This window comes from Micromonospora sp. NPDC006766 (assembly GCF_040636055.1).
GTDB lineage: Bacteria > Actinomycetota > Actinomycetes > Mycobacteriales > Micromonosporaceae > Micromonospora.
The window spans coordinates 1-57,671 of sequence record NZ_JBEYIX010000034.1 but is presented as its reverse complement, the minus strand read 5'-3'; the positions used below and the strand labels follow the sequence as shown (position 1 = coordinate 57,671).

45 protein-coding genes and 1 pseudogene (1 of these 46 running past the window's edge) are annotated in these 57,671 nt (G+C 73.6%); 33 read left to right on the top strand and 13 right to left on the bottom strand.

What is annotated here, in order from left to right; genetic code table 11:
- The 7 genes from ABZ671_RS23430 to ABZ671_RS23400 form a co-directional block, all read left to right on the top strand.
- Positions 1-2,867, top strand: partial view of an AMP-binding protein gene (locus ABZ671_RS23430; RefSeq protein ID WP_357861756.1) — the 3' portion only. It extends 625 nt beyond the left edge of the window; the window shows 2,867 of its 3,492 coding nt (coding positions 626-3,492); the start codon falls outside the window, past its left edge; the stop codon is at positions 2,865-2,867.
- Complete coding sequence (locus ABZ671_RS23425; protein ID WP_357861753.1) at positions 2,864-5,971, top strand: thioesterase domain-containing protein; 3,108 nt, start codon at positions 2,864-2,866, stop codon at positions 5,969-5,971. The genes ABZ671_RS23430 and ABZ671_RS23425 overlap by 4 nt, the downstream gene beginning before the upstream one ends.
- Before the next feature lie 68 nt (positions 5,972-6,039).
- The gene (locus ABZ671_RS23420) at positions 6,040-9,549 is read left to right on the top strand and encodes an amino acid adenylation domain-containing protein (protein ID WP_357861751.1); all 3,510 of its coding nucleotides are present in this window, start codon (positions 6,040-6,042) and stop codon (positions 9,547-9,549) included.
- A 55-nt stretch (positions 9,550-9,604) separates the two neighbouring features.
- Positions 9,605-15,097 carry an SDR family NAD(P)-dependent oxidoreductase gene (locus tag ABZ671_RS23415; protein WP_357861749.1) on the top strand — a complete coding sequence of 1,831 codons (5,493 nt, stop codon included), beginning with the start codon at positions 9,605-9,607 and terminating at the stop codon, positions 15,095-15,097.
- 70 nt (positions 15,098-15,167) lie between these two features.
- Positions 15,168-15,356, top strand: coding sequence for an MbtH family NRPS accessory protein (locus ABZ671_RS23410; protein ID WP_357861768.1), 189 nt, complete (start codon positions 15,168-15,170; stop codon positions 15,354-15,356).
- Between the two features lie 55 nt (positions 15,357-15,411).
- Positions 15,412-18,540: an amino acid adenylation domain-containing protein gene (locus ABZ671_RS23405; RefSeq protein ID WP_357861747.1), complete on the top strand. Its 3,129-nt coding sequence runs from the start codon at positions 15,412-15,414 to the stop codon at positions 18,538-18,540.
- On the top strand, positions 18,537-24,011 hold the full coding sequence (locus ABZ671_RS23400; RefSeq protein WP_357861745.1) for an amino acid adenylation domain-containing protein: 5,475 nt from the start codon (positions 18,537-18,539) through the stop codon (positions 24,009-24,011). The genes ABZ671_RS23405 and ABZ671_RS23400 overlap by 4 nt, the downstream gene beginning before the upstream one ends.
- 98 nt (positions 24,012-24,109) lie before the next feature.
- Here ABZ671_RS23400 and ABZ671_RS23395 read toward each other — a convergent pair whose 3' ends face one another.
- Both ABZ671_RS23395 and ABZ671_RS23390 read right to left on the bottom strand, forming a co-directional pair.
- Positions 24,110-25,336, bottom strand: a complete 1,227-nt coding sequence (locus tag ABZ671_RS23395) for a hypothetical protein (protein WP_357861743.1) — start codon at positions 25,334-25,336, stop codon at positions 24,110-24,112.
- Between the two features lie 32 nt (positions 25,337-25,368).
- Positions 25,369-25,887 (bottom strand): NUDIX domain-containing protein, encoded by a 519-nt coding sequence (locus tag ABZ671_RS23390; RefSeq protein WP_357861741.1) that lies wholly within the window; start codon positions 25,885-25,887, stop codon positions 25,369-25,371.
- 108 nt (positions 25,888-25,995) lie between these two features.
- Here ABZ671_RS23390 and ABZ671_RS23385 point away from each other — a divergent pair, with 108 nt between their 5' ends.
- Both ABZ671_RS23385 and ABZ671_RS23380 read left to right on the top strand, forming a co-directional pair.
- Entirely contained in the window at positions 25,996-26,205 is a 210-nt protein-coding gene (locus ABZ671_RS23385) for a hypothetical protein (protein WP_357861739.1), read from the top strand.
- A gap of 64 nt (positions 26,206-26,269) precedes the next feature.
- A complete protein-coding gene (locus ABZ671_RS23380) occupies positions 26,270-26,764 on the top strand; it encodes a type II toxin-antitoxin system PemK/MazF family toxin (RefSeq protein WP_357861737.1) in 495 nt (164 codons plus the stop codon).
- A 147-nt stretch (positions 26,765-26,911) separates the two neighbouring features.
- Here the strand turns inward: ABZ671_RS23380 and ABZ671_RS23375 are convergent, their stop codons facing one another.
- Positions 26,912-27,553 carry a GGDEF domain-containing protein gene (locus ABZ671_RS23375; protein WP_357861735.1) on the bottom strand — a complete coding sequence of 214 codons (642 nt, stop codon included), beginning with the start codon at positions 27,551-27,553 and terminating at the stop codon, positions 26,912-26,914.
- Positions 27,554-27,814: 261 nt separating this feature from the next.
- Between ABZ671_RS23375 and ABZ671_RS23370 the strand changes: the two genes are divergently transcribed.
- The 5 genes from ABZ671_RS23370 to ABZ671_RS23350 all read left to right on the top strand — a co-directional run bounded on the left by ABZ671_RS23370 (position 27,815) and on the right by ABZ671_RS23350 (position 32,020).
- Positions 27,815-28,078, top strand: a complete 264-nt coding sequence (locus tag ABZ671_RS23370; protein ID WP_357861733.1) for a DUF397 domain-containing protein — start codon at positions 27,815-27,817, stop codon at positions 28,076-28,078.
- A gap of 160 nt (positions 28,079-28,238) precedes the next feature.
- Positions 28,239-29,072, top strand: a complete 834-nt coding sequence (locus ABZ671_RS23365) for a helix-turn-helix transcriptional regulator (RefSeq protein WP_357861766.1) — start codon at positions 28,239-28,241, stop codon at positions 29,070-29,072.
- An 85-nt stretch (positions 29,073-29,157) separates the two neighbouring features.
- Entirely contained in the window at positions 29,158-30,222 is a 1,065-nt protein-coding gene (locus tag ABZ671_RS23360) for a LacI family DNA-binding transcriptional regulator (RefSeq protein ID WP_357861731.1), read from the top strand.
- Between the two features lie 2 nt (positions 30,223-30,224).
- On the top strand, positions 30,225-30,428 hold the full coding sequence (locus ABZ671_RS23355; protein WP_357861729.1) for a hypothetical protein: 204 nt from the start codon (positions 30,225-30,227) through the stop codon (positions 30,426-30,428).
- 122 nt (positions 30,429-30,550) lie between these two features.
- Positions 30,551-32,020 carry a protein kinase gene (locus ABZ671_RS23350; protein ID WP_357861727.1) on the top strand — a complete coding sequence of 490 codons (1,470 nt, stop codon included), beginning with the start codon at positions 30,551-30,553 and terminating at the stop codon, positions 32,018-32,020.
- 72 nt (positions 32,021-32,092) lie between these two features.
- Here ABZ671_RS23350 and gdhA read toward each other — a convergent pair whose 3' ends face one another.
- Positions 32,093-33,430 (bottom strand): NADP-specific glutamate dehydrogenase, encoded by a 1,338-nt coding sequence (gdhA, locus tag ABZ671_RS23345; protein WP_357861725.1) that lies wholly within the window; start codon positions 33,428-33,430, stop codon positions 32,093-32,095.
- A gap of 216 nt (positions 33,431-33,646) precedes the next feature.
- On the opposite strand from gdhA, the gene ABZ671_RS23340 reads away from it, so the two are divergent.
- Entirely contained in the window at positions 33,647-34,618 is a 972-nt protein-coding gene (locus tag ABZ671_RS23340; protein WP_357861723.1) for a pirin family protein, read from the top strand.
- A gap of 31 nt (positions 34,619-34,649) precedes the next feature.
- Positions 34,650-35,315: a hypothetical protein gene (locus tag ABZ671_RS23335; RefSeq protein ID WP_357861721.1), complete on the top strand. Its 666-nt coding sequence runs from the start codon at positions 34,650-34,652 to the stop codon at positions 35,313-35,315.
- Positions 35,316-35,549: 234 nt separating this feature from the next.
- Here ABZ671_RS23335 and ABZ671_RS23330 read toward each other — a convergent pair whose 3' ends face one another.
- A complete protein-coding gene (locus tag ABZ671_RS23330) occupies positions 35,550-35,819 on the bottom strand; it encodes a DUF2795 domain-containing protein (RefSeq protein ID WP_357861719.1) in 270 nt (89 codons plus the stop codon).
- Positions 35,820-35,998: 179 nt separating this feature from the next.
- Here ABZ671_RS23330 and ABZ671_RS23325 point away from each other — a divergent pair, with 179 nt between their 5' ends.
- Positions 35,999-36,403, top strand: coding sequence for a DUF2267 domain-containing protein (locus ABZ671_RS23325; RefSeq protein WP_357861717.1), 405 nt, complete (start codon positions 35,999-36,001; stop codon positions 36,401-36,403).
- Between the two features lie 28 nt (positions 36,404-36,431).
- Here ABZ671_RS23325 and ABZ671_RS23320 read toward each other — a convergent pair whose 3' ends face one another.
- Positions 36,432-37,580, bottom strand: a complete 1,149-nt coding sequence (locus tag ABZ671_RS23320; RefSeq protein ID WP_357861715.1) for a CaiB/BaiF CoA-transferase family protein — start codon at positions 37,578-37,580, stop codon at positions 36,432-36,434.
- Between the two features lie 75 nt (positions 37,581-37,655).
- Here ABZ671_RS23320 and ABZ671_RS23315 point away from each other — a divergent pair, with 75 nt between their 5' ends.
- The 3 genes from ABZ671_RS23315 to ABZ671_RS23305 are packed head-to-tail and all read left to right on the top strand — an operon-like array spanning position 37,656 to position 39,319.
- The gene (locus ABZ671_RS23315) at positions 37,656-38,246 is read left to right on the top strand and encodes a sulfite oxidase-like oxidoreductase (RefSeq protein WP_357861764.1); all 591 of its coding nucleotides are present in this window, start codon (positions 37,656-37,658) and stop codon (positions 38,244-38,246) included.
- Position 38,247: 1 nt separating this feature from the next.
- Entirely contained in the window at positions 38,248-39,009 is a 762-nt protein-coding gene (locus tag ABZ671_RS23310; protein ID WP_357861712.1) for a ferredoxin reductase, read from the top strand.
- Positions 39,010-39,025: 16 nt separating this feature from the next.
- Positions 39,026-39,319: a DUF6510 family protein gene (locus ABZ671_RS23305; RefSeq protein ID WP_357861708.1), complete on the top strand. Its 294-nt coding sequence runs from the start codon at positions 39,026-39,028 to the stop codon at positions 39,317-39,319.
- 114 nt (positions 39,320-39,433) lie between these two features.
- On the opposite strand, the gene ABZ671_RS23300 is transcribed toward ABZ671_RS23305, so the two are convergent.
- Complete coding sequence (locus tag ABZ671_RS23300) at positions 39,434-40,669, bottom strand: MFS transporter (RefSeq protein WP_357861706.1); 1,236 nt, start codon at positions 40,667-40,669, stop codon at positions 39,434-39,436.
- Positions 40,670-41,037: 368 nt separating this feature from the next.
- On the opposite strand from ABZ671_RS23300, the gene ABZ671_RS23295 reads away from it, so the two are divergent.
- Positions 41,038-41,571, top strand: coding sequence for a GNAT family protein (locus tag ABZ671_RS23295; RefSeq protein WP_357861704.1), 534 nt, complete (start codon positions 41,038-41,040; stop codon positions 41,569-41,571).
- Between the two features lie 189 nt (positions 41,572-41,760).
- Here the strand turns inward: ABZ671_RS23295 and ABZ671_RS23290 are convergent, their stop codons facing one another.
- A complete protein-coding gene (locus tag ABZ671_RS23290; protein WP_357861702.1) occupies positions 41,761-41,919 on the bottom strand; it encodes a hypothetical protein in 159 nt (52 codons plus the stop codon).
- Positions 41,916-42,527, bottom strand: coding sequence for a 30S ribosomal protein S4 (gene rpsD / locus ABZ671_RS23285; RefSeq protein ID WP_357861700.1), 612 nt, complete (start codon positions 42,525-42,527; stop codon positions 41,916-41,918). The genes ABZ671_RS23290 and rpsD overlap by 4 nt, the downstream gene beginning before the upstream one ends.
- Before the next feature lie 132 nt (positions 42,528-42,659).
- Between rpsD and ABZ671_RS23280 the strand changes: the two genes are divergently transcribed.
- Entirely contained in the window at positions 42,660-43,958 is a 1,299-nt protein-coding gene (locus ABZ671_RS23280; protein ID WP_357861698.1) for an NAD(P)/FAD-dependent oxidoreductase, read from the top strand.
- Between the two features lie 43 nt (positions 43,959-44,001).
- On the top strand, positions 44,002-44,730 hold the full coding sequence (locus ABZ671_RS23275; RefSeq protein WP_357861696.1) for a DUF981 family protein: 729 nt from the start codon (positions 44,002-44,004) through the stop codon (positions 44,728-44,730).
- Positions 44,731-44,744: 14 nt separating this feature from the next.
- Here ABZ671_RS23275 and ABZ671_RS23270 read toward each other — a convergent pair whose 3' ends face one another.
- Both ABZ671_RS23270 and ABZ671_RS23265 read right to left on the bottom strand, forming a co-directional pair.
- Positions 44,745-45,383 carry a fused MFS/spermidine synthase gene (locus ABZ671_RS23270; protein ID WP_357861694.1) on the bottom strand — a complete coding sequence of 213 codons (639 nt, stop codon included), beginning with the start codon at positions 45,381-45,383 and terminating at the stop codon, positions 44,745-44,747.
- Between the two features lie 196 nt (positions 45,384-45,579).
- Positions 45,580-46,557, bottom strand: a complete 978-nt coding sequence (locus ABZ671_RS23265; RefSeq protein WP_357861692.1) for a DUF2267 domain-containing protein — start codon at positions 46,555-46,557, stop codon at positions 45,580-45,582.
- Between the two features lie 189 nt (positions 46,558-46,746).
- On the opposite strand from ABZ671_RS23265, the gene ABZ671_RS23260 reads away from it, so the two are divergent.
- Complete coding sequence (locus ABZ671_RS23260; protein WP_357861690.1) at positions 46,747-47,061, top strand: hypothetical protein; 315 nt, start codon at positions 46,747-46,749, stop codon at positions 47,059-47,061.
- Positions 47,062-47,263: 202 nt separating this feature from the next.
- Positions 47,264-47,794 (top strand): ATPase, encoded by a 531-nt coding sequence (locus tag ABZ671_RS23255; protein ID WP_357861688.1) that lies wholly within the window; start codon positions 47,264-47,266, stop codon positions 47,792-47,794.
- Between the two features lie 8 nt (positions 47,795-47,802).
- On the opposite strand, the pseudogene ABZ671_RS23250 reads toward ABZ671_RS23255, so the two are convergent.
- Positions 47,803-47,991: pseudogene (locus ABZ671_RS23250) on the bottom strand (hypothetical protein); the annotation flags it as partial.
- A 216-nt stretch (positions 47,992-48,207) separates the two neighbouring features.
- Between ABZ671_RS23250 and ABZ671_RS23245 the strand changes: the two are divergent.
- On the top strand, positions 48,208-49,161 hold the full coding sequence (locus tag ABZ671_RS23245; protein ID WP_357861686.1) for an endonuclease/exonuclease/phosphatase family protein: 954 nt from the start codon (positions 48,208-48,210) through the stop codon (positions 49,159-49,161).
- 4 nt (positions 49,162-49,165) lie between these two features.
- Here the strand turns inward: ABZ671_RS23245 and ABZ671_RS23240 are convergent, their stop codons facing one another.
- Positions 49,166-49,594 carry an OsmC family protein gene (locus tag ABZ671_RS23240; RefSeq protein ID WP_357861684.1) on the bottom strand — a complete coding sequence of 143 codons (429 nt, stop codon included), beginning with the start codon at positions 49,592-49,594 and terminating at the stop codon, positions 49,166-49,168.
- 129 nt (positions 49,595-49,723) lie between these two features.
- Here ABZ671_RS23240 and ABZ671_RS23235 point away from each other — a divergent pair, with 129 nt between their 5' ends.
- The 7 genes from ABZ671_RS23235 to ABZ671_RS23205 all read left to right on the top strand — a co-directional run bounded on the left by ABZ671_RS23235 (position 49,724) and on the right by ABZ671_RS23205 (position 57,557).
- Positions 49,724-49,951 carry a hypothetical protein gene (locus ABZ671_RS23235; RefSeq protein ID WP_357861681.1) on the top strand — a complete coding sequence of 76 codons (228 nt, stop codon included), beginning with the start codon at positions 49,724-49,726 and terminating at the stop codon, positions 49,949-49,951.
- Positions 49,952-50,035: 84 nt separating this feature from the next.
- Positions 50,036-50,782 (top strand): response regulator transcription factor, encoded by a 747-nt coding sequence (locus ABZ671_RS23230; RefSeq protein WP_357861679.1) that lies wholly within the window; start codon positions 50,036-50,038, stop codon positions 50,780-50,782.
- Positions 50,760-52,250, top strand: a complete 1,491-nt coding sequence (locus tag ABZ671_RS23225) for an ATP-binding protein (protein WP_357861677.1) — start codon at positions 50,760-50,762, stop codon at positions 52,248-52,250. Before ABZ671_RS23230 ends, ABZ671_RS23225 begins: the two co-directional genes overlap by 23 nt.
- A 224-nt stretch (positions 52,251-52,474) precedes the next feature.
- Positions 52,475-52,624 carry a hypothetical protein gene (locus ABZ671_RS23220; RefSeq protein ID WP_357861675.1) on the top strand — a complete coding sequence of 50 codons (150 nt, stop codon included), beginning with the start codon at positions 52,475-52,477 and terminating at the stop codon, positions 52,622-52,624.
- A 5-nt stretch (positions 52,625-52,629) separates the two neighbouring features.
- A complete protein-coding gene (locus ABZ671_RS23215; RefSeq protein WP_357861673.1) occupies positions 52,630-54,045 on the top strand; it encodes a methyltransferase domain-containing protein in 1,416 nt (471 codons plus the stop codon).
- Positions 54,038-56,077 (top strand): sulfatase-like hydrolase/transferase, encoded by a 2,040-nt coding sequence (locus ABZ671_RS23210; protein WP_357861671.1) that lies wholly within the window; start codon positions 54,038-54,040, stop codon positions 56,075-56,077. Before ABZ671_RS23215 ends, ABZ671_RS23210 begins: the two co-directional genes overlap by 8 nt.
- A 196-nt stretch (positions 56,078-56,273) precedes the next feature.
- On the top strand, positions 56,274-57,557 hold the full coding sequence (locus ABZ671_RS23205; RefSeq protein ID WP_357861669.1) for a citrate synthase: 1,284 nt from the start codon (positions 56,274-56,276) through the stop codon (positions 57,555-57,557).
- Positions 57,558-57,671: the final 114 nt, after the last annotated feature.

Genomic DNA, 57,671 nt, shown 5'->3' with positions numbered 1-57,671 from the left:
TCCCGGTCGACCTGCGCCGGCAGGGGCTCGCGTACGCCCTCGACCACCTTGCCCTGCACCAGGCGACCGTGCTGCACTGCACGCCCACCGTCTACCGGCACCTGCTCGACACGCTCGGCGAGCGGCGGCTGGACGCGGTTCGCGTGGTGCTGCTCGGCGGCGAGCAGGCCACCTGGGCCGATGCGATCCGCGGCCGGGACCGCTTCGCCGCCGACTGCGAGCTGATCAACGGCTACGGCGCCACCGAGATGACCTTCGTCGCCCGGTTCGCGCTGCGACTGTCCGAAATAGACCCGAATGTCCTCGGCCCGCTGCCGATCGGCGCCCCGTTCCCCGGCTACGAGCTGCGCCTCGCGCCGGACACCGGCGAGCTCGTTGTCCACAGCCCGCACCTCGCCCCCGGATACCTCAACCAGGACAGCGACCGGTTCACCGTGGACGCCGACGGGGTGCGCGCGTACCGCACCGGCGACCTGGGCCGGCGGCTGCCCGGCGGCGAGCTGGTCTGCCTCGGCCGGCTCGACCGGCAGGTCAAGGTGCGCGGCCACCGGGTCGAACTGACCGAGATCGAGGCGGTCCTCGCCGCCCAGCCCGGGGTGGCCGGCGTACGCGCCATCGCCCGCGACGGTGAGCTGCTGGCGTACGCCCGTCCGGCCGACGGGATCCGGCCGGACGCGGCGGCGCTGCGGGCCGCCCTCGCCGCGGCGCTGCCCGCGTACGCGCTGCCCCGCGCCGTGGTGGTGCTCGACGAGTTTCCGCTCACCGTCACCGGCAAGGTGGACGAGCGGGCCCTGCCCGACCCGGTCGGCGTCGTGCCCGCCGGCGCGACCCCGGCCACCGACACCGAACGCGTCGTGCACGACATCTGGTGCGCGGTGCTCGGCCGGGACGCGGTCGGCCGCACCGACAGCTTCTTCGACGTGGGCGGCCAGTCGCTGCTGCTGGGCCAGGTGCAGCAGCGGCTGGCCGAGCGGTTCGGCGTGCGACTGCCGATGCTGCGCCTCTTCGACCACCCGACGGTGGCCGGCCAGGCGGCGCTGCTCGACGCCCCGCCCGAGGCGGTCCCGGTGCCGCCCGTCCCGCCCGAGGTGGTCCGGGTGCCACCCGCCCCGGCCGCTCTGGTCGCCCCGGCGAGCGCGGCCCGGGAGTACACCGGCGACGAGATCGCCGTGGTCGGGCTCGCCGGCCGTTTCCCCGGCGCCCCCGACGTGGCCACCTTCTGGTGGAACCTCTGCGCCGGCGTCGACTCCGTCCGGGACCACACCGACGAGGAACTGGCCGCCCTCGGCATCGGGCCGGGGCTGCGTGGCGATCCTCGGCACGTGCCGGCGACCGGCTGGCTCGACGGGGTGACCGACTTCGACGCCGAGTTCTTCTCCTTCGGCGCCGAGGAGGCCGCCCGGACCGACCCGCAGCACCGGCTGTTCCTGGAGACCGCCTGGGAGGCCCTCGAGGACGCCGGGCACGACCCGCAGCGGTTCCCCGGCCTGGTCGGCGTCTACTCGGCCACCTCCGCCAACCGCTACTTTCTCTTCCACCTGCTCGACAACCCGGCCGTGGTCGGCGACGTGGACCCGGACGACTGGGAGGCCCGGCTGGTCGGCCGGCAGTTCACCGACCACCTGCCCGGGCAGGTCGCCTACCGGCTGGGGCTGACCGGGCCGGCCCTCGCCGTGCAGAGCGCCTGCTCCAGCTCGCTGGTCGCGGTCTGCCTCGCCGCGCAGAGCCTCGCCGACTACCAGTGCGACATCGCCCTGGCCGGCGGGGTCACCGTCACCTGGCCCCGACACCGGCACACCCCCGGCGGCATGGCCTCCCCGGACGGCCGCTGCCGCGCCTTCGACGAGCGCGCCAACGGGTCCGGCTTCGGCTCCGGCGTCGGCGTGGTCGCGCTGCGCCGGCTCGCCGACGCGCAGGCCGACGGGGACCGCGTCTACGCCGTCCTGCCCGGCTGGGGGGTCACCAACGACGGCCCGGACCGGGCCGGCTTCGCCGTACCCGGCCCGGCGGGGCAGGCCGCCGCGGTCGCGTCCGCCCTCGCCACCGCTGAGGTCGCGCCCGGCGAGGTCCGGTTCATCGAGGGCCACGGCAGCGGCACGCCGCTCGGCGACGCCATCGAGGTGGCCGCGCTGCACGAGGTGTACGCCGGGACCGCTTCCGCCAACTCCTGCGCGCTCGGCACGGTGAAGACCAACATCGGCCACCTCGACGCCGCCGCCGGGATCGCCGGGCTGATCAAGGCGGTGCTCGCCGTCCGGCACGGCGTCATTCCGCCCAACCTGCACTTCACCCGTCCGCACCCGGAGATCGACTTCGCCGCCGGCCCGTTCTACGTGCCGACCAAGGCGCGGGACTGGCCGCAGGTGCCGCGCCGAATCGCCGGGGTCAGCGCGTTCGGGCTCGGTGGCACCAACGCGCACGTCATCGTCGAGCAGCCGCCACCGGACGATCCGGCCGAGGCCCCGGATGCCGGGCCGTGGCTGCTGCCGGTGTCGGCGCGTACCCCGGCGGCGTTGCGTGCGGCGCTCACCCGGCTGCGCCGCCACCTGGCCGGCACCGCCCCGGCGCTGCCCGAGGTGGCCGCGACCCTGGCGCTCGGCCGGCGGGCCTTCGCGCACCGGGCCGCCGTGGTCGCCGCGGACCTGCCCGGCGCGCTCGCCGCGCTCGACATGCTGCTCGACACCGATGCCCGGATAGCCGGCGAGGACGGCCCGCTCCGCGAACTGGCGGCCGACTGGGTGGCCGGGCGGGACGTCGACTGGGACGCCCTGCATCCCGAGGGCACCGTCCGGCGTACGGGGCTGCCCACCTATCCGTTCCAGCGCCAGCGGTACTGGATCGACCCCGTGCAGAAAGGTACGCGGTGAACTGGTTCCTCTCCGCCGGAAGCCGACCCCAGGCACCGGTGCGGTTGTTCTGCCTGCCCTACGCCGGTGGCGGCGCGAGCGTGTTCCGGCGCTGGCAGCAGGGGATCGGCCCGGACGTCGAGGTGCTGCCGGTGCAGCTGCCCGGCCGGGAGAACCGGATCGGCGAGGATGCCCGCTTCGACATCGCCGACGTGGCCGCCGCCATCGCCTCCCGCGCCGACCGCCCGTACGCGATCTACGGCCACTCGATGGGCGGCCGGGTCGGCTTCGAGGTCGTCCGGGAACTGCTCCGGACGGGGGCGCCGCTGCCGCTGCGGCTCTACGTCGGCGGCGCTCGCGCGCCGCACGTCACCGCGGCCAGCCTCTTCGACGGCCTGTCCAAGGTGGACGACGATGAGCTGCTGCGCCGCCTCGGCGACGGCGGCGGCCTCCCCGCCGAGCTGCTGGAGCACCCCGAGCTGGTGGAGCTGCTGCTGCCGCTGCTGCGGGCCGACTTCGGCCGGGTCGACAGCTACCGGTACGTCCCCGGCGAGCCGCTGCCGGTGCCGATCGTCGTGTTCAGCGGCCGGCACGACCGGGCGGTGACCCGCGAACACAGCCTCGCCTGGGCGGAGCACACCGCCGCCGGCTTCACCCTGCACGAGATCGACGGCGGGCACTTCTTCCTGCTCGACCAGCTCGCCGAGCTGCTGGCCGCGCTCCGCACCGACTTGGCCGCCGCGGTCGCCGCCGACCGCGCCGACCCCGCGCCGCCGTCCGCCACTGCCGCGTCGTCCGTCGCCGTCGACGTGCCGGCCGCGCACCGGGTGCCGCTCGGCGACACCAACTGGTCGGTGTGGCGGGACGCGATCCTGCGCGGCACCGGCTTCCCGGCCGACGGGCTGACCCTGTTCCACGCGCCGTGCGCCGCTGCCGCGGCCGACGAGCTGCTCGCCACCGGCACGGGCGAGGACCGGTTCGACAAGGAGTTCGACGAGGCGGTCCGGGCGGCGGCCCACCGGATCAGCGAGCTGGCCGCCGATCCGCTGCTGCGCGAGGCCGTCACCTGGCAGAACCCGAGCGCGCTCATCGCCCTCGACGGGCTGCTGCGGTCCGACCCGGAGGTGCGCAACAAGCCCCGCCGCAAGCGGGAGATCGCCCTGCTCAAGTACTGGCAGCGCTACGCCGGCAAGAACGAGACGGTCGGCTTCTTCGGCCCCAGCTGCTGGGCCACCGTGGACCCCGGGCAGCCGGAGGCCGCCCGGATCAGTCAGGGGCCGGGGCTGACCCGCCGCCGCTGGGTCTGGTTCGAGTCCTGGGCGCTGACCGCGTACGCCGACACGCTCGGCGCGGACCCGGCCGTGCGACGCTGGTGGCCGCCGATGCTCGGCGCCCAGCTGAGCCTGCGCGACCGCGCGGTGCTGCGCCCCGGCCGGCCACCGGTGCCGCTCTCCGTGGTGGAGGCGGCGCTGCTCGCTGCCATCGACGGCCGCCGCCCCGCGCGCGAGCTGGTGACCGACCCGGCGATCGGGCTGCGTCGACCTGAGGACGGCTACGCGCTGCTGGACCGGCTGGTGGCCCGGGAGCTGATCACCTGGGACGCGGCCCTGCCGGTCAGCCCCGACGCCGAACAGGTGCTCACCGGCCGGATCGAGGCCATCGGCGACGAGCCGCTGCGGGCGGCCGCGCGGGCCGGGTGGGACCGGCTGCGCGCCGCGCGGGACGAAGTCGCCGCCGCGGCCGGCGATCCCGACCGGCTGCGTGCCGCACTCGAGGCGCTCAACACCACCTTCACCGAGCTGACCGGGGCCGCGCCCCGGCAGCGGAACGGCCAGATGTACGCCGGTCGGACCATCTGCTGCGAGGACACCAGCCGAGAACTCGACGTGGTCTTCGGCGCGCCGCTGCTGGCCGACCTCGCGGCCCCGCTCGATGTGCTGCTGCGCGCTGCCCGGTGGATGGTCGCGGCCCTGGCCGAGGCGTACGGGAAGGTGTTCCAGGGGCTCTACGAGGAGCTGCGGGCCGAGGCCGGTGACGCGCCGGTACTCCTGTCCGACCTCTGGTTCCTCGTGCAGGGCCTGTTCTGGGGCGTCGGCGAGCGGCCGGTCGACGCGGTGTCCGCCGAGTTCGCGGCGCGCTGGGCCGGGCTGTTCGGGCTGGACGCGCTGCCCGCCGACACCACCGAGGTCCGGCTGCGGGTGGCCGACCTCGCCGAACGGGTCGACGAGGTGTTCCCCGGCGCCCGGCCGGACTGGTCCAACGCCGTGCTGCACAGCCCCGACCTGCAGATCTGCGCGACCGACGCGGACGCGCTGCGGCGCGGCGAATACACCGTGGTGCTCGGCGAACTGCACGCGGCCTGGTCGTCGTTCGACTGCGTCGCCCTCACCGCGTCGCATCCGGATGTCGAACGGCTGCGCACGGCGCTCGCCGCCGACCTGGGCGAGCGACGGATCCGGCTGCTGCTCCCGGACGGCTGGCCGCGCCGGAGCAGCCGCACCGCCCACTCGCTGACCGGACCGACCGACCGGCACCTGGCGTTCCAGCCGGCGCCCGGCGGAGACCCGGCCCGGGTGCTGCCCACAGTCGACCTCACCGTCACCGACTCCGACGGCCGGCTGGTCGTCACCGCCCCCGACGGCCAGCGCTGGCCGCTCACCGAGGTCTTCGCCGAGCTGCTCAGCGCCCACGCGGTCGACGGCTTCAAGCTGGTCGCCGCCGCGCCGTACACCCCCCGGATCACGCTCGACAACCTGGTGGTGGCGCGGCAGACCTGGCGTACCACGGTGGGGGAGAGCGGCCTCGCCACGGCCGCCGGGGAGCGGGAGAACTTCCTCGCCGTCCGAGCCTGGCGTCACCGGCTCGGGCTGCCGGAGCAGGTCTACGTCAAGCTCGGCACCGAGACCAAGCCCTGCTTCGTCGACCTGGCCAGTCCCGCCTTCGCGAACATGTTCTGCGCCATGGTCCGGGCCGCTCGGGTCGACGGCGGGGACGGCGTGTCGCTGGTGGTCAGCGAGATGCTGCCCACCCCGGATCAGGCGTGGGTGCCGGACGCCGCCGGCCGGCGGTACTTCAGCGAGTTGCGCCTGCAGATCGTGAACGACCATCGGGAGCCGTCCGTATGAGCGAGCGAATCAGCAGGCTCAGTCCCGTGGTGTCGCATGACGCCACGCAGCGAAGCGAAGGAGTCCCGGTGACCACGAGCCCGCCCACCTCCACCCTGCACGGCGTGCCGCTGCCGTACCCGGAGGCGACGCTGGTCGAGCTGATCACGGAGCAGGCCGCCCGTACCCCGGACGCGGTCGCCGTCCGGCAGTGGGAGGACGTGCTCAGCTACCGGCAGCTCGTCGAGCGGGCCGGCTGGCTGGCGGCGGTCCTGCGCGAGCAGGGCGTCGGGCCGGAGACCCGGGTCGGCATCTGCGCGTCCCGCCGCCCCGAGCTGGTGGTCACCGTGCTGGGCGTGCTGATCGCCGGCGGATGCTACGTACCGTTGGACGCCGGTGGGCCGCGGCGGCGGATGCTCGACGTGGTGGACGACGCCGGCCTGTCCGTCGTGGTCGGGGACCTGGCGGAGGCCACCTTCGCCGGCGTGCCCGGGATCCGCGCGGTGTCGCCACCCACCGGGGCGCCGGCCGGCCCGCCGCCGCACCGCCCGGTCACGCCGGACGACGTGGTGTACGTGCTCTTCACCTCCGGATCCACCGGGCGGCCCAAGGGGGTGCTCAACACCCACCGCAACCTCGTGCAGTTCGTCACCGGCCTGGCCGCGGTGACCGCGGCGGACGCCGAGGTGCGTACTTTCGGCGTCTCGTCCCTCGGGTTCGACGTGGCCGCGATCGACCTGTTCCTGCCGCTGACCGTCGGCGGGTCGGTGCAGCTCGTCGGCGACGAAGACCGGAGTGACCCGGCCCGCATGCAGCGGTTCCTCGCCGCGCACGAGGCCAACTACGGCTTCATCACCCCGACGGTGCTCGCCCTGCTCGACCCCGACGCCGTCCCGAGCTGGCAGGTGGTCCTCTGCGGCGGCGAGGCGGTTCCCGCCGAGCTGGCCGCCCGCTGGGCGCCGGGGCGGCGCTTCTTCGACGCGTACGGGCCGACCGAGGCAACCGTGCTGGCGCTGGTCGACGAGGTGACCGGGGTGCCGGCCGACCCGATGCCGATCGGCGTACCGATGCCCAACGGCCGGGCGTACGTCGTCGACGCCGATTTCCGGCCCGTCCCGCCCGGCCAGACCGGTGAGCTGCTGCTCGGTGGGCCGGGCCTGGCCACCGGTTACCTCAACCGGCCGGCCCTGACCGCCGAACGTTTCGTCCCCGACCCGTACTCCGGCGAGGCCGGGGCCCGGCTTTACCGCACCGGCGACCTGGTCCGGCAGGCCCCGGACGGCCGGATCGTCTACCTCGGCCGGGCCGACCGGCAGGTCAAGGTGCGCGGCCAGCGCATCGAGCTGGGCGAGATCGAGGCGGTACTGGCCGGGCACCCCGGCGTGGACGCGGCCGCCGTCGAGGCGGTCCCCGGCCCGCTCGGACCGGAGCTGGTCGGCTTCCTCACCCCGGCGGACGCCCCGGACGACGAGGAGGTCCGCCGGTACGCCGCCACCAGGCTGACCACCGCGATGCTCCCGGCCCGACTGTTCCGACTGGCCCAGCTGCCGGTCAGTCCGGTCAGCGGCAAGCTGGACCGGGCAGCGCTGCGCGAGCTCGCCGTCGCCGGCCGACCCGCCGCACCGGCGTCGGCGTCCGAACCGGACGACCCGCTCGGCCGGGCGTTGTCCCGGATCTGGTCCCGGCTGCTCGGAGGCGTCCCCGGGCAGGGCACGGACTTCCTGGCCGCCGGGGGCAACTCGGTCGCCGCGATGCGACTGGTCGCCGCCGTCCGTGCCGAACTCGGCCGGGACGTCGAGGCCCGGCACGTCTTCGCCAGCCGCACCTTCGGCGCCTTCGCCGAGCGGGTCCGCGCCGCCGGCTCCTGCACGGGGGACACGCTGCGGACCGGCAACCCGCCCACCCTCTCCCCGCCGCAGCGGCGGTTGTGGTTCATGGACCAGATCGCCCCGTCCAGCGCGCCGTACAACATCGCCCTCGCGCACCGGCTGCACGGGCCCCTCGACGTGTCCGCCCTCGGAACGGCCCTGCGTGCCGTCGCCGACCGGCACGACGTGCTGCGCTGGCGGATCCCGCAGACCGGCGGCGTGCCGTACGCGATCTGCGCCGAGCCGACCGACCTGCCGGTGCCCGTGGTGGACCTGGCCGGCGCCGGGGCCGAGGCGGAACTGGCGCGGCTGCTCGCCGACGGGGCCGCCCACGCCTTCGACCTGGCTACCGGCCCGCCCTGGCAGGTCACCGTCTACCGGCTCGGCCCGGCCGAGCACGTGCTCGCGGTCACCTTCCATCATGCGGTCTTCGACGGCTGGTCCGAGGCGGTCTTCTCGGCCGACCTGGCCACCGCGTACGCGGCCGCCGTCGGCGGGAAGCCGGTCGAGCTGGCCGCGCCGGCGGCCCGGTACGCCGATTACGCCGTCTGGCGGGCCGAGCGGGACCGCCGGCAGGGGGCGGACGATCTCGCCTGGTGGACCGCACACCTGACCGGCGCGCCGACCGTGCTCGATCTGCCCCGCGACCGCCCGCGCCCCGCCGTGCAGACGTACGCCGGGGCGGAGGCCGCGGCGACGCTCGACGAGGCGGCCGACGGGGCCGTCCGGCGGCTCGCCGAGGCCCGCGGGACGACCCTGGCCGCGGTGCTGCTGGCCGGCTTCGGGGAACTACTCAGCCGGCTCACCGGCGGCGACGACCACGTGCTCGGCGCGGTCATGGCCGACCGGCGGCTGGCCGCCTTCGACGACGTCGTCGGCTTTTTCATCGACACCGTGCCGGTCCGGGTCCGCACCGGCGGGGCCAGCTTCGCCGACCTGGTCGACCGCTGCGCGGCCGAGTTGCACGAGGTGACCGAGCACCCGGGCGCGCCGCTGGAACGGATCGTCGACGCGCTCGGCGTCGGCCGGGACACCTCCCACTCACCGCTGGTGCAGGTGCTGTTCAACGTGCTGAACTTCGTCCAACCCCGGCTGGCGCTCACCGGGCTGACCGGCGATCCGGTGCCGGTGCCCCGGCCCGGTTCGCCGTTCGACATCACCGTCTACGTGGTCGAGCGGGCCGGCCGGCTCGGCGTCGACCTGGTCTACAACCCGGACCTCTTCGACGCCGACCGGATCGACGGGCTGCTGGCCGACTTCGTCACCCTGGTCGGCGCGCTGGCCGCGACGCCCGACGCGAAGACCACCGAGATCGCCGCCGAGCTGCCCCGGGCCGAGGTACGAGGGGCGGCGCTGGGCGCGATGACCGTCGCCGGACAGCCGACGCGGGCTCCGCTGCCCGCCGGACCGGACGCGCCGACCGACACCGAGGAGCTGATCGCCGGCATCTGGCGGGACGTGCTCGCCCGGGAGCGGGTCGGCCTCAGCGACAACTTCTTCGACATCGGCGGTCACTCGATGGCCCTCGCCGCGGTGCACGCCCGGCTCACCGAGGCCACCGGCCGCTCGATCAGCATGCTCGACCTGTTCCGCCATCCGACCGTGCGGGCGCTCGCCGCCAGCCTCGACGGCGCCGCCGACCGGCCGGAACTGGCCCGCGCCGCGCAGCGCGCCGCCGCCCGCCGGGGCCGGGCCCGCCGAACCCCGCCTCGACGGCCGAACCAACCATGACGCCGCAACCCTTCCCGCCGGCACCCCGGCACCCGCGCAACGAAGGACGACCCCGATGAACAACGACATGGCCCCCGAACATCCCGCCGACAACGGCATCGAACCGATCGCCATCGTCGGGCTCGGCGCCCGCCTGCCCGGCGCCGCCGACGTGGCGGAGTTCTGGCGCAACCTGGTCGACGGCGTGGAATCGGTCACCGAGCTGACCCGCGAGGAGCAGCTCGCCCGGGGCGCCCTGGTCGAGGAGGTGGACGACCCGGGCTGGGTGAACCGGGCCCCGCTGGTCGACGGTTACGACGAGTTCGACGCCGGCCTGTTCGGGATGACCGCCCGCGAGGCCGAGGTGACCGACCCGCAGCACCGGCTCTTCCTGGAGATCTGCTACACGGCGCTGCAGGACGGCGGCTACGACCCGAGCCGGTACGACGGTGCGATCGGCGTCTACGCGGGCACCGGCGGCAACACCTACCTGAACGAGTTCGTGAAGCGCAACAAGCGGGTCGGCGGCAACCCGCACGGCTCTGTCTCCATCGCCACCGCCACCTCGCCGAACTACGTCGCCACCAACGTGTCGTACCGGCTGGACCTGCGCGGGCCGAGCCTGACCGTGCACACCGCCTGCTCCAGCTCGCTTGTCGCGTTCCATCTGGCCTGCGAGGCGCTGCGCAACGGCGAGTGTGACATGGCCCTGGCCGGCGGCGTGAACATCGAACTGCCGCACGTCGGCTACCTCGGCATGGACGGCTTCACCTCCCCGGACGGCCGGTGCCGCCCGTTCGACGCCGGCGCCAACGGCACGGTGTGGGGCAGCGGCGCCGGGGTGACCCTGCTCAAGCGCCTCTCCGACGCGATCGCCGACGGCGACACCGTCCGCGCGGTGGTGCTGGGCAACGCGATCAACAACGACGGCGCCAGCAAGGTCGGCTTCACCGCCCCCAGCATCGACGGTCAGGTGGAGGCGGTGGCGCAGGCGGTCGAGTTGGCTGCGATCGACCCGCGCACCATCAGCTACGTCGAGGCGCACGGCACCGGCACCGCGCTGGGCGACCCGATCGAGGTCGCCGCCCTCTCCGCCGTGTACGCCAGGGGCACCGACGACCGGGGCTGGTGCGGCATCGGCTCGGTGAAGTCCAACATCGGCCACCTCAGCCAGCCCTCCGGCATCATCAGCGTGATCAAGACGGTGCTCGCCATGGAGCATGGTCTGATCCCGCCCACCATCAATTACGAGGCGCCGAACCCGGCGATCGACTTCGCCGACACCCCGTTCTACGTGGCCAATTCCCTGACCAAGTGGGACACCGACGGCGTGCCGCGCCGGGCCGGGATCAGCTCCTTCGGCATCGGCGGCACCAACGCGCACGTGGTGCTGGAGGAGGCGCCGGCCGCGTACCGGGCCGAGCGGCGGGTCCGTCCCGCGCACCTGCTGCAGGTGTCCGCGAAGACCGCCACCGCGCTGGACGCGGCGGTGCGACGGCTCGCCGACCACCTGGAGGACGGCGGCCGAGGCGGCGCCGAGGTCAGCGCCGGAGGCGGCGCCGGGCTGCTCGCCGACGTCGCGCACACCCTGCGCGTCGGTCGTCAGGAGTACCCGCACCGCGCCGCCGTGGTCGCCACCGATCCCGCGACGGCGGCCGCGCTGCTTCGTGATCCGAAGCGCGGACATCGAGGCCTGACCGACCGTCCAGCCCCGAAGGTGGCTCTTCTCTTCTCCGGCCAGGGCTCCCAGCACGCCGGCATGGGCGCCGAGCTCTACGCCGAGGACCCCGGCTTCGCGGCCACCGTGGACGAGTGCGCCGAGCTGCTCCGCCCCGAGCTGGGCCTGGACATCCGCGACCTGATCCTCGGCCGCGACCCGGAGGCGGGGGAGAAGCTCACCGAGACCCGCTACACCCAGCCCGCCCTGTTCACCGTCGAGTACGCGCTCGCCCTGCTCTGGCAGCGGTCCGGGGTCACCCCGGCCGCGATGATCGGCCACTCCATCGGCGAGTACGTCGCCGCCACCGTGGCCGGCGTGCTCACCCTGCCGGACGCGCTGAAGGTGGTGGCCGCCCGGGGCCGGCTCATGCACTCCCTGCCCGCCGGGTCGATGCTGGCCGTGTCGCTGGACGAGTCGGTGGTCGCCGACCGGCTACCCGAGGGGCTCTCCGTCGCCACCGTCAACGGCCCGGGCACCTGCGTGGTGGCCGGTGAGACCGCCCTGGTCGAGGAGTTCGCCGCCACCCTCAAGGGCAAGAGCAAGCTGCTGCGGACTTCGCACGCGTTCCACTCGCCGATGATGGCGCCGATCCTCGACGAGTTCACCGCGCTGATGGCCACCGTGCCGCTGCGCCCGCCGGCCGTGCCGTTCCTGTCCAACGTGACCGGCACCTGGATCACCGAGGCGCAGGCCACCGACCCGGCGTACTGGGCGGCGCACCTGCGCCGGCCGGTCCGCTTCGGCGCCTGCGTGGCCGCCCTGCTCGCCGAGGGCACCTGGGCGCTGGTCGAGTGCGGTCCCGGCCGGCAGCTGGCCAACCTGGCCCGGATGCAGGTGGCCAAGGCGTCCGAGGCGCAGCGGAAGCTCACCCCGCTGGGCAGTCTGCCCGGGCCGGGCGAGTCCACCGGCGACCTGGCCACCCTGCTGGGCAGCGCCGGCGCGCTCTGGTGCGCGGGCGTGCCGGTGCGGCCGGCCGCCGACCCGGACGCCCGCCGGGTGCCGCTGCCCGCGTACCCGTTCGAGCGCCGCCGCTACTGGGTCGACCCGGACCCGCAGGAGCAGGTCGCGGCGGCCCCGGTGGAGACCGGCCCACGGCCACTGCCGGAGTGGTTCGCGGTGCCGGTGTGGCGGCAGGCCGCCCCGGCCCGGTCCGTCGCGCCGCTGGGCCGCTGTCTGGTGCTGGCCGACGGCCCGCGCGGCGAGGCGCTGGTCGCGGCGCTGCGGGCCGCCGGGGACGACCCGGTCGAGGTACGCGCCGGCGACGCCTTCGCCGCCACGCCGGCCGGCTTCCGGCTGCGCCCCGGCGTCCGCGAGGACCACGAGGCCCTGGTCGCCGCGCTCGGCGCCGACCTGCCGCGCCGGATCGTGCACGCGTACGCGCTGGACGGGGAGCCGGTCGGGACGGACCTCGCCGCCGCCTGGGCCGCCCAGGACCGGGGGTTCTTCAGCGCGCTGCACCTGGTGCAGGCGCTCGCCGGCGCCGGCCTGACCGCCGACGAGCACGGCGTCACCCTCGACCTGGTCACCGCCGGCATCGGCGACGTACGCGGCGACGACCTGGTCCGCCCGGAACACGCCACCCTCGCCGGCCTGGCCCGGGTGCTGCCGGTGGAACTGCCCGGCCTCACCGTCCGGATGGTCGACGCCGACCCCGCCGCCCGCGGGGTCACCGCCCTGGTCGGCGAGCTGCGCGGCCCGGTCGACCCGGAGCACCCGGAGGTGGCGCTGCGCCGCGACCGGCGCTGGGTGGCCGGGTACGAGCAGGTCACCGTCGACGACGAGGCTGAGCCGGGCGCGCTGATCGAGCAGGGGCGCTACCTGATCACCGGTGGCCTCGGCGGCATCGGCGTCACCCTGGCCGAGGACTTCGCCCGGCGGGTACGCGCCAAGCTGGTGCTGCTGGCCCGGTCCGGCCTGCCCGAGCGGGACCGGTGGGACGAGCACCTGGCGGTGCACGGCGGCGCCGACCGGGCCGGCCGGGCCATCGCCGCGATCCGCCGGATGGAGGCGGCCGGGGCCGAGGTGCTGGTGCTCGCCGCCGACGTCACCGACCCGGCCGACCTGCGCCGGGTCCGCGAGGCCGCCCAGGCACGGTTCGGCGGGCTGGACGGCATCGTGCACGCCGCCGGCCTGCCCGGCGGCGGCATGGCCGAGATCAAGGAGCGGGCCGAGGCCGAGCGGGTGCTCGCCCCGAAGCTGGCCGGCACGCTCGCCCTCGCCCAGGTCTTCGGTGACCTGCCGCTGGACTTCGTGGCGCTGTGTTCCTCGATCACCGCGGTGATCGGCGGCTTCGGCCAGGTCGACTACTGCGCGGCGAACAACTTCCTGGACGCGTTCGCGCGGGCCGGCGCCGGCTTCCGCGCGCCGGTGGTCGCGCAGAACTGGGGCGGTTGGGCCGAGGTCGGCATGGCCGTGGAGACCGACTCCCCGGCCGGGTTCCGGGCCGCCGGCCGGGACGTCGTCACCACCCCGGTGGACCACCCGGTCCTCACCACCAAGGTGGTCGGGCCGGACGGCACGGTGCTGCACGGCCTGGTCTCCGCCGGCACCCACTGGCTGCTCGACGAGCACCGGATCGGCGGGGTGCCGGTGGTGCCCGGCACCGCCCACCTGGAGTCGGTGCGCGCGGCGGTGACCGCCGCGCTGCCCGCGCCCGGCCCGGAGGCGGCGGTGGAGCTGCGGGACGTGGTCTTCCTGGAACCGTTCTCCGTGCCGGACGGCACGGTCGCCCAGTACCGGGTGGAGCTGACGCCCACCGAGGACGGGGTGGATTTCACCGTCGCCAGCCTGGCCGCCGGTCAGCTTCGGACCCATGTGCGGGGCGCCGCCGGCTGGACCGAGGAGTCGGCCCCGCCGGCGGGCGTGCCCACCGTGGGCGGTCGCCGGGTCGACGACGACGCGTCGTTCGGCCGGGGGCGCACCAGCATGCTCACCTTCGGGCCGCGCTGGGCCGCGCTCACCGAACACCACCTCGGCGAGGGGGAGGAACTGGCCCGGATCGACGCGCCGGCCGCGGCCGTGGACGACCTGCCCGCCTGGGGGATGCACCCGGCGCTGCTGGACGTCGCCACGGCGTTCGGCCGGGGCCAGGGTTCCGGCACCTACCTGCCGCTGTCCTACGGCCGGATGGTGGTGCGCGGGGCGTTGCCGGCGGCCTTCCACAGCCACCTGCGGCACCGGGCCAGCGCCACCGACGAGGTGGTGGCCGCCGATCTGTCCCTGGTGGACGTCGAGGGCCGGGAACTCGTCGCGATCAGCGACTTCGTGCTGCGCCGGGTCGACCAGAGCGCGGTCACGGGAGGTCTCACCGACACCCCGGCCGCCCCGGCCGAGGCGGGCCCGGCCCCGGTGACCGAGGACATCCGGCCGGTGGACGGGGCGGAGGCGTTCCGCCGCAGCCTCGCTGCCGGGCTCGGCGCCCAGGTGGTCATCGCCACCCGTACCGTCGCCGACATCCGCCGCCGGGCCACCCTGGTGACCACGGAGAGCCTGGAGGCGGAGGCCGAGCCGACGGTCTCCGCGCCGACCGCCGTCGGCGGCGGCTCGGCCGCGCCCTCGACGGAGCTGGAGAAGACCATCGCCCAGGTCTGGCGGGACGGGCTCGGCGTGACCGACGTCGGCGTGGACGACGACTTCTTCGGCCTCGGCGGCAACTCGCTGGTCGCGGTCCAGCTCATCGCCGCGATGCGCAAGGCCACCGGGGTACGGCTGCCGATGCGCAGCCTCTTCGAGACCCCCACGGTCGCCGGGCTGGCCGCCCGGATCGAGGAACTGCGCGCCGCTCAGCCCGCCGACGAGCCGGCCGCGCCAGCGACCATCCCGGCCATTCCGCGCCTGCCTCGCGCATGACCACGAGGAACAGGAGACATCCATGAGCAACGTCGAGCCGTACATCCCGACCCCCTTGGAGCGAACTGAGATGGCCGAACCCCGATTCCTGGTCGTGCGCAACGACGAGGAGCAGTACTCGATCTGGTCGGCCGACCGGGAACTCCCCGCAGGTTGGTACGACGCCGGTTTTGTCGGCACCCGCGAGGAGTGCCTGGCCCACGTCGACACCGTCTGGACTGACATGCGTCCCCGCTCGGTTCGCGAGGCAGCGCAGTGAGCGCGAGGAGCACGGCGGAGCGGAGCCCCGCAGTCGCGAACGAAAGGGGGCAACGATGAGCGAGCGTCAGGAATGGGCCTTCCCGGCCTCCTTCGCCCAGGAGCGGGTATGGCTGGCCAATCAGCTCGACGCCGACTCGCCGGTCTTCAACATCGCTGTCCCGATGCGCTTCCCGGCCGGCGTCGACGCGGAAACCGCCATCGACATCGTGAACAAGATCCTGGCCCGGCACGAGTCGCTCCGGACCCACCTGCGGGTCGACGACGGTGCCCTGGTGCAGGTGGTGCGGGCCCACGAGCCCGTCACGATGCCCACCGTCGATCTGCGTCACCTGCCGGAGGCGGAGCAGACCGCCGCGTTCGACGCACTCCGCACGGAACTGGCCCGCACGCCGATCCCGCTGGACGCCCCGCCGCTGTGGCGGGCCCGGCTGATCCGCCTCGACGACAGCTGGGCGGTGACGTTCGTGGTGCACCACGCGGTCTTCGACAGCCACTCGGCGGTGCTGCTGTACCAGGAGGTCCAGGCGTTCGTCGAGGCCGCGCTGACCGGCGGCGAGCCCGCCGTGCCCGAGCTGCCCATCCAGTACGCCGACTTCGCGGTCTGGCAGCGCGATCAGCTCACCGGCGCGGAACTGGACCGCCAGCTCGCCTTCTGGACCGGCCACCTGACCGGCGCGCCGGCGGTCACCGGCCTGCCGCTGGACCGCCCCCGCCCGGCGCAGCTCGGCTACGCCGGCGACGAGGTGCGCTTCGACCTGCCCACGGGGCTGCTCGACCGGATCAGGACCGTCGCGACCGGGGCGTCGGCCACGCCGTACATGGTGCTGCTGGCCGGCTGCGCGGCGCTGCTGTCCCGGATCTCCGGCGACACCGACGTGGTGATCGGGGTGTTGACCGCGGGTCGGGACAGCACCGAGACCGCCCCGCTGATCGGCATGTTCGTCAACCCGGTGGCGCTGCGTTGCGATGTCTCCGGCGACCCGACCTTCGCCGAACTGCTCGGCCGGGTCCGCGACGGCCTGGTTGACGCGATGGAGCACGGGCAGACGCCGTTCCAGAAGATCGTCGAGGCGGTCGCCCCGCAGCGCGACCCGTCGGTGCAGCCGATCTTCCAGACCACGCTGAACTTCATCCCCGACTCCGGTTTGGACCCGGTGGAGCTCGGCGCCACCAAGGACGACCTGACGTTCGACATCACGACCGGCGAGAGCCGCCTGATCTACCGGACCGGGCTGTTCGATCGGGCCACCGCCGAAGCGGTCGTCGACCGGTACCTCCGGCTGCTCACCGCCGCCGTAGCCGACCCGGACCGGACGGTCGCCGCGCTGCCGCTACTCGCCGACACCGAACGCGACCTGGTGCTCGGCCTCGGGCTGGGCACCGCGCCCGAAGTGCCGCCGGCCACCGTGGTCGACGAGGTGCAGCGGCAGGCAGCGACCACCCCGGACGCCGTCGCGCTGGTCTGCGACGGGACGTCGCTGACGTACGCCGAGCTGAACGCCGCCGCCAACCGGCTCGCCCGGCTGCTGGTGACCCGCGGCGCCGGCCCTGAGGCCCGGGTGGCGCTCGCCCTGCCCCGCTCCCGGGAGCTGCTGGTAGCGATCCTCGCCGTGCTCAAGACCGGCGCGGCGTACGTGCCGATCGACACCGCGTACCCGGCCGGGCGGATCGCCTACCTGCTGGAGGACGCCGAGCCGGCCCTGGTGGTGGCCACCCCGGACACCGCCGCGCTGGTGCCGTCCGGGGCGCTGGTGCTGGACGGAGCGGCGGGCTCGGATCAGCCCGAGACCGACCTCACCGACGCCGACCGGGTCGCCCCGCTGCGCCCCCACCACCCCGCGTACGTGCTCTACACCTCCGGCTCGACCGGCCGCCCGAAGGGCGTGGTGGTGGAGCACCGGGCGGTGACCGCCTACCTGGCCTGGGCCCGGCACACCTACCCGGGCCTGTCCGGCACGGCGCTGCTGCACTCGCCGGTCTCCTTCGATCTCACCGTCACCGGTCTGCTCGGCACCCTCACCGCCGGCGGCACCGTCCGGCTCGCGGCGATCGACTCTCCGGCCGCCCGGGTCGGTGGCCGGCCGACCTTCCTCAAGGTCACCCCGAGCCACCTGCCGCTGCTGGACGGCGAGCTGTCGCCCACCGTCGACCTGGTGATCGGCGGCGAGGCGCTCACCGGCGAGCAGCTCGCCACGTGGCGGGCCGCCCACCCCGACGTCGCCGTCATCAACGAGTACGGCCCGACCGAGGCGACCGTCGGCTGCGTCGCCGCGCGGATCGCCCCCGGCGAGCCGGTCCCGGCCGGCCCGGTGACGATCGGCACGCCCACCTGGCACCTGCGGGCGCTGCTGCTCGACGCCGCCGGGCAGCCGGTGCCGCCAGGCGTGGTCGGCGAGCTGTACGTGGCCGGCCCGCAGCTCGCCCGCGGCTACCACCGCCGTCCCGGCCTCACCGCCGAGCGCTTCCTGCCCTGCCCGTACGGGTCCCCCGGGGAGCGGATGTACGCCACCGGTGACCTGGCCCGCCGGCGTCCCGACGGCAGCCTGGACTATCTGGGTCGCCGCGACGACCAGGTCAAGGTGCGCGGCATGCGGATCGAGCTGGGCGAGATCGAGGCCGCCCTGCTGGCCCACCCGGACGTCCGGGCGGCCGCCGCGGCGGTGCGTACCGACTCCGGCGAGCCGATGCTGGTCGGCTACCTGGTCGGCCCGGCCGACGAGGAGGCGGTCCGCGCCGCGCTGGCCCGGGAGCTGCCCACGCACCTGATCCCGGCGGCGCTGGTGCGGCTCGACGCGCTGCCGCTGACACCGAACGGCAAGCTGGACCGGGCGGCGCTGCCTGCGCCGGCCGCCGCCGCGCCGGCCGAGGACGCTTACGTGGCCCCGCGCACCGAGGCCGAGGCCCTGGTCGCCGAGGTGTACGCCGAGGTCCTCCAGGTGGAGAAGGTCGGTGCCCTGGACGACTTCTTCGCCCTCGGCGGCAACTCGCTGCGCGGCATGCGGGCGATGGCCCGGCTGCGGGCAGAGGTGGACGTCGAACTGCCGATGCGGGCGCTTTTCAAGAGCCCCGTGGTGGCGGACCTGGCCGCCCAGATCGAGCAGCGGATCGCCGCCGAACTCGACGGGCTTTCCGACACCGAAGTCGCCGCGCTGCTCGCGGCGGAAGAGGAACGCGACTCATGACCGATCTGAAAGATCCGACCCGCGAGGCTGCCCGGCAGGCGCTGATCGCTAAGCGGCTGCGCGCCCGCCAGGCCGCCCCCGCGGTCGGGATCAGCCCCCGGCCCGCCGACGCCGAGGTGCCGCTGTCGTACGCCCAGGAGCGGGTCTGGTTCATGGACCAGATCGCCCCAGGTGAGGCGGCATACCACATCCCGGTGCCGCTGCGGGTGCGCGGCCCGCTCGACGTCGACACGCTGCGCGCCGCCCTGGCCGCGCTCAGCGCCCGGCACGAGTCGCTGCGTACCCGGTTCCCGGCCGATTCGGACGGCCGCCCCACCGTGGTGGTGGAGGAGTTCGTCGAGGTGCCGCTGACCGTGGTGGACGCCCCCGACGAGGAGGCCGCCCAGGCTTTGGTCGACACGGCCGCCGCCGAGCCGTTCGACCTGGCCCACGGGCCGCTGCTGCGCGCCCTGCTGATCCGGCTGAACGTCGACGACCACGTGCTCTTCCTCGGCCAGCACCACATCGTCAGCGACGGCTGGTCGGTGGACGTGCTGCTGCGCGACCTGATCACCCTGTACCGGGGCGGCGAACCGCCCACCCTGCCCATCCAGTACGGCGACTTCGCCGTCTGGGAGGCGCAGGAGTTGAACAGCCCGCAGGCCCAGACGCACATCGACTACTGGAAGCAGCGCCTCGCCGGGATCACCCCGCTGGAGCTGCCGCTGGACCGGCCCCGCCCGGCCACCCAGACCTACCGGGGCGACTACGTCGAGTTCCGGCTCGACCAGGCCACCACCGACCGGCTCAACGCGCTCACCCGCGCCGGCGGCAGCACGCTGTTCATGACGCTGCTGGCGGCGTATCAGGTGCTGCTGGCCCGGCACGCCGGCCAGCACGACTTCGCCGTCGGCGCCTCGGTGGCCGGCCGGTCCGCGCCGGAGCTGGAGAACGTGGTCGGCATGTTCATCAACATGCTGCCGCTGCGGGCCGAGCTGGCCGGCGACCCGACCTTCACCGAGCTGCTCGAACGCACCCGGCGCAACGTGCTGGACGGCTTCGAGCACGCCGAGGTGCCGTTCGCCAAGGTGGTCCACGAGCTGGGACTGCCCCGCGACGTCAGCCGCTCCCCGGTGTTCCAGGCCATGTTCGCGCTGCAGAACTACGAGATGGGCCGCTTCCGGGAGGTCTCCGGAACCGACGACGTGCGTTTCGGGTGGACGCCGATGGAGCTACGGGCCACCCGGTTCGACTTCGAGCTGCACGCGGTGGAGACCGTCGAGGGGCTCTGGGGCAAGCTGGTCTTCAACACCGACCTGTTCACCCGGGACACCGTCGAGCGAATCGCCCACCGGTGGACCACCCTGCTGACGTCGATCGTCGCCGCGCCGGACACCCCGGTCTCCCGGCTGGAGCTGCTGCCCGCGCCGGAGCGGGCGCTGCTGGCGGCCTGGAACGACACCGCCGCCGACTTCCCCCGCGCGCAGACGCTGCACGGGCCGATCGAGGAACGGGCCGCCACCACCCCGGACACGGTCGCGGTCACCATCGACGGCAACAGCCTGACGTACGCCGAGCTGAACGCCGCCGCCAACCGGATCGCGCATCGGCTGCGCGCCGCCGGCGTCGGCCCGGAGACCCTGGTCGGGGTTTGCGCGGAACGTTCCCTCGAGCTGGTCGCCGGCCTGCTCGGCGTGGTCAAGGCCGGCGGCGCGTACCTGCCGCTGGACCCGGAGTACCCGGCCGACCGACTGGCCTTCATGGTCACCGACGCGAACGCGCCGGTGGTGCTGGTGCAGCAGCACCTGCGCGAGGTGCTGCCGGACACCGCCGCCACCGTCCTCGCCCTCGACGACGCCTCGGCCTGGGCCGACCAGCCGACCACCGACCCGCAGCCGGTCGCCGGCCCCGAAAACCTGGCGTACGTCATCTACACCTCCGGTTCGACCGGCCGGCCCAAGGGGGTGCCGAACACCCACCGGGGCATCGTCAACCGCCTCGACTGGATGCAGAAGACCTACCGCCTCGGCGTCGACGACGCGGTGCTGCAGAAGACCCCGGCCAGCTTCGACGTGTCGGTGTGGGAGTTCTTCTGGCCGCTGCGCGAGGGCGCCCGGCTGGTCCTGGCCAAGCCCGGCGGCCACAAAGACGCCGGCTACCTGCGTGATCTGCTGGTCGCCGAGCGGATCACCACCACGCACTTCGTGCCGTCCATGCTGACCGTCTTCCTCGCTGAGGACGGGATCGAGGCGGCCACCGCGCTGCGCCGGGTGATCTGCTCCGGCGAGGAGCTGCCGCTGGCCTCGGCGCTCGACTTCACCGCCCGGTTGCCCTGGTGCGGGCTGCACAACCTGTACGGCCCCACCGAGGCGGCCATCGACGTCACCGCCTGGCCCTGCGACCCGGCGCTCCTCGCCACGATGACCAGCGTGCCGATCGGCGCGCCGATCGCCAACCTGCGCCTGCACGTGCTCGACCCGGCCGGCCACGAGTGCCCAATGGGCGTCGCCGGTGAGCTGCACATCGGCGGCGTCGGGCTGGCCCGCGGCTACCACCGCCGGCCGGCGCTGACCGCTGAGAAGTTCGTTCCCGACCCGTTCTCCGGCGAGCCGGGTGCCCGCCTCTACCGCACCGGCGACCTGGCCCGCTGGGTCGTCTCCGGGGACGGGTCGGGCGTCATCGAGTTCCTCGGCCGGATCGACCACCAGGTCAAGCTGCGCGGGCTGCGCATCGAGCTCGGCGAGATCGAGAGCGCGCTGCGCGAGCAGCCCGGGGTGACCGAGACGGCGGTGATCGTCCGCGAGGACAGCCCCGGCGACAAGCGGCTCACCGCGTACCTGGTCGGCTCGGCGGAACACGCCGCGCTCAAGGCCGCGCTGAAGGAGAGCCTGCCGGAGTACATGGTGCCGGCCGCGTTCGTCACCCTGGACGCGCTGCCGTTGACCCCCAACGGCAAGCTCGACCGCAAGGCGCTGCCCGCGCCGGTGGTGACCCGTGAGGCGTCGGTGGCGTTGGTCGAGCCGCGCGACGACACCGAGCGTACCCTCGCCGCCATCTGGTCCGAAGTGCTCGGCGTCGACACGCTCGGCATCGACGACGATTTCTTCGACCTGGGCGGGCACTCGATGCTCGCCACCCAGGTGGTCGCCAAGATCCGCAAGGTGGAGCTGGGCGGTCGGCCCGTCGGGGTGATGGACCTGTTCCAGCAGCGGACCATCCGCGAGTTGGCCGCGTTCATCTCCGGTGACGCCGCCGAGGACGGGCCGCGCCGGCTGCTCTACGAGCTGACCAAGCCGATTCCCGCCGGCAAGCGGGTGCTCTCCTACGTCTGCGTCCCCTACGGCGGCGGCAGCGCGATCGTCTACCAGCCGCTCGCCGACGCCCTGCCGGCCGGGCACGCCCTGTGGTCGCTCGCCATCCCCGGGCACGACGTCGGCCTCGCCGAGGACGCGCTGCCCTTCGACGAGCTGACCACCCGGGTCGCCGACGAGATCCTGGAACGGGTCGAGGGGCCGATCGTCCTCTACGGCCACTGCGGCGTCGGCAGCGCCATCGCGGCCGAGGTGGCCCGCAAGGTGGAGGCGGCCGGACGCGACCTGGAAGCCGTCTACATCGGCGCGATGTTCCCGTTCGCCCGCCCCAAGGGCCTCTTCGCGACCCTGCGCAACCGGCTCGAACAGCTGCGCAGCAACAAGCACTATGCGAGCTGGCTCAAGTCGATGGGGGTGGACACCGACGAGCTGGACCCGGAGCAGGCCGACCGGATCATCAGCAACATGCGGGCCGACTCCCGCGCCTCGGAGGAGTACTTCACCCGGCTGCTCGACCAGCAGGCGACCAAGCTGCGCGCGCCGATCATCTCGGTGGTCGGCTCCGAGGACCCGGTCACCGACTACTACCGCGAGCGGTACGCCGAGTGGCAGTTCCTCAGCGACACCCTCGGGCTGGTGGTCCTCGACCAGGCCGGGCACTTCTTCCTGAAGTACCGCGCCGAGGAACTGGCCGAGATCGTCACCCAGGTTCACCCGGCGGTGGTCGGCGGGGACATCGCCGCGCTCACCCCCGAGGCCCGGGGCGAGGACGCCAGCTGGGCGGCCCTCGACCAGCTACGGATCGGCGAGGAGGCGGGCCCGGCCAAGGCGACCGTCAAGCCGAGCATGGGCCGCTTCCTCGCGGTCACCAGCGGTCAGCTCGTGTCCAGCACCGGGTCCGCGCTGACCGCGTTCGCCCTGCCGATCTGGTTGTACAACCGGACCGGGTCGGTGGCCGACCTCGGCCTGCTCTGGTCGCTCGCGCTGATCTGCGGCGTGCTGATGCTCCCGATCGCCGGCGCGCTCGTCGACCGGGTCAGTCGCCGCCGGATCATGATGCTGGCCAGCTCCATCGCCGGGTCGATCCAGCTGGTCCTCGCCGCGCTGCTGTGGACCGACAACCTCCTGCTCTGGCACATCTACCTCCTGGTCTCGCTCAGTTCCGTCGCCGGGTCGTTCCAGCGGATCGCGCTCCAGTCGGCGGTGCCCCAACTCGTGCCGAAGCGCTACCTTGGCCACGCGCAGGGCATCACCCAGCTCTCCACCGGCGTCGCCACCCTGCTGATGCCGGCCTTCGCGGCCGGCCTGTTCGCCACGATCGGACTCAAGGGCATCCTGCTCGTCGACGTGGCCAGCTACGTGGTCGCGGTGGCCACCCTGGCCGTGGTCCGCTTCCCCGACCTGCTCGGCTGGCGGCCCCGGGAACGGCTGCTGGTGGCCATCGCCAACGGCCTGCGCTATTCCTGGCACCACCGGGGCTTCCGGCTGATGCTCGGCTACTTCGCGCTGGGCAACATCTTCCTGGCCCCCGCGCTGGTGCTCACCACCCCGCTGGTGCTCTCCCGCGGCACCCCGACACAGGTGGCGCAGGTGGCCATCGCCGAGGCGGTCGGCGCGGTGCTCGGCGGCATGCTCATGTCGTTGTGGGGCGGCCCACGTCGGCGGCGGATGATCGGCGTGCTGATTGCCAACCTTGGCACCGCGATCGGCTGTGTGCTGATCGGCCTGGACGCCTCGGTGGCGATGATCTGCGTCGGCGCCTGCTGGCTGGCCCTGGCGATGACCACCGCGCAGTCCATCTACGCGACCATCGTCCAGGTCAAGGTGCCGCAGCGCTTCCACGGCCGGGTGTTCAGCCTCAACCAGACCATCTCCTGGTCGACGCTGCCCATCGGCTTCGCGCTGCTCGCGCCGTGGGCCACCGCCCTGTTCGAGCCGAGGCTCGCCCCGGGCGGGTCGCTCGCCGGGTCGGTGGGCGCGGTGATCGGCACCGGTCCCGGCCGGGGCATCGGCTTCGCGTACGTCTGCTTCGGGCTGGCCCTCGTGCTGGTCACCCTCGGCGGCTTCTCGCTCCGGCTGCTGCGCCGCTTCGACATCGAGGTGGAGGACTCGCTCCCGGACGACCTGATCGGCGCTCAGGAACGGGAACGCCGCCTCGCCGCCCGCGCCGCCGAGCGGTAAGGAAGGGCCCCCTGTTAACGCCTGCGGTAGAGAAGGTTCCCTTCTCACCCGCGCGGCGCGGGGGTCTCCGGCAGCACAGCCGGAGGCCCCCGCGCTCATCACCGCGTCGGCGGATCCGCCAGCTCGTCCTCGGGCAGTTCCGCCGGCTCCGCCACCCACGCCGAGTAGACCGGTAGGCCGTGCCACGGGCCGCCCGCACTGTCGGTGGCCACTGCCACCACCGCGTACGGGTGCCCGAACCGCAGCTCCGCGACCCGGGCGATGCTTTCGGGCGGCAGTCCGGTCGCCACCATGAACGCGGTGACCGCAGCGGCCTCGAAGCCGTACCGCCCGTAGCGGGCCACCGCCGACTGGACCGCCTCGTACGGTGGCTCCCCGAGCCCCAGCAGCGCGCCGAGCGCCCGCGCGGCGGGGCCGAAGCCGACCGGTGTCAGGTTGTGCCGGCTCTCCGCCGACCAGCACGGCAGCACCGCGCCGATTCGCTCCTGGCGGCCGAAGGCCCGGACCGTCTCCTCCCGCAGCGTCCACAGCGGCGTGTCGCCCAGCGGCAGGTCGTACAGCGAGCGCTGGCCCGGCGCAATCCCGTCCGGAGCGGTGGCCGCGCCGGCCGCGATCTTCTGCGCGGCGGCGAGCACGTCCGCCGCCGGCACGTCCGGCGCGGCGGCCACCGAGACCACCAGCATGCCGGCCCTCCCGTCGGCGGCGGCCACCGGCCGGGCCGGCGCGGCGTGCACTGCCACGTCACCGGCCCGCGCGGTCGCCGTGATCCAGCACCGGTGGCCGTGCCCCGGGGTACGCAGCACCCGCTTCAGCTGGCCCGCCCACCGGCTGCCCGGCCCGAGTTGGTCGGCCGGCGCCACCTGGAACGGCTCGGCCCAGGACACCTTCGTGGCCAGCGCGCTGGCCAGGATCAGCAGGACGTCCGGCGTGACACCGATCGGGAAGCGGTCGATCAGGCCGTAGGTGTGTTCCCGCGCCCACGCGTCCAGCGTCGCCTGATCGGGCAGCGGACCGGTCTGCGTCCGCTCCGGCAGGGTCGCCCGCCAGCCGGCCAACTCCTCGAAGGGCGTCCGCTCCCACAGGGCGGTGGCCGCGGCGACCAGCGGATGCGGCGCGGCCAGCAGCGCATGGGCCGCCGCGGCGGCGCTGCCCACGTCGGTACCGAGTGCTTCCGCCAAGCTGGTACGGGTGTCGCCGGTGGCGGCGGGGCCGGTGAGCGCGAGCAGCAGCCAGGCGCCGAGCGGGGAGGCGACGTGGTGCGTGTCCCCGGCGATGTGGTGCAGCCGTTCGGCGTACTGGGCGAGAGGTCCGTAAAGAGGGTTCACCGTTCCACTGTGCCGGTTGGCGGTGCACTTCGTCAGGACCACAGCTCGAACGGTTCGTCGATCTCCTCGCCGGCCAGGAACGCCGGCAGCAGTTCCGGCAGCCGCCCCGGGTAGCAGCGCGGCCGGCTGGCCACGATCTCGGTGACCGGCCACCACCGGAAGGCGAAATAGTCCTCCACCTCGTAGGCGAGCCGTTCGGTCCCGTCCACGTCGGGTCCCGGCCCGGCCAGCCGGACCGGCACGACCACCTCGTCCTGCAGGTGGCGTAGGTGGCGGTGGATGAAGCTGGCCCGTCGCCGCCAGGTCGGCGCGCCCACGTCCGCCGGCCCGACCACGATGCCGGTCTCCTCGCGCAGCTCCCGCACCGCCGCCTCGATGTACGTCTCCCCGGGGTCGAGCCCCCCGCCGGGCAGCTCCCACCAGGTGCCGAGTCGGGGGTAATCCGGGTCGCGGGTGTGGAACAGCAGCACCCGCCCGGTGGCGTCGAGTACCACCACCCGGACCGCGCGACGCTCGATCACCGGCAGGTCGTGGGGCAGTTCCGGGGTCATCGTCCCTCCCGACGGGTCAGCGGCGGCCGGTCCACCCTGCGACGATGACGGTCGTGTCGCAACTTTTCGGTGAAGTGGCCGGCGGTTATGACGAGGCCCGCCCAGGCTATGCGCCGGCGCATAGCCGGCGCGATGGCCTGGCACTGGCTGGAGCCGGCCACCCGCAACCGGCGGGGGTACGACGCGCTCATCCCCGGCGGCACCCTGGCCGTCTTCGGGCACCGCTACGCGTACGTGGACCCGGCGCACGCGGCGGCACTGCACGGGGCGTTTGAGTCGGCCGACCCGCAGCAGTACCGCGACCGCCTACCGGCCTGACCCGCCGGGGCGTGCGCCTGGTGGACGGTGACGGTGCCGGTGTGTGCGAGATACGCTGCCGACCGTGCTTGGTCTGTTGAGGAATGCGGCGTCCCGGCTCGGCTGGATCACCGGGGGCGGGACACCGCCCGCCCCTACCGCCGGGCGCATCCCGGCCCAGGTCACCCGGCACCATGAGGTCGCCGAGCTGCAGCAGCGCGAGTTGTCGTACGCCCCGGAGCCCGACGGGCAGGCCGACCCGGGGGAGATCGTCTGGACCTGGGTCCCGTACGAGGACGACCCCAGCCAGGGCAAGGACCGCCCGGTGCTGGTGGTCGGCCGGCAGGGCAGCTCGGTGTTCGGGCTGATGCTGTCGAGCCAGAGCGACCGGGACGGCCAGCGGCACTGGCTCGCCCTCGGCCCGGGGGAGTGGGACCGGGACCACCGCCCGAGCTGGGTACGCCTCGATCGGGTGCTCACCATGCCCGAGGACGGCATCCGGCGGGAGGGAGCGGTGCTGGACCGGCCGCGGTTCGACCGGGTGGGCCAGGCGCTGCGTGCCGGCTACGGCTGGCGCTGAACGAGCGGCCGATGGATGACCGGCTCGCCGCCCGGGTCGCCGAGGAGTTCGGGCTGACCCTGGTCACCGCCGTGCCGGTGGAGTTCGGCGCGGATCCGACCGCCACGCTGTGGCGGGCCACCACCCGCGACGGCCACGAGTACGCGGTCAAGCTTGCGGTGAGTCCACGAGCTGGCGGGGACGCCGGGCCGCGCCGACGCTCTTCGCCTGGTACATCGCCGCGTCGGCCCGGCAGAGCGCGTCGGTCAACTGGGTCGGGCAGTGCACCGGGGCGAGCCCGACGGAGGCGGTGACCTGCACGGTGCGGGCGCCGAGCGGGATCGGCGCGGCGAGCGCCTCGCACAGCCGTCGGGTGGCGTGCTCGATCCACCGCCGGTCGACGGTGGGACTGGCCAGCAGCCCGGCGAATTCGTCACCGCCGAGCCGGGCGACCAGATTGTCCCCGGCGAACGCGGACAGCCGTTGCGCCACGCAGACCAGCACCTGGTCGCCGGCCGCGTGTCCGTAGCGGTCGTTGACCAGCTTGAAGTCGTTCAGGTCGAGCACGATCGCCACCAACGGCTTGCCGGCGGCGTCGGTCAGCAGCGCCGCGGCCAGTCGGTAGAAGGCCCGCCGGTTCGGTAGACCGGTGAGCGGGTCGTGGCTTGCCGCGTGCCGCTCGGCTGCCAGCTCGGCCTGGAGCAGGTCGATCTCCGCCTCGGCCCGGAGGGCTCGGCGGCGCATCTGCCAGGCGGAGACGAGGGCGCCGGCGGCGGAGATTCCGGAGGCGACGGTCATCGGATCCGGCACGCGCACTCCTTCACCCCGCTGTCGGCCTTCGCCCGGCGGCACCTGGACCGACCGGGCCAGACCGTGATTTTCCTGGTCATAACCGGTATCAGGGTGACCCACAGTAAACGGATGGGTACACCTCAATGCGTGTATCATGCTCGCTGTCCATTGCAGATGCAATAGCAGATGCACGTGCATTTTGATCCACAGTCGACACGCCCGTCGCCACCCACCGCTCCTTCCCGCGGGCATCGGCGCCTCTGCACAGAAAGACGCCCCATGCAGCAGCCCCAGAACGGCGTACCCATCAGCGAGTTGCCACCGCTGCGGTGGCAGAAGAGTCGCCGCAGCAACCCGAGCGGCAACTGTGTCGAGTTGGCCGAGTTGCCCGGCGGCACCGGCGTCGCGGTGCGCAACTCCCGGCATCCCGAGGGCCCGGCGCTGATCTACACAGTGGAGGAGATCGCCGCGTTCGTGCTCGGCGCCCGAGACGGCGACTTCGACAACCTCATTGCCGACCTTGCGTCCCATCGACGAAACTGACTCGGCCGTCCGGGGGAGTTCACCTCACTCAGAGTCCATGGCATGCTTACACGTCGGCCGGGCCTGAGGTGTCCGGCCGGGACAGTCGGCAGGCGAAGGACGACAGGTGACGACGGTGTCCGTCGAGCAGGGTCCGACCAGCGGGCCGACAGTGCTGCGCATGCTGCTCGGCGCGCAGTTGCGCCGGCTGCGCGAGGGTGCCGGGGTGAGCCGGGAGAACGCCGGCTGGGAGATCCGTTCCTCCGAGTCGAAGATCAGCCGGATGGAGCTGGGGCGGGTCGGCTTCAAGGAGCGCGACGTCGCCGACCTGCTCACCCTCTACGGCGTCACCGCCACCCAGGAGCGTGGCGCGCTGCTCAAACTGGCCCGCGACGCGAACAGCCCCGGTTGGTGGCACCGTTACGGCGATGTGCTGCCGACCTGGTTCCAGTCCTACCTGGGGCTGGAGGCCGCGGCCGTGCTGATTCGCACGTACGAGGTCCAGTTCGTGCCCGGCCTGCTTCAGACCCCCGAGTACGCCCGGGCGGTGATCATGCTCGGCCATCGGGGCGCCCCGGCCGCCGACCTCGACCGCCGGGTGGGCCTGCGCATGGAGCGCCAGCGGGTGCTGCGCCGCAGCGACCCGCCCCAGCTCTGGGCGGTGCTCGACGAGGCCGTCCTGCGCCGGCCGATCGGCGGCGTCGAGGTGATGCGCGATCAGCTCGACGCGTTGATCGAGGCGACCGCCGCACCGCACATCCGGCTGCAGATCGTCCCCTTCGACGCCGGGGGCCACGCCGCCGCGAGCGGTGCCTTCAGCATCCTGCGCTTCGGTGACGAGGACCTCCCGGACATCGTCTACATCGAACAGTTGACCAGCGCCATCTACCTCGACAAGCGCGACGACCTGGACTATTACGCGCTGGCCATGGCGCGGCTCTGTGTGGAGGCGGCACCCCCGGAGCGGACCCGCGAGCTGCTCACCCGGATCCGCGACGAGCTCACCGCCGGCTGACGGAATTCCCCATTGACCCCCGCCAGTTCGTGCGGGTAGCCTCTGAATCGATCCAGTAACTGAATCGATTCAGAAGGGGGGTCCCGTGAAGCCAACCCTGCAGGACGTCGCGGAGTCGGTGGGCGTGTCCCGGAGCACCGTCTCCAACGCCTACAGCCGACCCGACCAGCTCTCGGCCGCCCTCCGCGCGAAGATCCTCGAGGCGGCCCAGCGGCTCGGCTACCCGGGCCCCAACCCGACCGCCCGCTCGCTGCGCCGCGGCATCGTCGGCGCGGTCGGCGTCCTCTTCACCTCCCAACTGTCGTACGCCTTCACCGACCCGTTCGCGGTGCGCTTTCTCGCCGGGGTCGGCGAGGCGGCCGAGCGGTACGGCACAAACCTCCTGCTGCTGGCGCTGCCCACCGAGCGGGCTCGGGTCCGCGCCGCCATCGAGAACGCGGCGGTCGACGGCTTCTGCGTCTACTGCGCCGGCGACGAGGACTGGGCCCTGACCGCCATCCGTGACCGGGGGCTGCCGTACGTCACCACCGCCCCCCGACCGGACGCCGGCCCGGCCGACCGCTACGTCGGCATCGACGAGCGGGCCGCCGCCCGGTCCGTCGCCGACCACGTCGCCGCGCTCGGTCATCGCCGGGTGGCCCTCCTCGGCGACACCGTGCTGCCCGACGCCCCGTGCGGACCGATGCGCCTGGCCGCTCCGACCGACGCCCCGCACCCGACGACCCGCGGCCGACTCACCGGCTTCGCCGAGGCGTTCGCCGCCGTCGGCGTGGACTGGCCGGCCGTCACCGTGCTCAACGCCACCGGCAACAGCCGGGCCGCCGGCGCAGCCGCCGTCACCGCCGCCCTGGCCGGCGACCGACCGCCCACCGTCGTGCTGGCCTGCTCCGACGTGCTCGCGCTCGGTGTGCTCGACGCGCTCGCCGAGGCCGGCCCACGGCTGGCGCATCCCGTCTCGGTCACCGGCTTCGACGACATCGCCGAGGCTGCCCCCGCCGGCCTCACCACCGTTCGACAACCCGCCGAGGAGAAGGGCCGCCTCGCCGCCGCACTGCTGCTCCAACCGCCGGCCGACCCGGCCGACGGACATGTCCTGCTCCCCACCGACCTCGTCGTCCGAACCTCCACCGGTCCCGCCCCAAGGAGTTGACCATGGAACATTCCACCGGATTCGTCCTCGCCGTCGACGCCGTAACCCGCCACGTCAACTCGGCCCGCCCCGACGCGCCGATCCGCCTCGACCGGCCCGCGCGCCCCCGGCTGGCCCCCACCCGCCTGGCCGCCGCGGGTGCCCTGCGCCGGCTCGCCGACCTCATGGAACCCCGCCCGGCCTCCGCGCCCTCCTGCTGCCCCTGATTCGCCGCCGACGGGTCGTCCGGATGGCCGCCACCGGACGACCCACCCCGGTTCCGCCCCACAATGCGGAACCGGGTACCGGGTTGCTGCGGGGCGTGGGGTGCCAGGCAGACTGGATCACCATGTCGCCGTTCACGCCCGCCCTGCGGCTGCACGATCGGTACGTCCTGCACGAGCGCATCGGGCTCGGCGGGATGTCCGAGGTGTGGCGCGCCGACGACGAGGTGCTGCACCGCCCCGTCGCGGTCAAGGCCCTCGCCACGCAGCTCGCCGCCGACCCGCAACTGCGCGCCACCATCCAACGCGAGGCCCGCGCGGCGGCTCGGCTCACCCACCCGCATGTCACCCAGGTGTACGACTACGCCGAGGCCACCCTGCCCGACGGCTCCCTGGTGCCCTACCTGGTCATGGAACTGGTCGAGGGGCACACCCTCGCCGACCGGCTGGCCGGTGGGCCGCTCGCCTGGCCGGAGGCGATCCGGCTGGCCGGTCAGGTCGCGGCCGCCCTCGCCGCCGCGCACCGGATCGGCGTGGTGCACCGGGACATCAAACCCGGCAACGTGATGCTCACCGAGACCGGCGCGAAGGTGCTCGACTTCGGCATCGCCACCCTCGCCGGGCCCCGGCACCCCCTCGCCGGTCAGACCGGTGAGCTGTTGATGGGCACCCCTGCCTACTTCGCCCCGGAACGGATGAAGCCCGGCCCGCCGAATCCGGCCAGCGACGTGTACGCCCTCGGCGCGCTGCTCTACCGCACCCTCACCGGACGGGCCCCGCTGCCGGTGCAGACCTGGCAGGACGTGCTCGACGTGCAGGCCCGGCAGACGCCCGTGCCGCCGCTGTACGTTCCCGGGCTCCCCGCCGACCTGGCCGAACTCACCCTGGCCTGCCTGTCCGTGGACCCGGACCGGCGGCCCAGCGCCGCCCAACTCGCCGCCCGGTTCGGCGCCGGCCAGCCGGTCGATCCGCCGACCGCGATCCTGCCCACGGTCACCCGACCCGCGCACCCGCCGACGCTCATCGACCGGGCCGCCGCGCCGGTGCGTCCGCCCGTGACCTCGTCCCGCCCGCCCGCCCGGTCGAATCGGCTTCTCGTCGGGCTGGTCGCGGCCGGGGTGGCGCTCCTGCTCGGCCTGGTCGGCACGCAACTGCTCGGCGATCACGTGGATCAGCCGCAGGGCGCCGGCGCGGCCACCACGGCACCCGCCGACGAACCGCCCGCGTCGGATCCATCGGACGCCGCGCCGGAGTCGGCCGCGACCGAGCCGTCCGCCGCGTCGGAGCCGCCGGCCACCACGACCCGGCCGGTGCCGGTCACCGCACGTCAACTCGCCGCCCAGTTCGCCGAACTGCTCGCCCAGGCGCAGACCACCGGCAAGATCGACCGCAAGACCGCCGACAGCCTGCGGAAGAAGGCCGCCGAGCTGGACCGCGGCAAGCCGAAGGATCGGGGCAAGCGCCTCGCCGACCTGCGCCAAAAAATCGACAAGGCCGCTGACGAGGGCAAGCTCGACGCCGGCGCCGCCGCCAACCTGCAGGGGCTGCTCGACGTCTACGAACAACTCCGCGGCGACGGCCCCGACGACGACTGACAGAACCACGTCGGCGGTGCGGACGGATGCCTACGTCAAGCTGGGCACCCGTCCGCCCACTACCGCGGTCGCTCAGACCAGCCCGTGCGCGAGCATCGCCTCCGCCACCCGCCGGAAACCGCTGATGTTCGCGCCGGCCACGTAGTCGCCGGGTAGGCCGTACTCCTCGGCCGTGCCCCAGCAGCGGGCGTGGATGTCGCGCATCATCTCCCGCAGCCGCTGTTCCGACTGGGCGAACGTCCACGAGTCCCGGCTGGCGTTCTGCTGCATCTCCATCCCGCTCACCGCCACCCCGCCGGCGTTCGCCGCCTTGCCCGGAGCGAACTTCACCCCGGCGCCGGCCAGGATGCGGACCGCCTCCGGAGTGGTGGGCATGTTCGCCCCCTCGACCACCGCGACACAGCCGCCGGCCACGAGCGCCGCCGCCTCCGCGCCGCCGATCTCGTTCTGCGTCGCGCAGGGCAGCGCCAGGTCGCAGGGCACCTCCCAGACGCTACGACCGGAGACCGCGACCGCGCGCGGCAGATGCTTGACGTAGTTGTCGAGCCGGACCCGGCGCTCCTCCTTCAGCTCGCGCAGCACCTCCAGCTCGATGCCCTCCTCGTCCAGCACGTAGCCGTCCGAGTCGGAGCAGGCCACCACCGTGCCACCGAGCTGGTGCACCTTCTCGATGGCGTAGATCGCCACGTTGCCCGAGCCGGAGACCACCACCCGCTTGCCCTCCAGGCTGTCCCCGGCCTGCCTCAGCATCTCCTCGGCGAAGAAGACCGCGCCGTACCCGGTGGCCTCGCGGCGCACCTGCGCACCCCCGTACGCCAGGCCCTTGCCGGTCAGCACCCCCGACTCGTACCGGTTGGTGATCCGCTTGTACTGGCCGAACAGGTAGCCGATCTCCCGGGCGCCCACCCCGATGTCGCCGGCCGGCACGTCGGTCTCCGCGCCGATGTGCCGGTACAGCTCGGTCATGAAGCTCTGGCAGAAGCGCATCACCTCCCGATCCGAGTGCCCCTTCGGGTCGAAGTCCGACCCGCCCTTGCCGCCGCCGATCGGCAGGCCGGTCAGCGCGTTCTTGAAGATCTGCTCGAAGCCGAGAAACTTCACGATGCCCAGGTACACGGACGGGTGAAAACGCAGTCCGCCCTTGAACGGGCCCAGGGCGCTGTTGAACTCCACCCGGAAACCACGGTTCACCCGGACCCGGCCGCGGTCGTCCTCCCACGGCACCCGGAAGATGAGCTGCCGCTCCGGCTCGCAGATCCGTTCGATGATCTGGGCGTGCGCGTACTCGGGGTGGTGGGCCAGGGCCGGGCCGATGCTCTCCAGCACCTCCCGTACCGCCTGGTGGAACTCCGGTTCGCCCGGATTGCGCCTGACTACGTCTGCGAACACACTTTCGACCGTCTCCGGCATCGCCGACACGTCCCTTCCGGTTACCGGGCATGTGCCCGGTTCTCTCACCGCATCGGTCCGCGCTGACCGTCACCGGATACCATAATCACGCCCATCGGGTTGACTTGTGCGGGTGGACGAGTTGATCTGAGACACAGTCCGAACCGTCGGTGGAGCTGCGCGGCCAAGGTGCCCGCTCGCCTGACCGTTGAGGGCGCCAACGCGTAGAGTCGGGCGGTGGACCGTACCGAGTCGCTGCCGGCGCAGACCGTTCCACCCGGTGCGGCGCCCACCGACCCGGGCAGTGTGCTGCTGCCCGGCCACGACGTGCCGCTCGGCCGCTACACCACTGTGCGGCGGCTGCTGCCGCAGCGGCAACGACGGATGGTCGGGGCGTGGTGCTTCGTCGACCACTTCGGACCGGACGACGTGACCGAGCGGCCCGGCATGGAGGTGCCGCCGCACCCACACACCGGGCTGCAGACCGTCACCTGGCTGCTCGACGGCGAAATCGTGCACCGAGACAGCCTGGGCAACGTGCAACCCATCTGCCCGGGGCAGCTCAACGTGATGACCTCCGGTCACGGCATCGCCCACTCGGAACGATCCCCGGCGGCGCGTCCGCCGGTGATGCACGGCGTCCAACTCTGGGTGGCGCTGCCGGACCCGGCTCGCGCCGGCGCGGCCGATTTCGCCCACCACGCCGAGCTTCCCGCCTGGCGCGACGGCGACCTGGACGTGATCCTGCTGGTCGGCGAGCTGGGCGGCGAGCGTTCCCCGGCGGTCGTGCACACGCCGCTGGTGGGAGCGCAGCTCGAAACGCGGGGGTCGGCACCGGTCACCCTGCCACTGCGCCGCGACTTCGAGTACGGGCTGCTGGCGATGTCGGGTTCCGCCGAGGTGGACGGCGTGCCGTTCGACCCGGGCGCGTTGCTCTACCTCGGGGCCGGTCGGAGCACCCTGACCCTGCGCGCCGCCCCGGGCTCTCGGCTGATGCTGCTCGGCGGGACACCGTTCGAGGAACCCCTGGTCATGTGGTGGAACTTCGTCGGGCGCTCGCACGAGGAGGTCGCCGCAGCCCGGGAAGACTGGATGGCGGGCCGCCGCTTCGGCACGGTCGCCGACGACCCGGCACAGCCGCTGCCCGCACCGGTGCTGCCCACCGTCCGGCTGAAGGCCCGGAATCGGCACGGCGGTGTGCTCGGCTGAATGCCCGGCCCCGGTCCGGGTAGACGCCGACATGCCGACCAGTGTGATTTCCAGCGTGGAGGACAAGAAGCGGCTGGTCCGCCGGCTCGCCGGGGACAACCGCGGGTTCGCTGAACGGTACGGATTTCAGGTCGTCAACAATCCGTCCCACCTGTTCCAGGTGCTCTACCTGTCCGTTCTGCTCGCGCGCCGGGGCGACTTTCGCAAGGCGGTCGACAGCGCGCTGGCGTTGCGGGACAACGGGTGGGACAGCGCCGCGCGAATGGCCCGGTCGCTGCAGGCCGACCGGGTACGCGTACTGCGCGGGGCCGGCCTACGGGGCGATGTGGACGCGCTCGCGGACACCCTCGGCGACCTCGCCCGGATCGTGGTTGACCGCTACCGTGGCGACCTGCGCCGGCTGCGGACGGCCGCGCAGCAGGATCCGGCACGCGAGCGACGACTCCTCGCCGATCTGCCCGGAGTGGACGATCAGGTGATCGACCTGTTCCTCCGCGAGGCGCAGGCGGTGTGGCGCGAGGTGGCGCCGGTCGCCGATCGGCGAGCGCTCGCGGCGGCCCGCCGCCTCGGGCTCGGACGGACCGCCGACGAACTCGCGGGGCTCGCCGGAAGCGGCGAGTCGGAGCGGCTGGCCTGGCTGGTGGGGGCACTGGCCCGGGTGGACCTGGAGAAGCGCTACGCGGAATTGACCGGCTGATTGCGACGTGCGACCGGCCACACTTTCCCGAATATCACCCGTTCGGTCGATCCCATCTCGTATGATGATCGTGGCAGCGAGATGCTCGCCTGGTTCGGGCGAGCACAATTACCGCCTGCCGGTCGCGACCCGATTCGGGCGCGGACCGGCGGGGGCAGATGCTGCGTGGCGCCCCAGGTCACGGTTCGTGACCCGGGGCGCTCGCCTGCCCACCGCCCTCGCGCTCCGGTGAGGTCAGATGCCGCGCAGGTGCTGCGACACCCGGGTGTGTCCTTCCCGGGCCTGCGCCGCGCGCTGGGAGCGGCCCACCTCCGGCGCGGCGTCGATGCCGGCCGAGCGGGCCACCTGGGCGCCGTTGGCGTAGTCCACCGGCGGCAGCGCACGCAACGCCTGCAACACGTCGGGCGGCGCGCCCTCCCGCTCCGCCTCGCGGATGACGTCGTCCTTGCCGGCCGGGTAGTCCAGCGCTGACAGGTACTCAAGGACGTCCGTGTAACTCGCCATGGGTCGGGCTCCTCGCGCCTGTTGGTTGCGGTTACGACCGGCGGCGATTACCCCGCCAGCGGCTGGTCACGCACCGTCAGGAGGGAATTCCGCCGGCCGTTTCCGTTCCGCCTCTGTGGGTAGGCGGCAGGCGCGAGGCAGCCACCGACGCCGCCGCGTGCGCGAAGGGGGTACACCCGATGAAGTACGACATCTTCGTCGACAAGGTCGCACAGCGGGCCGGGACAGCCCCGGAACGGGCGGTCGAGCTGACCCGGGCCGCGTTGGAGACCCTGGCGGAGCGGCTGACCGGGGGCGAGGTGCTGGACCTGGCCGCGCAGTTGCCGAAGCCGCTGCAACGAATGCTGAAGCCGCATCCCACCACCGAGGCGGCAGACCGGTTCGGGGCGGCCGAGTTCATCGCCCGTGTGGGACGACGGGCCGGCATCGACGGCAACGCCGCCCGGAACGCGGTGCGGGCGGTCTTCACCACCCTGCGCGAGGCCGTCACCGGCGGCGAGTTCGAGGACGTGGTCGTCCAGATGCCGCGCGACTACCGGGACATGGTGGAGCCGGCCCTGGCCCCCGGCGCGACACGCCGCTGACCGGCCGCGACGGTCGGTCCGCGCCCGATCAGACGACCGCCCCGGCGGCGCGCAACTCGGCGATCCGTTCGGCGTCGTAGCCGACCTCCGCGAGCAGTTCGTTGGTGTGCTCGCCGGGCTGCGGCGGCGGTCGGCGTACAGAGGTGGGCGTGCCGGAGAAGCGTGGCGCGGGGGCCGGCTGGGCGACCCCGTCGTGGTCGACGAAGACACCCCGGGCAGCCAGGTGCGGGTGCTCGGGCGCCTCCGCCCAGTCCAGCACGGGCGTGACGCAGGCGTCGGTGTCGGCGAGCAGCTCCGTCCACTCGTCCCGGGATCGGCTGCGGAACAACCGCGCCCACGCCGCGCGCAGCGCCGGCCAGTTCGCCGGGTCGTTCCGGTCCGGGGCCTCGTCGCCGTCGAGCGGGAAGCCGGTGAGCCGCACCAGTTCGGCGTAGAACCGGGGCTCCAGCGCGCCCACCGCCAGGTAGCGGCCGTCGGCGCACTCGTACGTGTCGTAGAAGGGCGCCCCACCGTCGAGCAGGTTCAACCCGCGCGCGTCCTGCCACATGCCGGCCTGGCGCAGCGCGTGGATCTGGGTGGACAGCACCGAGACACCGTCCACGATGGCCGCGTCAACGATCTGGCCGGGTGCGCCGGCGCGGACCGCGTACAGGGCGGCGACGACGCCGAGGGCCAGCATCATGCCGCCGCCGCCGAAGTCGCCGAGCAGGTTCATCGGCGGCACCGGTCGCTCACCGGCCCGGCCGATGCCGTGCAGCGCGCCGGTCAACGCCAGGTAGTCGATGTCGTGGCCGGCGGTGCGGGCGAGCGGACCGTCCTGGCCCCAGCCGGTCATCCGCCCGTACACCAGGTTGGGGTTGACGGCGAGGCAGTCCTCGGGGCCGAGGCCGAGCCGCTCGGTGACCCCGGGCCGGAAACCCTCGACCAGCGCGTCCGCGCCGGCGACCAGTGCCAGCACCGCCTCGCGTCCCCCGGATGACCGGAGGTCGACGGCGATCGAGCGACGGTTGCGGGTCAACAGGTCCCCGGGTAGGTCGCCGAACCCGCCACGGGCGGTGCGGTCGACGCGGACCACGTCCGCGCCCAGGTCGGCCAGCATCATCGCGGCGAACGGACCGGGTCCGATGCCGGCCAGCTCGATAACCCGTACGCCGGTGAGTGGCCCCTGGTTGCCCATCGCGCCAGTGTAAGGAAGATGCCGGAAGGGGAGGGACGTCCCGTCGGCGGGTGGTACGACAGACGGGTGGGAATCGTGTCGCCGGGTTTCCAGGGCCGGCCCCGCTCGGCCGAGCCGGCCCTTCCGCCGGGGCAGTACCTCGTCGAGGACTGGCCGGTGCTCTCCGCCGGCCCGACGCCGAAGGTGCCGCTGGACACCTGGGAGTTCGTTCTCACCACCGAGACCGGCGCCGAGTACCGCTGGTCCTGGGACGAGTTGATGGGCCTGCCGCAGGAGACGCCGACCGTCGACATCCACTGCGTGACCCGTTGGTCCAAGCTCGGCACATCCTGGCAGGGCGTGTCGCTGGACACCCTGCTCGACGGCGTCGACACCACCGCCCGCTACGCGCTGGCCCACTCGTACGGCGGCTACACCACAAACCTGCCCCTGAGCGACCTACGCGGCGGACGGGCCTGGGTGGCGCACACGTACGACGGCGGCCCGCTTCCCGCCGAGCACGGCGGCCCGGCCCGGTTGCTCGTCCCGCATCTCTACTTCTGGAAGTCGGCGAAGTGGGTGCGCGGCGTCCGGCTCCTCGTCGACGACCAGCCCGGCTTCTGGGAGACCGCCGGCTACCACGACTACGGCGACCCGTGGCGCGAGCAGCGCTACCAGGGCGACTGAGGTGTCCGCGTCCACCACCGGCGGCCGGGTCGCCACGCCGCTGACCTGGCGGGTGGCCCGTCTCGCCGAACGCCGGATCGAGACACCGACCGCGCAGACGCTGGTGCTGGACGTGCCCGGCTGGCCGGGGCACCTGCCCGGGCAGCACGTCGACGTTCGGCTCACCGCCGCCGACGGCTACCAGGCGGCCCGGTCGTACTCCCTCGCGGCACCCGCTGAGGACGACCGGATCGCGCTGACCGTGCAGCGGGTGCCCGACGGGGAGGTGTCGCCGTACCTGACCGAGGTGTACGCGCGGGGCGACCCGGTGGAGGTACGCGGGCCGGTCGGCGGCTGGTTCGTCTGGCGTACCGACGAGACCACGCCGGTGTTGCTGGTGGCCGGCGGCTCCGGCGTGGTGCCGCTGATGGCGATGGTTCGCGCCCGCCGCGCCGCCGGCAGCCGGGCGCCGTTCCGCCTGATCTATTCGGTACGCGGCCCCGCCGACGTCTTCTACGCCGACGAGCTGCGCCGCCGCGCCCGCGACGACCCGGGCCTCGACGTGGCCTACCTCTACACCCGTCAGGCGCCCGAGGGCTGGCCCGGCGAACCGCACCGGATCGGCCCGGCCGACGTGACCGCCCACGGCTGGCCGCCCGACCAGGAGCCGCTCTGCTACGTCTGCGGGCCCACCGGCTTCGTGGAGACCGTGGCGGACCTGCTGGTGGGGCTGGGCCACCCGACCGGGCGGGTGAAGACCGAACGTTTCGGCCCCACCGGCTGAGCACCGAGGAGTACGCATGACCGAGATGCCCTATCTGGACGGCAACATGCTCGACGGGCCGCTGCGGGAACTCTTCGCGGTCGACCTCAGCGCCGCCACCGGGCGGTGTGCGTCCTGCCGCGCGGCCGGCCCGATGGCCGGGTTGCACGTCTATTCCCACGCCCCCGGTTTGGTCGCCCGCTGCCCGGCCTGCGGCGGGGTGATGCTGCGGCTGGTCCGCGCGCCCGACCGCGCCTGGCTGGACCTGCGCGGGGCCACCTACCTGCAGATTCCGATGCCGTTCGACCAGCCTCACCCCACCCCGCTGTAACGCCGCACCCGCCCAAGCCACCCCGTCCCGGATGCCCGCCGTGATCAAGGAGTTTGCGTCGCTGGCTCACCCGTTTTTCGACGCAAACTCCTTGATCAACAGGTGGTCCCGGGGTCAGGCCGACGTGTCGGTGAGCCGTCGCCAGGCCAGCGCGGTGAGCACGGTCAGCGCGGCGGCGGCCAGCCAGAAGGGCGCCAGGATGCTGCCGGTCGCCTGGGCGACGAGCCCGCCGGTAGCCGTGCCGATGGCGGCCCCGCCCAGGTCGGCCAGGGAGTAGACGCTGTTCACCCGGCCGCGCAGCCGGTCCGGCACGAGCCGCTGCCGCAGCGACACCACGAGCACGCCCCAGACCATGCCGTGCATCCCCCAGACGGCGAGCGCCGCCCCGGCCACCCAGGCGTGCCGGGTGGTGGCCAGCACGACTTGCAGCCCGATCTCGACCAGCAGCCCGGCCCGAAGCAGCGCCGGGGCGCCGAACCGGGCCCGCAGCCGGGACGCCAGGGTGCTCCCAGCGAGCCCGCCCAGCGCGGAGGCGGTCAGCAGCACGCCGTACCCGACCTCGGTGAGGCCGAGCCGCTGCCTGGCATAGAGGACGAACGCCGCGAACGCCGCACAGAACGCCACGTTCATCACCGCGATGCAGGCGGCGAGGGTGCGCAGGACCGGTACGCCCCACAGGGCGCGTACCCCGGCGGCGATGTCCGCCCGCAGCGAGCGCTTCGGCCCGGCCTCGGTTGGCTGCGCGGATGGCGGGGCCGGCCGCCAGCGCAGCAGCGCCAGCAGCAGCGCGGCCAGCCCGAAGGTGGCCGCGTCGAAGGCGAACGGCAGCGCCGCCGCGAGCACGAACAGGTACGCCCCGAGCGGCTTCGCGGCGAACTGGTTGCCAATCACGAAGGTGGCGAAGAGCCGGCTGTTGGCCTGCTCCAGACGTTCGGGCGGAACCACCGACGGCAGCAGCGCCCCGGCGGCGGTGTCGGCCAGGGTCTCCCCGACGCCGGCGAGGAAGAACGCCAGGCAGATCAGCGGCACGGTGGCCACCCCGGCGAGCACCGCCATGGCCAGGGCGGCAAGGACCAGGCCCCGGCCGAGGTTGACGCCGATGATCAGCCGGCGCCGGTCCAAGCGGTCGACGAGCGCCCCGCTGACCAGGGAAAACAGCAGCCAGGGCAGCTGCGGGGCGAGGGCCGCCGCGGCCACGGCAGCCGGGTCACGGGTGAGCGAGGCGACCAGCAGCGGGCCGGCGACCATGGTGACGCCGTCGCCGAGGTTGGAGACCGCCGAGGCGGTCCAAAGGCGGAGGAAATCCCGGCCGAGGCGACCGGCGGGGACGGTGGGGACGGTGGTCGTCATGCCGACCGCCGGGCAGGGGCGTGCGATCCGGACACGACGGGGTGCCCGGACAGATATTCCGGAAACACGAGGAACTCCCTCGGAAGCGATACGGTGGCGTGGGTACGCCAGGACGAAGGACCCGCGCAGGGCGGGTCACCTGATCGCTTCGCGGTGCGGAGGTGGTGTCGCGGGGGAGACCTGGACGGTCGGGTGCAGCCCGGGTCAGGACACCATGGTCCGCAGCGGCGAAGCGGAAACCAGCACCGTGCCGAGAAGAGCCATGGTCATGACCGACCTCCCGTCGTCGGCCTAACCGTAGGGGATGTCGATCCGCTGCGCGACCCCGGTTGGACAGGGCAGGGGTTGGTGGCCGAGAGTGTGGCGACGTGAGATACCTGCGTTCCGACGGGCGGGTCGGCATCCGCCGCCCTCGTCCCGCCGACGAGGCGGAGTTCATCGCCGCCGCCCGGCGCAGCCGGGACCTGCACCACCCATGGCTGTCGGCCCCGGACGACCCCGAGCGGTTCGCGGCGCACCTGCGCAAGATCCGGGGCCGGGACAGCTCCGGCTACCTGCTCTGTGACGTGGCCAGCGGCCAGATCGCCGGGTATGCCACCATCAGCGGCATCGTGATGGGCGCGCTGCGCGGCGGCTACCTCGGCTACGCCGCCTTCCTGCCCTACGCCGGCACCGGCCACGCCTCGGCCGGAATCCGGCTCGTCACCGCGCACGCCTTCACCGCGCTCGGGCTGCACCGGCTGGAGGCGAACATCCAGCCCGGCAACGAGCCGTCCCGGCGCCTGGCCCGCCGGCTGGGCTTCCGGCTGGAGGGATTCTCGCCGAACTACCTCTTCATCGACGGGGCCTGGCGGGACCACGAGCGCTGGGCGATCACCGCACCGGAGCCCGCGCCGGCTTGACGAGCCGTGGGGCTCGGGCGGGCCGACCGACCCCTCGCGCCCCTACGAACTTGATGACGTGGATGAATCGCCGAGCTGCCGCGTGGGCGGTGCGATCGAGGTGAATCGTTTACGTCATCAAGTTCGTAGCGGCAGAGAAGTACCTGTCCGTACGGCGGCGCGAAGTTGATCCACCCGTGACTCCGTGACTCAGCGTCCGGGCCCGCGGGCCTCCGTGCGCTGCCCGGTCACGCGCTGCAACTTCGCCTGTTTGTGGTCCACGCGCCGGCGCTGCCGAGCGGTGAGTCGCGGGCGGCCACTCTGCTGCTGGTAGTTCGCGATCCGTCGGTCGGTCGGCAGGATGCTCACAGCGGGCTCCCTTCGATCGTCTGGACAGTGAGCGGAACGTCCCGCAGCGCCGGCACCTCCTGCCGTTGCGGCTCCCGGGTCAGCGTCGCGGCGAAACGGTCCGGCTGTATCTCCAGGTACGGCGGCGTCACGTCCTCGGCGTGACCGGCGACCGCGACGACGACCGGGGCGCGGCACTGCCGGTCCGGCCGGAGCTCGATGGTCTGACCGGGGCGGACCAGGTACGAGCCTCGGTTTACCTTGCCGCCGTCGACGGTGAACGTGTTGTGCGCGACCAGGTCGCGGGCCTCGTTGATGGAGCGGGCGAAGCCGGCCCGGTGCACCAGCGCGTCCATCCGCTGCTCCAACTGGCCGGCCAGGTTCTCCGCCGAGTCACCGGGTTGGCTGACGGCCGCCACCAGGGCCCGCGCCAACTGCCGGTCGCGTAGCGCGTAGCGGGCGCGCACCTGGTGCCGCGCGTCGTCGTCCAGCCAGGGTCCCCCGGGGGCGGGCCGCGGCCCACCGCGTACGCCGACCGGATTTCGCTGTCGCCGCATCCGGTAGCCGTACGCGGGGTGGATCGGGAACACGTCCTCGGGCGCGGGACGTACCGTGGTGCGGACCGCCATGTCGTTTCCTCCCTCAGCTCTCGCGGTCCCACCACCCTCCGTCACGCTCGGGTGAGGCCGCCCCACCCCGTCCGGGTGACCCGGTGAGCGTCGGCACGTTTGTCGGCCGTGTCGGCGGGAACGGCGGTAGGCATGACGAAACCTCGTGTGGTGATCGTGGGTGCCGGATTCGCCGGATACCACGCGGCGAAGACGTTGAGCCGACTGGCCGGCAGCCGAGCCGAGATCGTCCTGCTGAACACGACCGACTACTTCCTCTACCTGCCGTTGCTGCCCGAGGTCGCCGCCGGGGTGGTCGAGCCGACCCGGATCGCCGTGCCGCTCGCCGGGACCCTCGACGGGGTCCGGGTGGTGATCGGCGAGGCGGACCGGGTGGACATGCAGAACCGCTGGGTCGGCTACCGCTCGCCGGAGGGCGACCACGGCCAGCTCGCGTACGACCGGCTGGTGCTCTCCGTCGGCAGCGTCAACAAGCTGCTGCCCATCCCCGGGGTGACCGAGTACGCGCACGGCTTCCGCGGCCTGCCCGAGGCGCTCTATCTGCACGACCACGTGGTCCGGCAGATCGAGCTGGCGGAGCTGACCGAGGACCCGGTCGAGCAGCGGGCCCGGACCACCTTCGTGGTGGTGGGCGCCGGTTACACCGGCACCGAGGTCGCCGCGCACGGGCAGCTCTTCACCGACCGGCTCATCGCCCAACGCCCCCACATGAAGGTCCGCCCGCGCTGGATGCTGCTGGACGTGGCGCCCCGGGTGCTGCCCGAACTGGATCAGCGGATGTCGGTCACCGCCGACCGGGTGCTGCGCCAGCGCGGGGTGGACGTACGGATGGGCACCTCGGTCTCCGAGGCCACCCCCGACGGCGTCATGCTCACCGACGGCGAGTACGTCCCGACGTGCAGTCTGGTCTGGTGTGTCGGGGTACGTCCCGATCCGTTCGTCGCCGAGTTGGGGCTGCGGACCGAACGGGGGCGCCTGGTGGTGGACGAGTACCTCAACGTCCCCGGCTGCCCGGAGATTTACGCCTGCGGCGACGCGGCGGCGGTGCCCGACCCGAGCCGGCCCGGGCAGATCTGCGCGATGACCGCGCAGCACGCGCAACGCCAGGGCAAGCTCGCGGCGCACAACATCGCCGCCTCGTACGGAAAGGGCACGCGAAAGCCGTACAAGCACTACGACCTGGGCTGGGTGGTAGACCTGGGCGGCAAGGATGCGGCAGCCAACCCCCTGAAGCTGTCGATGTCCGGCCTGCCGGCGAAGGCCGTCACCCGCGGCTACCACCTGCTCGCCATGCCGGGGAACCGGGCCCGGGTGGGTGCCGACTGGCTCCTCGACGCCACGCTGTCCCGCCCGTCGGTGCGGCTCGGCCTGGTGCCGGCGAACGCGGTGCCGTTGGAGAGCGAATCGCCCGAGGTGGTGCGCCGCACCTGACCCGTGGCGCGTCGGCGCAGGTAAGGCAAGGAGGGGGGACGGGGTGTCGGAGACGCTGACTCAACAAGCCTTGAAAATCAACTGGGCGGAGATGCCCACCTACAACACCATCATGGCGCTGGCCGCAGGCTCCGGTCTGCTGCTGATCGTGGCGCTCGGCTGGCAGATGCTGACGGACCGGCCGATCGCCGCCGAGGGCTGGGCGATCGCCTTCGCGGTTCTCGGCACGATCCTCTTCGTCACCGGTCTGCACATGACGTTGACCTGGCCGCTCGCGCCCGGAGGCTTCGCCTTCGACAACATCATCTTCGGCGAGCCCTCACTCGGCTTCGGAACGCTGATGCTCGGGGCGGCGATCGTGCTCTGGCGGCGCGGCAGGGTCTTCGCCGAGGCGTCGCTGGAGGACGGCGGACCCCGGACCGAGCAGGTTCGACGGTTGGTCTGGCCGATTTCGATCTTCGTATTCGCGCTCGGTCTCGCCTGCTTCGGCATCGCCGCGGCCGGGTGGACGTACACCCTCTTCGCCGCGCCACCCCAGGAGCCGATCTCGGGCGCCTTCGCGGACTACCCGCTCATCGAGGCGACCTTCATCTCCGGCCTGTACGTCCTCGTCGGCATCGGGGCCGTGCTCACCCCGTTCGCCCTGATCAGGCTGAACCGGGTCCTACTGGCGATCGTGGGGGTCGCCTGGGCGATCGCCGGTATCGCCTTCACCCTGTTCGGAGCTTTGAACTACTTCACCCACATCGGGCTGATCATCCACACGATGTAGGCGGGCCTCAACGGTCAGCCGGCGTCGGTGGCCGGGCGGGTGCCGGCGGCGAACGCGTCCAGGGTCGCCGCGTGCAGCACGCCGCCGGGCACCGGGTCCCGCGCGACGCGGGCGGCGAGGCGGCGTACCGGCAGCCGGTCCGGGTGGTGAGCGGCGGCGAGCACGAGGTTGCCGTAGCGCCGGCCGCGCAGCATCCGCCGGTCGGCGACCAGGCAGACGTCGGCGAAGACGGCGCGCAGCGCGGCCACCTGGGTACGGGAGAAGACCAGCGGCGGCAGGTCGGTCACGTTGACCAGGTAGACGCCGTCCGGGTGCAGCACCCGGGCCACCTCGGCGACGAACTCGACGCTGGCCACGTGCCGGGGCATCCGGGCCGCCCGGTAGACGTCGGCGAGCACCAGGTCGTACGCGCCGGACGGCGCGACGCTGACCGCGTCCCGGGCGTCGCCGATCTCCACGGCCACCTCGGCCGGCGTCGGCGGCAGCTCGCGGCGGACCAGTTCGACCACGGCGGGGTCACGCTCGACCACCCGTTGCGGTGAGCCGGGTCGGGTGGCGGCCAGCCAGCGTGGCAGGGTCAGCGCGCCGCCGCCCAGGTGCAGGGCGGCCAGCGGGCGACCCGGCGGCGCCGCCAGGTCGACCACGGCGGCCATCCGGCGGACGTACTCGAAGTGCAGGTGGGTGGCGCGGGTCCGCGACGTCCACGTACGACTGTTCGACGCCGGCGGCGAGCAGCGTCCGCCCGGTCGGCCGGGACCGGTCCACGACGATCTCCAGACCCTCCGCGCCTGTCACGGCGGGCAACGGTACCCGGGCCGGCGGGCGGGGTGCCCGCCGGCCCGGGCCGGCTCAGCCGGCGTTCATGCCGGCGCCCACCTCGTCGATGGCGTCGTCGATCCGCCCGGCCAGGTCCACGTCCTGGGTCGTCACCCCGTCGACCTGTCGGGTCCGTACGGTGATCACCGCACTGTCCTGGTCGGGGCGGCCGATCTGGGGGCCGCGCCCGGTCTCGACCCGGAGCTGGTCGAGCCGGTCGAGCACCCGGTCCAGGTTGGCGGCCGGCAGCTCGATGGTGCGCACCAGCGACTGGCGGTCGCTGGACCAGTACGGCAGCCGGGCGAGCGCGCCGCGCAGCTCCTGTTCGGTCAGCGGTGCGGTGGCCGACATCGGCCCCACCAGACCGCCGCCGGGCTCCGGCGGCGTCAGCAGGTCCCGCAACCCGTCCGGTACGCGCAGCGACTCGACCAGGTCACCGTCGGCGTCGGCCAACGCGGCCAGGGTCGCCTCGGCCTGGTAGCGCGCCTGCTCCGGGGTGAGGCGGCTGCGGCGGCCCACCTCGGCCAGGAAGCCGGGCAGGTCCCGACGCCGTTCGATGCCGTCCGCCGGCACCACGTCGTGCAGCTTCAGCGGCACCGCCTCGAGCAGCCGTTCGCGCTCGGCCTCGTCGAGCGCCCAGGCCAGCGCGAGCACGGTCGCCTCCGCCGCCACCTTGGCCGTGGAGAAGTCGACCCCGGCCCGTCGGCTGACGTCGTCGACGAGATCCCGGTAGCCCAGGGTGGTCACCCGGGCGGCGCCCGGGGCCTGGTCCGGACGGGGTCGGGGACGTTCCGGGATACCGGCCGGGGGCGGTGCGGGACCGCCCCGCGTGGTGTTGGGCTTGTGCCGTCCGGCCGGTGGCGGGCCGGACCGTTCCCGCTGGTCCAGCGAGGTGACCTGCTTGGACGCGCTCAGGCTGGCGCCGGTCTGGCTCGGCCGTTGACCGCGTTCCCGGGCCTCCCGGGCCAGGGTCCGGCGGCGCCGGTTGTCGCCCTCCATCTGCTTGCGCATCGTCGCACCTCGTTCCTCGTCGGTTCCGCCTTTCGCGGGTGGCCTTCCCGGCGTCGGCTGGAAGGAAACGGGTGCTGTCTCGGGGGCCGGCGGGCTTCATCCGGCGAGGGTGAGTGCCGCTCACCCGGCGGGGTCCCATGATCGAGGTGGACCGGAAGACTTCCGATGCACGCGGAAGGGAAGGTCACCATGAAGAGGATCATCGAGATCGTCCCCGCCCGCCCCGGCTGGTACGCGCGGTGGCAGGTCACGCCGGAGCTCACCCGCTCCTACCCGGTGACGCTGTGGGCGCTGCTGGAGGAGGCCGACGGCACCGGCCGCGAGGTGGTCGGAGTCGACTGTGTGGGGCAGTGGCCCGGAGCGGACGACAACGAGGCGGGTGGAGACTTCGTCCGTTATCTCTTCCAGACGCCCGATTCCGGTGCCCCGGAGGACGCCGAGTCGCCCACCGTCGCGGAGCTGCGCGAGTCGGGGCCACGTCGGCAACCGGTCCCGGCCGCCTGAGCCATCCTCTCCGGCCCCCGACCCCTGGTCCCAGGGTCGGGGGCCATCCCCCTGTCCGGGCGGCTGACGGCGAATCGCGCGGCGCGGGGTCTCCCAGCCTCGGATACTGAATATTTTTCGCCGAACCGCCGCGGCCGAAGCCGCCACCGAGCAGCATCGGCAGGTGGGGGAAAGTAGGACCAGCTGCCTGGGGGGCGACAGTATGAGGTTCTCCGTCGTTGAAACCGGCTACGACCAGCGGCAGGTGGACTCCTGCCTGGATGAGCTGGGAGTCCGGTTGGTCCGGCTCGCGGCGCGCGCGGAGAGCGCCGCCGGTGCCGGTCGGGAGTGGGATCGGATCCGGGAGGAGGCGACCCAACTCTGTGATCTGCTGCGCCGGCGTACCGCGTTGGAGGCCGACACGGCCGCCGTGCGGGCCGGCGCGACGTTGGTGGAGCGGGAGGCCGCTGAGCTGTTGGCCCGGGCCCGCGGCGAGCTGGAGGCCGCCCGCGAGGAGGCCCGCGAGGTCCGCGAGCAGGCGTACGCGGAGGCGCTGCGCACGCGTCGCGACGTCGAGGCGGCGCTGCTGGCCCGGCGGCGGCGGGAGGCCCGGGTGGAGGAGATCCTGGGGGTACGCGGGGACATGGTGCCGGTGGACACCCCGACCGCCGCGGCCGGGGTGCCGGCGACCCGGGTGGCCGCGGGTGCCCCGGGTGACCCGGCGACCGGCCCGACCGAGCGCAGCGCCGCCTGAGTTTTCGCTCAGACGAGTGCGGCGACCACGGTGATGGCGTGCGCCTCGTGCTGGGCGTACGCGTCGGGGTAGGCGGACACCTGCACCGCCTGGGCCGCCCGGGTGAGGCTGAGGTCTGCCCAGCCCGGCACCTCGGCGAGTGCCGTGAAGAAGGCGCGGGCGGCGTACGCCGGCTGCATCAGCTCGGCGACGGTGCCCGGTCGGCGCGACCACCGGCGGCGCGGTGCGCGCGAAGTCCCGCGAGGCGGGCTGCTCGATGGCGCTGCGGTCGGCCAACGCCTCGGGGACCGCCCAGTGCTCCGGCCCGGCGTCGTCCCCGATGCCGAGGAAACCGACGAGGTCGAGGCAGCAGGTCACGCAGGCCGCGAGAACCCCGGCTGCCGCGGGCCGCCCGGATCGATAGGATGCGGACGGTGACGGAGCAGATGGTCGATGAGCCGGTCGCCGACGATTCGTCCGGTGGTCGCCGGGGTCGGCGGGGCCTGGTGGTCAGCATCGTCGCCGTCCTGTTGGCCGTGCTGCTCGCCGGCCACCGAGCGGTGCCCAACGTGCGCGGCCTGGGCAGCCTGGTTGACAGCGCCGCCCCGCTGCTCGGGCTGGGCGTACCCCTGCTCGGCCTGGCGGCGCTGCTGCGCCGCTCCCGCCGGGCGCTGCTGGTGGTGCTCCTCCCGGCGGTCGTCTGGGGCGCGCTCTACGGGCGCGCCTGGCTGCCACCGGCGGCCAGCGCGGGGCCGACCTCGCTCCGGGTGGCCAGCCAGAATCTGCGCTCCGGGAACCCCGACCCGGCCGCCACCGTTGGCGCGCTCACCGCCGCAGACGTGGACCTGATCGGGCTGCAGGAGGTCGACGACGACGATCGGGTCGACGCCGCACTGGGGCAGCGGTACCCGCACCGGGCCGCGGTCTCGACGGTTGCGCTGTGGAGCCGGTGGCCGATCCGCGACGCCGTCGGGGTGGACACCGGTCTGGGCTGGGACCGGGCGCTGCGCGCGGTGGTCGCCGCCCCACAGGGCGACCTGGTGGTGTACGTGGTCCACCTGGGCTCCGCCCGCGCCGGGCACACCGCCACCCGCGACGAGACCCTGGCCGCGCTGGCCACGGCCGTGCGGGCCGACCCGGCGCCTCGACTGGTGGTGCTCGGCGACCTGAACACCGCCACCACCGACCGGGTGTTCGTCCCGCTCGCCCGGCTGTTGCACGACGCGCAGGCCGACGCCGGTCAGGGCTTCGGCTTCACCTGGCCGGCGGAACTGCCGGTGACCCGCCCCGACCACGTGCTCTACCGCGGGCTCACCCCCACCGCGGCGGGCGTGCTGCGCACCCCGGACAGCGACCACCGGGCGGTGACCGCCGGTTTCCGCTGGTGAGCGGTCAGCGCCGGCCGTTGTCGGCGGGAGTGACGGTCAGCCGGTGCCGGCTGGCGTCGCCGCTGGAAAAGGGCCAGAGCCGGTCCGCGTACGCCACCAGGTCGGCCAGCTGCTTGCGGGTCAGCCCGGCGGACGAGATCTCGGCGTGCACGTCGGCCCGGTACCGGCCGTCGTCGTCGCGGCCCAGCTTCGCCTCCGCGGTCACCTCGACGGTGTGCGCCTCGTCGGTGATCTCGGCGGCCGCCTCCACCGCCGCGTGGTGCAGGCAGGAGGCGAACGCCGCGGCAAGCAGCTGCTCGGGCGTCAGGCCGGTGCAGTGCGGCGCCAGCGGGGACGCCAGGGCTGTGGAAAGCCCGCCGTCCTCGGTGCGTACGTGACCCCCCGCGGCGGTCGCCGTGGCCTTCTCGGGCAGCCAGGAACTCGGACTCGGCATCGCGTTCCTCCCGTCACTCACCCGCCCGGCTACCCGGCCCCCGCATCACGAAACCGGGTGCGGGCCCGCCGGCGCGGGGTAGCTTCCCGAGCAGGGGTGCGGGTGCCCCGCGAGGAGCGGAGGGTACGAGTGGCTCTGGTGCGCGTACGGTTCGTCGGCGGGCCCGCCGACGACCTGGTCCGGGACCTGCCGGCCGACCCCGACGGGGTGCCGCCACAGCGGTGGATCATGCGCCACCCGGACCGCCCGCCCCCCGGCGGCGAAGCCGACCACCTCTATGAACGGGACCACCGGGACGGCTGGGGCACCTGGACCATGCGGTACGTGCGCACCGAACCATTCGGCGCCACCGAGTGAGCCGGGTCTGGCCGGTCGGGCCGCACAGCTGATACACAGGATCGGAACAGGTTCGGCACAGCGGGCCCGCCCACGATGGGAGGCATGGTCATGGATGGGCGGGCCGGGCAGGGCCGGATCGAGCTGCGCCGACCGGACGGCGAACCGGTGCGAATCCTGGTGGTGGACGACGAGCCGACCCTCGCCGACCTGCTCTCGATGGCCCTGCGTTACGAGGGCTGGCAGGTGAGCACCGCCGGCAGCGGGATGGCCGCGATCAGCACCGCCCGCCAGTGCAAGCCGGACGCGGTTGTGCTCGACGTCATGCTCCCCGACCTGGACGGTTTCCAGGTGCTGCGCCGGCTGCGCGAGGAGACCCCGACCGTGCCGGTGCTCTTCCTGACCGCCCGGGACGCGGTGGAGGAGCGGATTGCCGGGCTGACCGTCGGTGGCGACGACTACGTCACCAAGCCGTTCAGTCTGGAAGAGGTGATCGCCCGGCTGCGTGCTTTGCTGCGCCGTACCGGGTTCGCGGTCGCCACCGGCGAGAACGCCGTGCTCACCGTCGGCGACCTGACCCTCGACGAGGACAGCCATGAGGTACGCCGCGGCGGCGGCTTGATCACTCTCACCGCCACCGAGTTCGAGCTGCTGCGCTACCTGATGCGCAACCCGCGCCGGGTGCTGAGCAAGGCGCAGATCCTCGACCGGGTCTGGAACTACGACTTCGGCGGCCAGGCCAACGTGGTCGAGCTGTACATCTCGTACCTGCGCAAGAAGATCGACGCCGGCCGCGAGCCGATGATCCACACGCTGCGGGGCGCCGGATATGTCCTCAAGCCCGCGGAGTGAGCGGGCCCGGCGGCTGCGCGGCCGGCTGGCCGGCTGGTCGCTGCGCCGCCGCCTGGTGCTCTCCGTGGTGGCGCTGTTGGCCCTGGTCAGCATCGGCATCGGCGGCCTCACCACGGTGGCGTTGCGGCACTTCCTGATCGCCGAGGTCGACGATCAGCTCAGCGGCGATCAGCCCCGACGGCAGCAGGACCGGCGGTCTCCCTTCGACCTGCCGCAGTGGCGCGGCCAGGGCCGCCCGCCCTCGCTGCCGCCCGGCCTGCCCCCGGACTCCATCGCGGTCCGGATCGTTGGTGGCCAGGTCGCGGCGTCGAGGCAGAGCGACCAGGCGCCGATCACCGTGCCGGCCGGCGAGGTGACCGCGCTGACCCGCCTGCCCGTCGACGGCACGCCGCGCACCGTCCACGTCGGCGATCTCGGCGAATACCGTGCGGTGGCCCGCACGGTGCCCGACGGTGACGTGCTGGTCTTCGCCATCCCGCTCGCCCCGGTCGAGGCGACGGTCATGTGGATGCTGGTCGCGCAGGCGGGCGTGGTCACCGCCGGGCTGCTCATCGCCGGTAGCCTCGGCGCCCTGATCGTCCGGGCCGCGCTGCGCCCGTTGAACCGGGTCGCCGCCACCGCCACCCGGGTGACCGAGCTGCCGCTGGACCGTGGCGAGGTGGCGCTGTCGGTCCGGGTGCCGGCGGCCGACACCGACCCGCGTACCGAGGTGGGGCAGGTCGGCGTCGCCCTCAACCGGATGCTCGGCCACGTCGCCGCCGCGCTCACCGCCCGGCAAGCCAGCGAGACCCGGGTACGCCAGTTCGTCGCCGACGCGAGCCACGAGTTGCGTACGCCCCTGGCGGCGATCCGCGGTTACGCCGAGGTGGCCCGGCGGGGCCGGGACGAGGTCCCGCCGGACGTGGCGCACGCCCTGCGCCGGGTCGAATCCGAGAGCGTCCGGATGACCACTCTCGTCGACGACCTGCTGCTGCTCGCCCGGCTCGACTCCGGCCGGCCGCTCGCGGCCGAGCCGGTCGACTTCACCGCCCTGGTGGTGAACGCGGTCAGCGACGCGCACGCGGCCGGCCCCGACCACGGCTGGAAACTCGACCTGCCCGACGCGCCGGTCAGCGTCACCGGCGACACCCACCGGCTGCACCAGGTGGTGGCCAACCTGCTCGCCAACGCCCGGGTGCACACCCCGCCGGGCACCATCGTCACCACCCGGCTCGCCTCGACGGTTGAAGGAGTCGAGCTGAGCGTGACGGACGACGGCCCCGGCATTCCCGCCGACCTCCAGCCGGAGGTCTTCGAACGCTTCGCCCGCGGTGACGGCTCCCGGTCCCGGGCGCACGGCAGCACCGGCCTCGGCCTGGCCATCGTGGCCGCCGTGGTGGAGGCCCACCACGGCCGAGTCGCCGTGGCCAGCCGCCCCGGCCGTACGGCGTTCACGGTGCTGCTGCCGAGACCCACAGCCGACGCATAGGTCGTTCACGGGCCCGGGCGCTATGCCGGCCGGGGGGCGGGTGTCCCAGGCGTTAACAGGGGGCCCCTGCTCTACCGCAGGCGTTAACAAGGGGCCCTTCCTTACGACCGTGCGGCCTCCGTGCCCGGTGCAGACGGGTACGGTGGAGGACAAGTCCGGCTTTGGGGGCATTCAGGCGACGATATCGGGCCGGCTTCCATCAACGGCGAGGGAAGGGAGCAGCCGTGACGCACCTGGCCTACCTGGATGCGGGATCCGGCAGCCTCATCGTGCAGGCGGTGGTCGGCGGGGTGGCCGGAGCGGCGGTGGCCGTCAAGCTCTACTGGCGACGGCTGATGGCCCGGTTCCGCCGGCAGCCCACCGACCGGAGCTGACCGGCGTGTCCGTCTCCGACGCTGCCGCCCGGGTGGAGCCGGGCTCCTTCCGCGACCCGGGCAACCGGGTCTTCCACCGTCGGGGCGAGGTGCTGCGCGGCCTCGACGAGCGGTCCGCCGGCGACTGGCGGGCCCTCGCCGCCAGCGACTTCTTCCGCGATCTGCTTGACGCGGGCAAGCTGTGCGGCACGGAGGAACTCGTCCCGACCCCGGTCGACCTGCCCTGGGCGGCGGTGCTGCGGCACGAGCGGATCCCGGTCGTCTCGCACCCGTACGAGTGGTCGGGCGGAATGCTGCGCGATGCCGCCCTGCTGCACCTGGAGATCCTGCGATCGGCGTTGGTCGCCGGGTTCACCACCAAGGACGGCTCGGCCTACAACCTCCAGTGGCGGGGCGCGTCACCGGTCTTCATCGACGTCGGCTCGTTCGAGCCGGCCCGCGACGGGGAGCCCTGGGCCGGCTATCGGCAGTTCTGTCAGACCCTGCTCTATCCGCTGCTGCTGCAGGCCCATCTGGGGCTGGACTTCCAGCCCTGGCTGCGGGCCCGGATCGACGGCATCGAGCCGGACCAGATGCGCCGCCTCTTCTCGGGCGCGCGTCGGCGGCACGCCGGGGTGCTCACCCACGTCCACCTGCACGGCGCGCTGCAGGCCCGACACGCCCAGGCCAGCACCAGTGATGTGCGCGCCCAGTTGCGGGACGCCGGATACTCCCGGGAGCTGGTGCTGGCGACCGCACGCGGCCTGGAGAAGCTGGTCCGCCGGCTGGACGCCCGGCCGGGGCCGAGCCACTGGTCGGACTACCAGCGCACCTGCGCGTACTCGGTGCCCGACCGGTCGACGAAGGAGAGCTTCGTCGACCGGGCGGCGGCCGTCACGATGCCGGGGCTGGCCCTCGACCTGGGTGCCAACGACGGCCGGTACGCCCGGATCGCGGCCCGGCACGCCGAGTACGTGGTCGCCGTCGAGCAGGACCCGACGGTGGTCGACGTGCTCTACCGCGCGCTGCGGGACGAGGGGGAGCGGCGGATCCTGCCGCTGGTGATGGACCTGGCCGACCCGTCGCCGGGCGGCGGCTGGCGGAGCGTCGAACGGGCCGCCTTCGCCGACCGGGCACGGTCCGACCTCGTCCTCGCGCTGGCGCTGGTGCACCACCTGGCGATCGGCCGGAACGTGCCGCTGGACGCGGTGCTGGACCAGTTCGCCACGCTGACCACGCCGGGCGGCACGCTGGTCGTGGAGTTCGTCCACCCCGAGGACCCGATGGCCCGGCGGCTGCTGGCCAACAAGCCGGACGGGCTCTTCCCGGACTACCGGCGCGAGGCGTTCGAGGCGCTGCTCGTGGCGCGCGGCCGGATCGTGCGCCGGGTCGAGCTGCCGTCCGGCACGCGCACGCTCTACCAGGTGGTGATCCGTGGCTGAACAGACTCTCGCGCCCCCCGAGGTGCGCCCGGACGCGCCGCCGTCCGGCCGCCGGGGCGGGTGGCGAGACGAACTGGGTCGGCTGCTGGAGGTGGTGGCACTGGTCGGCCTGGTGGTCACCCAGCCGATGCTGGACGTGCTGGGCCACAGTCCGGACTTCTTCCTGTTCCACCGCGCCTCCCCGGCCGACGTGCTGCTCCTGGTGGCGCTGATCGCCGTCGTGCCGACCGTGCCGCTCGCCCTGCTCGGCGTGGTCAGCCTGGTGACCGTCCGGATCGCCCGGGCGGCGGTGCACACCCTCGTGGTGGGGCTGCTGCTGGCCGCACTCGCCGTCCAGGTGGGGCGGCACACCACCCCGCTGCGGGGCGTACCGCTGCTGCTGGCCGCCGGTGCGGTCGGCGTCGGCGCGGCGGTCGCGCATCGGCGTTGGCGGGCCATGGGGCGGGTGTTGCGGCTGGCCGCGGCCGGGCCGGTGATCTTTGTCGGCCTGTTCCTGTTCGCCTCGCCGGCCTCGGCGGTGGTGCTGCCCCGCAGTCACGCGGGGGCGGCCGGGGTGGCCGGCGCGGGCGCCCACCCGCCGGTGGTCATGATCGTCCTGGACGAGCTGCCGCTGGTCTCGCTGCTCGGCCCCGACGGGCTGATCGACGCCGCCCGGTATCCGCGCTTCGCCGAGCTCGCCGCCGGGTCGACCTGGTACCGCGACGCCACCGGGGTGAGCGGCTGGACGCCGTACGCGTTGCCGGCCATGCTGACCGGCCGCTACCCGGCCGAGTCGGTCGCCCCGCACTACTCGCAGTACCCGGACAACCTGTTCACCGCTCTGGGCGGCCTGTACGAGATCAAGGCCGAGGAGAACATCACCCGGCTCTGCCCGCCCAGCCGGTGCGAGCAGCCGGCCAGCCCGGAGCAGGGGCTCGGCGTGCTGGTCCGGGAGAGCGGCAAGCTGCTGCGCCAGGTCACCGCGCCGGTGGACAGTCAGGTCGACCCGGAGAACTCGTACCGCGAGCTGACCCGGGCCGAGGCGAACCTGGACGCCGCCGAGCCGGTCCCGGCCGACCCGAAGTTCCGCTGGGACACCCTCAACGACAACCAGCCGGCCCGGTTCACCACCTTCCTCGCCGGGCTGCGCCCGTCCACCCGGCCCACCCTGCACTTCCTGCACCTGCTGATGCCGCACGCGCCGTGGGCGTACCTGCCGTCCGGGGCCCGCTACGCCGCCCCGGACGACCTGCCCAACGACGGCGCCGGCTGGGTGGACCTGGCCCGCCAGCGGCACTTGGCCCAGCTCGGCTACACCGACCGGCTGATCGGCGAGACGCTGCGGGCGCTGCGGGCCACCGGCCTCTACGACCAGGCTCTCGTCCTGGTCACCGCCGACCACGGCGTGAGCTTCCTACGGGACTGGCAGGGCCGGGGAATGGACGCCATCAGCCATGCCGCCGATCAGGTCGCCTGGGTGCCGATGTTCGTCAAGGAGCCCGGCCAGCAGGCCGGCCGGACCGACGAGCGGAACTGGCAGCACGTCGACCTGCTGCCCACCATCCTCGACGAGACCCACATCAGCGTCCCCTGGCGCCTCGACGGCCGCTCGGCGAAGCAGCCCCCGCGCGACGGCGCCGGCAAGCTCTTCTACGACCGGCCCGGGGAGCCGGTACGGATCACCGGCGGGGTGCCGTCCCCGCCCGCCACGCCCGCCCCGGACCCGCTGATCGGCACCCGGGTCGGCGGCAAGCCCGCCGGGGGCACGGCCACCGTGGCGAACCTGGCCGCGTTCCGCGCCGTCGACCCGGCGGCGGGCGACCTGCCCGCCCTGGTCTGGGGCGCCGTGCCCGCTTCGGTGCCCGACGGGACGAAGCTCGCGGTGGCGGTCAACGGCACCGTGGGCGCGGTCGTCCCGGTCGTTTCGCCCGACAAGGGCCGGCGCTTCGCCGCCTTCCTGCCCGACGATCGGCTCTTCGTCGCCGGGGCCAACCGCCTGGACCTCTACCGGGTGGGCGCCGACGGCAGTTTGCGCAGCCTCCGCCTGTCCTGACCGCGTCTCGGACGCCTCCGACCACCTCGGCTTTGGCCGGGGTGGTCCTGTTTTCGCGGGTTTCCGCGCCGGCCGGTCGGGAATCGGGTGACGCACACCTCACCGCTGAACCATGACGAGCGGTGTCGCCCGGACCGTAAGTACGGTAAAAGCGAAGGCAACTCAATGTAGATCTTGCCGGCGAAGCGAGGAACAGATGACGGAAGTCAAGCTCGACCACCCCGGTGGCCAGCTGTCGATGCCGGTGCAGTCCGCGGTCGAAGGCCCCGGCGGAATCAAGGTGGGCAACCTGCTCAAGGAAACCGGGATGACCACCTACGACCCCGGTTTCGTCAACACCGCGTCCTGCTCCTCCGCGATCACCTACATCGACGGTGACGCGGGCATCCTGCGGTACCGGGGCTACCCGATCGAGCAGTTGGCCGAGAAGTCCTCCTTTCTGGAGGTCTCGTACCTGCTGATCTACGGGGAGCTGCCGACCCAGCAGCAGCTCGGCGAGTTCAGCGAGCGGATCCGGCGGCATTCGCTGCTGCACGAGGAGATGCGTCGGTTCTTCGACGGCTTCCCGCGCGACGCGCACCCGATGGCCGTGCTCTCCTCGGCGGTCAGCGCGATCTCGACCTTCTACCAGGACAGCCTGGACCCGTTCGACTCCGAGCACGTGGAGATGTCCACGGTGCGGCTGATGGCGAAGGTCCCGACCATCGCCTCGTACGCCTACAAGAAGTCGATCGGGCAGCCGCTGCTGTACCCGGACAACTCGCTCGGCTACGTCGAGAACTTCCTGCGGATGAACTTCGGGGTGCCGGCCGAGCCGTACGAGGTCGACCCGGTGGTGGCCCGGGTGCTGGACATGCTGTTCATCCTGCACGCCGACCACGAGCAGAACTGCTCCACCTCGACCGTGCGGCTGGTCGGCTCCAGCAACGCCAACCTCTTCGCCTCCGTGTCGGCCGGCGTGAACGCGCTGTTCGGCCCGCTGCACGGCGGCGCCAACCAGGCCGTGCTGGAGATGCTCCAGCGGATCCAGGCCGACGGCGGCGACGTCCGCTCCTTCGTGCAGAAGGTGAAGGACAAGCAGACCGGCGTGAAGCTGATGGGCTTCGGCCACCGGGTCTACAAGAACTACGACCCGCGCGCCGCGATCGTCAAGAAGGCCGCCCAGGACGTGCTCGGCCGGATGGCCAAGCCGGACCCGATGCTGGACCTCGCGATGCAGCTGGAAGAGATCGCCCTCGCCGACGACTTCTTCGTCTCCCGGCGGCTCTACCCGAACGTCGACTTCTACACCGGCCTGATCTACAAGGCCATGGGCTTCCCGACCAAGATGTTCACCGTGCTGTTCGCCCTGGGCCGGCTGCCCGGCTGGATCGCCCAGTGGCGCGAGATGATCAACGACCCGGAGACCAAGATCGGCCGCCCGCGGCAGATTTACACCGGCTACGCCACGCGGGACTACGTCCCGGCCGCGGAGCGCTGACCGCCGACCGACGGCGAAGGGCGCCCGCCCCCCGCCGGGGGGGGGGGCGGGTGGGGAAGGGGGGGAGGTGGGGGGGTTGGGCCGGGCCCCCCGGGCGCGGGGGCTGGCGGGCCC

Coding starts and splice junctions, on each gene's coding strand:
- ABZ671_RS23260 (WP_357861690.1), top strand. CDS start 46,747: ATGAAGAGGATCATCGAGATCGTCCCCGCCCGCCCCGGCTGGTACGCG.
- ABZ671_RS23415 (WP_357861749.1), top strand. CDS start 9,605: ATGAACAACGACATGGCCCCCGAACATCCCGCCGACAACGGCATCGAA.
- ABZ671_RS23335 (WP_357861721.1), top strand. CDS start 34,650: ATGCCGACCAGTGTGATTTCCAGCGTGGAGGACAAGAAGCGGCTGGTC.
- ABZ671_RS23270 (WP_357861694.1), bottom strand. CDS start 45,383: ATGGCCGCCGTGGTCGACCTGGCGGCGCCGCCGGGTCGCCCGCTGGCC.
- ABZ671_RS23305 (WP_357861708.1), top strand. CDS start 39,026: ATGACCGAGATGCCCTATCTGGACGGCAACATGCTCGACGGGCCGCTG.
- ABZ671_RS23350 (WP_357861727.1), top strand. CDS start 30,551: ATGTCGCCGTTCACGCCCGCCCTGCGGCTGCACGATCGGTACGTCCTG.
- ABZ671_RS23385 (WP_357861739.1), top strand. CDS start 25,996: ATGCGCCGGCGCATAGCCGGCGCGATGGCCTGGCACTGGCTGGAGCCG.
- ABZ671_RS23230 (WP_357861679.1), top strand. CDS start 50,036: ATGGTCATGGATGGGCGGGCCGGGCAGGGCCGGATCGAGCTGCGCCGA.
- ABZ671_RS23400 (WP_357861745.1), top strand. CDS start 18,537: ATGACCGATCTGAAAGATCCGACCCGCGAGGCTGCCCGGCAGGCGCTG.
- ABZ671_RS23330 (WP_357861719.1), bottom strand. CDS start 35,819: ATGGCGAGTTACACGGACGTCCTTGAGTACCTGTCAGCGCTGGACTAC.
- rpsD (WP_357861700.1), bottom strand. CDS start 42,527: ATGGCGGTCCGCACCACGGTACGTCCCGCGCCCGAGGACGTGTTCCCG.
- ABZ671_RS23320 (WP_357861715.1), bottom strand. CDS start 37,580: ATGGGCAACCAGGGGCCACTCACCGGCGTACGGGTTATCGAGCTGGCC.
- ABZ671_RS23280 (WP_357861698.1), top strand. CDS start 42,660: ATGACGAAACCTCGTGTGGTGATCGTGGGTGCCGGATTCGCCGGATAC.
- ABZ671_RS23205 (WP_357861669.1), top strand. CDS start 56,274: ATGACGGAAGTCAAGCTCGACCACCCCGGTGGCCAGCTGTCGATGCCG.
- gdhA (WP_357861725.1), bottom strand. CDS start 33,430: ATGCCGGAGACGGTCGAAAGTGTGTTCGCAGACGTAGTCAGGCGCAAT.
- ABZ671_RS23240 (WP_357861684.1), bottom strand. CDS start 49,594: ATGCCGAGTCCGAGTTCCTGGCTGCCCGAGAAGGCCACGGCGACCGCC.
- ABZ671_RS23410 (WP_357861768.1), top strand. CDS start 15,168: ATGGCCGAACCCCGATTCCTGGTCGTGCGCAACGACGAGGAGCAGTAC.
- ABZ671_RS23255 (WP_357861688.1), top strand. CDS start 47,264: ATGAGGTTCTCCGTCGTTGAAACCGGCTACGACCAGCGGCAGGTGGAC.
- ABZ671_RS23225 (WP_357861677.1), top strand. CDS start 50,760: ATGTCCTCAAGCCCGCGGAGTGAGCGGGCCCGGCGGCTGCGCGGCCGG.
- ABZ671_RS23300 (WP_357861706.1), bottom strand. CDS start 40,669: ATGACGACCACCGTCCCCACCGTCCCCGCCGGTCGCCTCGGCCGGGAT.
- ABZ671_RS23325 (WP_357861717.1), top strand. CDS start 35,999: ATGAAGTACGACATCTTCGTCGACAAGGTCGCACAGCGGGCCGGGACA.
- ABZ671_RS23265 (WP_357861692.1), bottom strand. CDS start 46,557: ATGCGCAAGCAGATGGAGGGCGACAACCGGCGCCGCCGGACCCTGGCC.
- ABZ671_RS23405 (WP_357861747.1), top strand. CDS start 15,412: ATGAGCGAGCGTCAGGAATGGGCCTTCCCGGCCTCCTTCGCCCAGGAG.
- ABZ671_RS23355 (WP_357861729.1), top strand. CDS start 30,225: ATGGAACATTCCACCGGATTCGTCCTCGCCGTCGACGCCGTAACCCGC.
- ABZ671_RS23370 (WP_357861733.1), top strand. CDS start 27,815: ATGCAGCAGCCCCAGAACGGCGTACCCATCAGCGAGTTGCCACCGCTG.
- ABZ671_RS23365 (WP_357861766.1), top strand. CDS start 28,239: ATGCTGCTCGGCGCGCAGTTGCGCCGGCTGCGCGAGGGTGCCGGGGTG.
- ABZ671_RS23390 (WP_357861741.1), bottom strand. CDS start 25,887: ATGACCCCGGAACTGCCCCACGACCTGCCGGTGATCGAGCGTCGCGCG.